Genomic DNA, 55,342 nt, shown 5'->3' on the forward strand with positions numbered 1-55,342 from the left:
CCGCGCGACTGGCGGGCGCTCACGACGTCGCGGCCCTCACCCGAACGCTTCGGCCGCGCCTACGAGGAGGCGGCCGGCGCCGGTGCGCGGGCGGTCGCGTCCGTGCACCTTTCCGGCGAGATGTCGGGCACCGTGGACAGCGCCCGCCTCGCCGCGGATGACGCGCCGATCCCCGTCCGGGTGGTGGACAGCCGTTCGATCGGGATGGGGCTCGGGTTCGGGGTCATGGCGGCGGCCGAGGCCGCCGCGTCAGGCGCCGGCCTGGACGAGGTCGCGGACGCCGCGATGCGCCGCGTACGCGCGACGCGCTCGCTGTTCTACGTCGACACCCTGGAGCATCTGCGCCGCGGCGGCCGCATCGGCGCGGCGGCGAGCCTGCTGGGCTCGGCGTTGATGATCAAGCCGCTGCTGCGCATCACGGGCGGGCGGATCGCGCCGCTGGAGAAGGTGCGGACGACCTCGCGGGCGCTCGCCCGGCTGGAGGAACTCGCGGTCGAACTCGCCGGGGACCGGGAGGTCGACGTGGCCGTCCAGCACGTGGCGGCGTCCTCGCGGGCCGCCGCCCTAGCGGCACGGCTGCGCGAGCGCATCCCCCGGCTGTTCGAGCTGTACGTCGGCGAGGCGGGACCGGTCGTGGGCGCACACGTCGGGCCGGGGATGCTCGGCGTGGTGGTGTCGCGGCGGCGGTTCTAGAAACGGCGGCCGGGGGAGCACCCCGGCCGCCGTTCGCGTGTCACAGCGATTTCCAGAACCCGCAGCGGTGCTCGGTCGACAGGTCGGCCTGCGCGTCCCCACCGGTGGTCAGGGACCGTACGTTCGTCCCGGCGAAGCGAGGCCAGGCCGTCGTGCCGCCGCCGTTCGGGTCGCCGGTGTGCGCGAAGTTCGTCCAGTAGCGGATCATCTGCTCCGACAGCCGCCGCTGACCGGCGTTCAGCGGGGTGCGGAACTGCTCGTCGTCGAACAGGTACTGCAGCTCGGAGGCGTGGAACGCGCCGGTCGCGAAGCTCGGTGAGGATCCGTCGCTCGCCCACGGCGCCGTCGCGTCGGAGAACTCGTACGCGTACGTGGGCACGCGGGCGCCGAGCAGCCGGTCGGTGTCCAGTGCCGTGCAGGCCCAGGCGGAGTCGGTCCAGACGGTCGAGAGGGCCACACTCGGCGACTCGTACGCGGCGGCCGGGTACTCCTTCAAGACCTCGGCCGCCTTGTCCTTGCCGAAGAAGTCCTCGATGTCCTGCCGGTAGTCGGCGTCGGTGACGGTGTGCCCGGTGAACGTCTCGATGGCGGCGACGAACGTACGGTGCTCGTCGTGGGTGGTGCCGTGGATCACCGGCACGCGGTTGAACCGGCCGGTGGCCAGCGCCGTCTTCGGAGACAGGGGCAGTACGCCGCCTCCCGCCGCCGGCCCGTACCCCTGACCGCCGTCGGAGGCGTCGAGCAGCTCGGCCACCGACTTGCCGCGCAGGCACGCGACGGTGTTCTGCTCGCAGCCGAGCTTGGCGGCCACCGCCTCGCCCTGCTTCTCCGCGGTCGCCCGCGGCCGTACGACCCAGTTTCCGTCGGGGTAGGGCCACTCCGAGGCCATCGTGCACGGGCCGCTCTGCACGATCGCGCGGCGGAACAGCCCGGCCGAGGCGGGGGAGGCCAGGTGCGCGCAGGTGCTCACGCCGCCGGCCGACTCGCCGAAGAGCGTCACGTTGCCCGCGTCTCCGCCGAACGCCGCGGCGTTCCGCCGCACCCAGCGCAGCGCGGCCTGCTGGTCCTCGATCCCGTAGTCGCCGGACTCGCTCCCCGCCCCGTCCAGCGCCGGGTGGTCGAGGAAGCCGAAGACCCCCAGCCGGTAGTTGAGCGTGACGACGACCACGTTGCCCTCGGTGGCCAGGCGCTGGGCGCCGTACAGGCTGCCGGAGCCGGAGTAGAAGCCGCCGCCGTGGATCCAGAACATGACGGGGAGCTTCTTGCCGTGGCTGTTCGCGGGGGTGGTGACGTTGAGGTAGAGGCAGTCCTCGTCGGCGCTGGCCGGGTCCCCGAGGAACCCGGCGGTCTGCGGGCATGAGCCGCGCGGCTCGGTGGCCTCGCGTACGCCGGTCCATCGTCGCGGCGGCTGTGGCGAGGCCCACCGCAGGTCGCCGACGGGCGGCGCGGCGTAGGGAATCCCGTCGAACCGCCGGTACCCGTCACCGACGCTGCCGCGTACGAGCCCGTCGCCGACGCGGACGACGGCGGGGTCACCGTTGCTCTGCGCTCCGAGCGCGGGCCCGGCGAGCCCGGCGGCGAGCGCGCCGGCGATCCCGGCCGCCGCCGCCATACGGATGGACGTTCCGCCGATGATGCGCCGTACCGTCGAACGGGCTGGTCGCTGCTCCATGAGAACCCCTCGGTGTCGTGCCGGATCAGGTACGCACGACTCTCCGGCACGAGGCAGGCGGTGTCAGTGGGGCTGAAACTCGGTGCGCGGTGGACCTGCCACCACCACGCCCGTACGTTCCGCCGACCGCGGCGAGGCATCGTGCCCGGTACCGGGGCCGTGCATGGGGGGCGCGAACGCCCTGGTCGCGTCCTATGCAGGTGCCCCGCGACCTGCCTCGGCCGTGTCCGCCGCCGGCGTGTGCGGTCGTTGCGGTACGGGTCGCCGAGTTCGTGGCGGTCCTGCGGTGCGTCGCCTCGACCTCCGAGTTATCCACAGATCGCTTTCGGTCTGTCGCTCTGGGTATCGGCCCGATTAGCTTCTCGGCCATGAAGCATCCGATGGATCCCTCCGCGCTCGACCGGCTTCGCGAGGCGTTCCGGGCGCCGCGGTCGTTCGGTGGCGGGCCCGTGCCGCCATCGCAAGGCCCTCCTGCGGCGGCGTTACGCGCCTCGCCCGACGACCCGGAAGAGGGTGCCGCCTGGGTGGAGGACGACGCCCGGCGTGACCGTCCGCGCCTGGACCCCGGCCTGCCCGGTGTGCGGGTGCTGGCGCTGGTCGGGCTGCTGGCCGCCCTGGTGGCGGGTGCCTTCTTCTGGTGGTCGCGACCCAGGCCGCAGCCGGTCCGGGCACCCGTCGTCCGCCCCGCGGCGCAGACGGCCGCGGCGCCGGCGGTCGCCGCCACGCCCTCTCCGACCCCGGCCGTCCTGGTCGTCGACGTGGCGGGAAAGGTCCGCCACCCCGGCGTCGTCACTCTGCCCGCCGGATCGAGGGTCATCGACGCCATCAAGGAGGCGGGCGGCGTCCGGCCCGGTGCCAAGACCGGCACCCTCAACCTGGCCCGCCGGGTCGTCGACGGCGAGCAGATCCTCGTCGGCGTCACCGCCACCCCCGCGCCCGGGGCGCCCCCGCCGGCCGCACCCGGCGCTTCGCAGACCTCGGTGCCCGGCGCCCCGCTCGACCTGAACACCGCGACGGCCGGTCAGCTCGACCAGCTACCGGGCGTGGGCCCGGTGCTGGCCCAGCGCATCGTCGACTACCGCACCCAGCACGGCGGATTCCGCTCGGTCGACGAGCTGCGCCAGGTGTCGGGCATCGGCGAGGCCAAGTTCGCCGATGTGAAGGACCTCGTCCGCGTTTGACTTCCTCCCCCTCGTGGACGAGGGGGGTTCCTACGGCTCGCGCTGTAGGGCTTCCTGTTTCAGTGCCGACAGCCCCGACCGGGAGGGATCCCGTTGAGGTCTTACACCGGCTCCACAGGCCGACACCGCCGGCCCGGCGGCCAGAAGGTTCTTCGCCGCGTTCTCGTCCCGGTCGTGAGTCGCGCCGCAGCCGCAGGTCCAGATGCGGACGTCCAAGGGCAGCGTGCCGGTCACGTCGCCGCAGGCCGAGCACAGTTTGGAGGAGGGGAGCCAGCGGTCGACCACGATCACCTCGCGGCCGTACCAGGTCGCCTTGGTGGGATAGAAGCGGTACTTGAAAGCACGCTTCACACGAAGTGCGGTCGCAGACCGCGAACTATCGCGTCAGTGTGTGACCGTGTACCGGGTTTTCGGGAGGTGGCCGCCGCATCGCCGTGGCGGCGATTCGGCTACCCATGCCCTGCTCCACAGGGGTCCGATTCCTTCCGCCCTGAAGGACGGGCTCTCCTCGAAGGATTCAGATGAACGCCCCGCCGACGGACGACGACCGTCTGACTCCCGAGGCGGGTGATGCGCCGCCGGGGGAGCACTCATCTCCCGTTCACGCCGGGCCCGATCTGCGGCTCGTCGGTCCGGCCGCCGCGGCCTGGCTGACGGCGCTGATCCTGCTCGGCGCGAGTGCCGCGGTCGCGTACCTCGTCGCCGGAGCTTCTCTGGCCGCGGTCGCCGTCCTGCTCATCCGGCCGATCGGGCGCGCCTTCGCTCGACCGGCTCCGGCGGACGCTCGCCTCCGTCCGGCGCACGGCCGTACGTCCCAAGACCGTGACGTCCTGGCCGCGGCGGACCCGGCGCTTCCGGCCCGGTCTCCGGACGAGGTCGGTCGGCCCGAGCGCTCCGGTGCGATGCGTACCGCGACGGCGGCCGTCCTGATCTGCGTCGCGGCCTCCGCGTTCGGCGTCGGGGCGCGGCTGGCGGCCGTCGCGTCCGGGCCGGTGCGCGCGTTGGCGAAGCGCGAGTCCACGGCCCGCCTCGACGCGGTCGTGACCGGCGACCCGAAAGCGGTCGTCAAGACCGGTGCGGTCCACCACCGCGAAACGGTGATCGTCCCTGTCCGCGTCGAGCGGGTCGGATCCCAGCGCGTACGGGTGCCCGTCCTCGCCTTCGCCGCGGGCCCGTCCTGGAAGGGGCTGCTGCCGAGCCGTCACGTCCGCTTCACCGCTCGCCTGACGACGCCGGACCGCGGTCGACTCCTGGCGGCCATCGCTCTGGTGCGCGGCCCGCCGACGACGCTCGGGGCGCCCTCGATGCCACAACGCGTGGCCGGCGCCGTCCGCCTGCGGCTGCGGGCCGCGGTGAGTCACCTGCCGGGCGACCAGTGCGGAGTCCTGCCCGGCATGGTCGACGGTGACACCTCGCTGCTCCGGCCCGACCTGGCCGACGCGTTCGAGAAGGCCGGGCTCACCCACCTCATGGCCGTCAGCGGCGAGAACCTCTCGTTGATCCTGGGTGCCGTGCTCGGCCTGGGCCGGTTCGCGGGGCTCGGCCGCCGGGCGGGTCCACTGCTCGCCGGCGCCGCCATCGTCGGCTTCGTCGTGCTGGCGCGTCCCTCGCCGAGCGTGCTGCGTGCCGCCGTCATGGGCGGCGTCGCACTGGTCGCGGTGGTCGGCGGGCGCGAGCGCCAGGGCGTTCCCGCGCTCTGCGCCGCCGTCCTGGTCCTCGTTCTCGCCGATCCGGAGCTGGCCCGGTCGTACGGCTTCGCGCTCTCGGCGTTCGCGACGGCGGGCATCCTCGTGCTCGCCCCGGCCTGGCGCGACCGGCTCAGCGGGCGGATGCCACGAGGCCTCGCCGAGGCGCTCGCCGTGTCCGCCGCCGCGCATCTGGCCTGCGCGCCCCTGCTCGCGATGCTCGGCACCGGCGTCAGCCTGTCCGCGATACCGGCCAACCTCCTCGCCGCTCCGGCCGTCGCGCCCGCGACGCTGCTCGGCGTCCTCGCCGCGACGGTCGCGCCGTTCTCCCTCGGCGCCGCCCGCCTCATCGTGTGGCCGGCGGGCCTGGCCGTCGGCTGGATCACGAGCGTCGCCCGGTTCTTCGCCTCGATGCCGTACGCGGTGATCGGATGGCCGGCCGGCCTCACGGGTGTCACGCTCCTGCTCGCCGCCGTCCTCGCGGGTGTTTTCGTGCTCCGCCGGCCGTTGCCCCGCGGCATCGCCGCCGTGGTCCTGGCGGGCGTCGCACTCATCGCCGTCGGCATGCACGTCTTCGCGCCCTCGTGGCCGCCGCGCGGCTGGCTGTTCGTGGCCTGCGACGTCGGCCAGGGCGACGGGCTGGCGCTGTCCACCGGCCCCGGGCAGGCCGTCGTCGTCGACACCGGCCCCGATCCGCGGGCGATGGACCGGTGCCTGCACGACCTCGGGGTCCACACCGTTCCGCTGCTGGTCCTCACCCATCCGCACGCCGACCACATCGACGGCCTGCCCGGGGTGCTGCGCGGCCGGGTCGTCGGCACCGTCATGACGAGCCCGGACAGCGACGGTGAGGAGCGGCACCTCCTGAACGGCCGGACACCCCGCACGGCCGGCATCGGGGACGTCTGGACCGTCGGCCCGCTCACCCTGGCCGTCCTCGGTCCGCTCAGCACCGCGCGCGTGACCGACCGGGACACCGGCACGACGGTCAACAACGCCAGCATCGTCATGCTCGCGCGCTGGCCGCACCTCAGCGTCATGCTCTCCGGCGACGTCGAGATCGAGGCGCAGCGCGAGCTCCTGGCGGCCGGTGTTCCCTCCGCGCAGGTACTGAAGATCCCGCATCACGGCTCGTCACATCAGGATCCCGCCTTCCTCGCCGCCGTGCGCGCCCGGGTCGCGATCGCCTCCGTGGGGGCGGGCAACGACTACGGCCATCCGGCGCCGTCGACCATGTCCGCGCTGGCCCGTCTCGGCGAGCGCGTCTATCGCACCGACCGCGACGGCGACGTCGCCGTCATCGGCTCGCCCTCAGGCCCCGCCGTCGTGACCCGGAGGAACAGACCATGATCGCGCGAAGCGAGGAAACCGCAGGCACGTGCCGGCGGCCACATCCTCCGGTGAAGGAAGGTCCGTGGCCGGGCGAACCGGGGGAACCGGTCGAACCTCCGGCGAAAAAAGGGCTGGGGCCGGGCGGATCGAGGGTGCGGCCCCGGGCGGTCGCCGCCTCCGGCGAAGGCGGGCTCATGGCCGGGCACGCCGCCCCTCGGGGTACACGTGGCCTCCGCCGCGTCTGGGTGGGCGTATGTGCTCGTGTCCTCCTATTCCTCGATAATGCCCTCACGCTCTGGCTGCGGGAGGCCTGGATGACGCTGGAAACCGCGGCGGTCGCGGTCGGCAAGGCGCTGGGGAGCCATCTGGCACAGGCATGGCTCACCGCCCGTGCCGGCGAGAGAGATCGGGGCAAGGACCTCATCGAGCTGACCCGGGCGCGGTTCCCCGACCGGATCGCGCGCAGGCGGTTCGAACGCCAGGTCGCCGACGTCGCCGACCAGTTCGCCGAACGGCTGCTGGCCGTGTGCGGCCATGAGTACGGCGGGCTGGCCGAGGGCGACAAGGCGGCCGCGCTCGCGGAAGTCGTGCTGACGCTGAGCGACGCCGATCTGTCCGACCGCGCGCTGTTCGCGGCGGACCTGGACCCCGCACGCGTCGCCGCCCGGATCCGCGCGGGCCTGCCCCGGCGCCGCATCGAGGCTCAGCTCGGACACACGGGTGCCCGTCTGTACGACGTCGTGCTGGACGAATGCTGTGACTGCTTCGTGCGCATCGTCCAGCAACTGCCGCTGTTCGGGCCCCGTGCCTCCACCGAGGCGCTCGCACGTCTCTCCAGCGTCTCCGAACAGGTCGAGCTGCTCCTGGCCCGCCTGCCGGTCCGCACGCTCGACGCTCCGGAGGGCGCGGCGACCGACGAGGCGTTCCGCCGCCGCTACCTCGAGCACGTCAGCGTCGCCCTGGACGTTCTCGAGCTCTTCGGCGTGCGCGTCGAGCGTTACCGTCCCCGTACGACGCTGAGCGTGGCCTACATCAGCCTCAGCGTCTCCGCCGGCGACCCCACCGGCGACGGCCGGCGCCGCGCCACCCGCACGCCGCACCTCGACGAATGGCGCACGCGCGAGCGCGAGCCCGGCGAGGCGACGCTCCGGGTGGAGGCCGCGCTGGCCCGCGCCCCGCTGACGCTCATCAGAGGTGAGGCGGGGTCCGGCAAGAGCACCCTGCTCCGCTGGCTGGCGATCTCCGCCGCCCGGGGCACCTTCACCGGGGATCTCGCGGAATGGAACGGCCGCGTGCCGTTCCTGATCAAGCTGCGCAGCCACACCGGGCGTGCGCTGCCGCCGCCAGAGCGGTTCCTGGAAGGGGTGGCGGACTCCATCGCCGGGCTGATGCCGGCGGGCTGGGTGCACCGCCGTCTCCAGGACGGCCGCGTCCTGCTCATGGTCGACGGAGTCGACGAGCTGCCGAGCGCGCAGCGACGGGCCGTACGCCCGTGGCTCGCCGGCCTCATCGCCCAATACCCGGGGCTGCGCGTCGTGGTCACATCGCGGCCCGCGGCGGCCGGGGCCGACTGGCTCGGCGCGGAGGGGTTCACGACCGCGCTGCTGGAGCGGATGACACCCGACGACATCAAGGCACTGATCCGGCACTGGCACGCCGCGGTCCGTGACGCGGGGGACCTTCCGTGCGCGCCCGAGCAACTGCCGGGCTTCGAGGCGGCGCTGCTGGCGCGCATGGAGTCGGCGCCTCACCTGCGCGCGCTCGCCGGCAGCCCGCTGCTCGCCGCGATGCTCTGCGCGCTCAACCTCGACCGGGAGAAACAACTGCCGCGCGACCGGATGGGCCTGTACGCGGCGGCGCTCGAGCTCCTGCTCGAACGCCGTGACGTCGAACGCCAGATCCAGGCCGACGACGGCATCACGCTCCAGCGCGCGCACAAACTGCTGATCCTGCAGGAGCTCGCCTGGCGTCTGTCGATCACCGGACGCACCGAGCTGCCGCGAGACGCGGTGATCCGCCGGACCGGCGAAAAGCTCGCCGCGATGCCGAGCGCACCGGGCGACGCCGAGGCCGTGCTCGCCCACCTCCTGGAGCGCAGCGGCGTCCTGCGCGAGCCCGTGCCCGGCCGGATCGACTTCGTGCACCGGACCGTGCAGGAGTACCTCACCGCCAAGCAGTTCGCCGACGACGGCGACCTGGAGCCGCTGGTCGCCCAGGCGCACAAGGACCAGTGGCATGAGACCATCATCATGGCCGCGGCCCACGCCAACGCGCCGCAGCGTGCGGAGCTGCTGGGCGGCCTCCTCGCCCGGGTCCGCGCGGAGCCGCGTAACGCGCGCCGGTTGAAACTGCTGGTCGCCGGATGCCTGGAGACCCTCCCCGCCATCCCCGGCGAGCTGCGCGGGGACATCGAGCACTGCCTCGACGACCTCGTCCCGCCGCGCGACCTCGCCTCCGCCCGTTCGCTGTCGAACGTCGGCGAGCCGATCCTCGACCGCCTTCCCCGCACGCCGGACGGGCTGTCCGCCGCGGCGGCCCGCGCCGTCGTCCGCACCGCGTGGCTGGTCAACGGGCCCGGCGCTCTCGACCTGCTCGCCGGATACGGAGCGGATCCCCGGGAGGAGGTACAGGAGGAACTGGTCAAGGGCTGGGAGTACTTCGACGCGGACCGGTACGCCTCGGAGGTCCTGGCCGACGCGCCGTTGGTCGCCGGAAGCCTCCGCCTGTCGGAGCCGCGTCTGCTCTCCGCGGCACGCCATCTCCGGCGGCTGACGTCGCTCCACCTCGACCCGCAGGTCATGGGCGACCTGTCCCTCCTCAGCGACCTGGACAAACCGTTCACGCGGCTGTCGATCCACGGGCTGCGCTCGGGCGACCTGGAGCCGCTCACGGCCTACGCCGAGACTCTCGAAGACCTCACCGTCTCCACCGAAGCGAGCGTGGAGGACTTCACGCCGTTGCATCGGCTGCGAAGGCTCCACGCCCTGGCCCTGACCGCCCACGGCATCACCGACCTGCACTTCGTCCGAGGCCTTCCGGAGCTGCGGCAGTTGCTTCTCGGCCGGTTGACGAACGTCACGGATCTGTCCCCACTGCGCGAGCAGGGCTCGCTGACGTCGCTGACCCTGACCAACTGCCACGCGTTGGAGGACATCCGCGACCTGCCCGTTCCCGAGTCGCTCACCCAGCTCGCGCTGCGGGCGTCCTCCCTGAGCACCGGCCTTGAGACCCTGGCCGAGCGCATGCCCCGCGTCAGGACCCTGCTGCTCAACCATTCGCCCCGGCTGGAAGACCTCGCGCAGCTCGTCCCGCTGAATCCGCGCGAACTCGGTCTGTGGGGGTGCCGCGCCATCACCGACTTCACCTCGCTGGCCCGGATGCGTGAGCTCACCTTCCTCGACCTGGAGGACACGAACATCGCCGACCTGACGCCGATCGGCGAACTGACCCAGCTGAAGACGCTCTGGCTCCGTGCCTGCGAGAACGTCACCGATCTGGCCCCGCTGGCCGCCCTGCCCGAGCTCAGTGAGCTCTTCATCGCGAACATCGCCCCCGGCGTGGACCTGGCGCCCCTCGCGGACAACCGGCATGTCACGGTCTACGTCCGCAAGCCCCAGGACGTACGCAACGGAGCGTCACTCGGCCGCCGCCTCCGCGCCGACTGAACACCCGATGGGTGGTCGTTTGGGCCGCCGTACGGTGCGCCACGGACCGTAGGCGTGTCCGGGTGGCGGGCCGGAGGTCGGCTCGTACCGTACGGCAGCACGGTGAGGTGCGGCGCCGGTGTCGGGGCCGGGTGGTCAGAGGTCTTTGGCGATCTCCGCGACGATCTCGTACGAGCGGCGGCGGGCGGTCGGGTCGCCGATGTTCATGGAGACCATGAGTTCCTGCGGGCGGGTGCGCTCGAGCAGTTCCAGCAGACCCTTGCGGACGGTGTCCGGGCCGCCCACGATGTGCGACTCGGTGAACGCCGCGATCGCCTCGCGCTCCTGCGGCGTGTACTCGTACGTCTGTGCCTCCTCCGGCGTCGGCAGCAGGCCCGGGTTGCCCGAGCGCAGCCGCAGGATCGACAGGCCCTGCGGGGCGGCGAGGCGCTGTGCCTCCTCATCGGTGTCGGCGGCGAACACCGCCGCGGTCACCATCGCGTACGGCCGGTCCAGGCCACCGGCCGGCTCGAAGCTCGACCGGTACAGTTCCAGCGCGGGATCGGTGAACCGGGCGCTGAAGTGGTGCGCGAACGCGAACGGCAGGCCGAGAACGCCCGCGAGCTGCGCGCTGTACCCGCTCGAGCCCAGGAGCCAGACGGCCGGCGGGTTGGCGCCGGTGGGCACCGCGCGGATCCGCGGGTACGTGCCGTCGAGGAACGCCCGCAACTGGGCCAGGTCCTCGGGGAACGCGTCGGCGCTCAGGTCGGGGCTGCGGCGCAGCGCGTACGCCGTCGCCTGGTCCGTGCCCGGTGCGCGGCCGATGCCCAGGTCGATGCGGCCGGGGTGCAGCGCCTCCAGCGTGCCGAACTGTTCCGCCACGACCAGCGGCGCGTGGTTCGGCAGCATCACGCCGCCCGACCCCACCCGGAGGGTCGTCGTGGCCTCCGCGAGATGCGCGATGAGGACGGCGGGGGAAGAGCTGGCGATACCGGGCATGCCGTGGTGCTCGGCCACCCACAGGCGGTGGTAACCGAGCCGTTCCACCACCGGGGCGAGCTCGACGGACGCCCGCAACGCCTCCGCGGGGGTCGTCGCCGTGCTCACCGGCACGAGGTCCAGCACTGACCAGCGCACATCACTGAATTCGGCCATGTACCACGTAACCGGCCGCGGGTAATGGCGATTCCCTCCGTCCCGCAGGAGGCCGCACGAGATCCGGACGAGTTCGTTCCAAGAGCCCATCCCGGATTCGATCGGGCATTATTGGACGATGAGCCGAGAAGCGTCCGGCGCCCGTAGACCCGAGGGGTTGTTGCTCCACGCTCTGCGGGCACCGCGTTGGGTGTACCGCCGCGACCTGGGTTTCCTTCTCGGCAAGCGCTTCCTCTATCTGGCCCACCAGGGACGGCTCACCGGGCTGCGCCGCGAGACCGTGCTGGAGGTCGCCCGTCTCGACCACGAGACCGGCGAGGTCGTCGTGGTCGCCGCATGGGGGAACCGCGCCGACTGGGTGCGTAACATCCGCGCCGGCCGCGCGCTCGAACTGCGCATCGGCCATCTCCGGTTCGCCGAGCCCGAGCACCGCTTCCTGCCCTCCGAGGAGTGCCGTTCGCTGCTCGTCTCCCTCAGCGAGACGCATCCGCTCGGCTGGCGGCTGCTGACGACGGTGTTCCCGCTGCCACCCGACCCGAAGAACGACGACCTCGGTCCGGTACGCGCCGTCGCCTTCCGCCCACACGTACCGACCGGCACCGGCTGACGACAGCCACCGAACGCGCCCCTTCACGGTTCCCAGGCCGGTCGGCGCCCGCGTGCTCCGCGCGCCTCTCGCGGCCGGCTGCTCGGCGGCGACAGCCCGGCCGCGTGCGGCGCCGGGGCCGCCAGTCGCGCGGCGGAGCCCGTGGCGCTGCGACGGTCATCGTGTGGTCCCGCCACCGCCCCGCGCACGGTTGTGGCCTGCCCCGTGTCGTGTCGGACTGCGGCTCGTGGTCGGTCGTGGTCCGGTTCGGCACGAGGCGGCCGCGGCTCTGGTGCGCAGCGGGGCGGCGTCCGTGCCATGTCCGGGCGGTCTCGCGCGCGGTGCGGGCCGTAGGGTCGCGGGTCTGCGAGGGTGAGCATGGCGCCGATCGGTCTCGCCTGGGCCGTACGGTCGCGGGCCCGTGCGCTCGAAGACGAAGCAAACGTCGCCGCAGGCCGCACGCTGCACACGCCGCGGGACCGCCGCCCCGTCGGGGTCGGCGAGGGCGGGTGGTGGGGCCGTCGGTGAGCAGTATCACCGCGAAGTCGCCGGTGTGGGATCCGGCCGCCGGGCAATGGCTGAAGTCGCCGGTACGGCGCGGGGGATCCTCGTGGCATGGCATGCTGCAAGCGTGTCCTCCGAACGTCTCACACTGATCGTCGGTGACGAAGAACTGCTGGTCGATCGGGCGATCGCCGATGTCGTCACCGCCGCACGCGCGCGCGAGTCCGATGTCGAGGTGCACGAGCTGACCCCGGCGACGCTGAACCGCGGGGCGCTCGCCGAGCTAACGTCGCCGTCGCTGTTCGGCGGGGGCCGGGTCGTCGTGCTCCGCTCCGCGCAGGACTTCGGCAAGGACCTGATCGCCGAGATCGGCGCCTACGCCCGGGATCCCGCCGACGACATCGACTTCGTCGTCGTGCACGCGGGCGGTGTCAAGGGCAAGGCGCTGGTCGACGCCCTCACCAAGGCGGGCGCGCGCAAGGTCACCTGTCAAAAGATCACCCGGCCGGGGGAGCGGGTCGCGTTCGTACGGGCCGAGGTACGCCGGGCCGGCGGCAGCATCGGTGAGGACGCCGCGCGCAGCCTGCTCGACGCCGTGGGCAACGACCTGCGCGAGCTCGCCAGCGCCTGCAGCCAGCTCGTCGCCGACACCGGCGGCAAGGTCGGCGACGCGGCGGTCGCGCGCTACCACCGCGGGCGCGCGGAGGTCAGCGGATTCAACGTCGCCGACCGCGCGGTGGAGGGCAAGCTCGCGGACGCGCTCGAACAGCTGCGCTGGGCCCTGGCCACGGGCGTCGCCCCGGTGCTGATCACGAGCGCGCTGGCTCAGGGCGTCCGTTCACTCGCCAAGGTCGGCGGCGCTCCCCGCGGGCTACGCGGCGCTGGGCTCGCCAAGGAGCTGGGCATGCCGCCGTGGAAGGTCGACCGCGTACGGCAGCAGCTGCGCGGCTGGACCCCGGAGGGCGTCGCGCAGGCCCTACAGGTGGTGGCCGAGACCGACGCTCAGGTCAAGGGCGCGGGTGCCGATCCGGCATACGCTCTGGAGAAGGCGATCAACCAGATCGTCGCCGCCCGCGGCACGCGCTGACGCGCCGCGGGCGCCGGGTCAGGACGGGTGAGCGCGTGGAAGAGCTGTGGGAGCCTGCGGCCGAAGGACCGGACTTCCCGGTCGTCTGGCGGGGGTACGACCGGCGGCAGGTGGACGAGTACGTACGAAACCTGACGACGGGCGGCACCACCGATCCCCGGCCCGGCGGGCCGCCTCCGGTGTTCGACGTGGTGCTCCGCGGATACGACCGGCGGGCGGTCGAGCGGTATATCAATGGATTCGGCCGTTAGACGGCGGTCGAGATAACCGGTTTACCGCCGGGTGGGATATGCCGCAATCTGGTGCGATGAATGTCATGACACAACCGCGCCTGGGAGTGGATTTCGGCCGGGTCATCCACGGCGGCGCGGCGGAATCGGGGGAGGCGGACACCGCCTTCCTCGACGGAGACGCCGAGGAGGCGATGCGATCCCCGGCCACGGCGGGCATGTTCGAGACGCTGCCGGGACTGGTCGACCGCTTCGGCGGCCGTGTCTGGGTGATATCGAAGTGCGGCGAGCGGATTCAACGCCGCACGCTGGAATGGCTCGATCGCCATGATTTCTACCGGCGCACGGGAATCGCACCGCAGCACGTCCGCTTCTGCCGGAAACGCGCCGACAAGGCCGGCCACTGCGCCGAACTCGGCATCACCCACATGGTCGACGACCGTCTCTCGGTGCACACGGCCCTGCGGGGGCTGGTGCCGCACCTGTACCTGTTCGGCCCCCAGCCCGCCACGCCACCCGACTGGGTACACCCGGTCGCCACCTGGGCCGGACTCGACCGGCAGATCACCGGCTCCTGGCCCGCGACACCCTGAACCATCACCCACGGGGCGCGATCCCGGCACCGGCGAAAACCAGGTGCGTGCCCCGGGGCCGGCTCGATAGCGTGCGCCGGGCCTGGACCCGGGAGCACGAGGGAGCGGCACCATGGATCTACTGGTGACCACCGCCGCGCAACGGCCCGACCTCGTGCCGCTGCTGGAGGACTTCAACGACTGGCCCGTGTTCATGCGGCAGGATCCGGTCGCTCCGCTGTACTACGGCGACGCCGTCACGGCCTGCCCCGAGTTCGTGCTGATCGCGATCGACCGGAACCGTCCGGACCGCCTGGTCGCCAAGGGCTACAGCGTGCCGTTCACCTGGGCGGGTGACCCAGACGAGTCACTTCCGGCCGGCGGCTGGGACCAGGTCGTTCTCATCGCGGCGCGCGACCGGTCGGTCCGCCGTCGAGGCACGATGGTGTCCGCACTGGAGATCTCCGTCCGGGCGGATCTCAAGGGCAAGGGCATGTCATCGATCATGCTCGCCGCGATGCGCCGCAACGTCGCTGACCAGGGCTATGCCGACCTGGTCGCGCCGGTGAGGCCCAACGCCAAACATCATCACCCGCAGATGTCGATCGTCGACTACGCGAACCTGCGCCGCGATGACGGCCTGCCGGTCGATCCGTGGCTACGGGTTCATGTCCGGGCCGGAGGCCGGATCACCGGGACGTCGGCACGGGCGATGACCATCGCCGGGAGCATCGCGGACTGGCGCGCCTGGACCGGGCTGCCGTTCGACACCACCGGCCCCGTCGAGGTGCCGGGCGCGTTGGTCCCGGTGCACTGCGACACCGTGCATGGTCACGCGGTCTACTGCGAACCGTGCGTCTGGGTGCGCCACCGGCTGTCCTGACGTCGAGACAGCACAACGACGCCGCGCCCGGTCGGGCGCGGCGTCAGAAGAGCTTCAGAACCTTACTCGGCCTGCAGGGCGGCGGCGCGCTTGGCGATCGCCGACTTGCGGTTGGCGGCCTGGTTCTTGTGGATGACGCCCTTGCTGGCGGCCTTGTCGAGCTTGCGGAGCGCGACGCGCAGCTGGGCGTTGGCCGCGTCGGCGTCGCCCGACTCGGCGGCCTCGCGGAACTTGCGGATCTCGGTCTTCAGCTCCGACTTGACCGCCTTGTTACGCAGACGAGCCTTTTCGTTCTGCTTGTTCCGCTTGATCTGGGACTTGATGTTCGCCACGAAAGAAGCCTCAGGTATGAAGTCGATGGGATGGGGCGCGGGACCTGACGCGCCCACACGCAGTGGGACAGCCTACCAAGCCCTACTCCAACGCCCAAACCGAACCGGATTCCCAGCGTCGTGCCAGCCAGCCGATCGTGCTCTCAGCGTACGCGCGCTGGTAGGCGCGGATCGTCGGCAGGCCGGGCGGGGACGGGCGGCGGCAGTGCTCGGCCAGCAGCCCGGCGAACGCGCACAGCAGCGCGTCCACGCCCTCGCGAGGTGCTCCGGCACCGGCGAGGATCTCGTCGGCGGCCGGATCGTCCACCTCGGCCAGGAGCAGCGCGAGATCGACCCAGGGCGCGCCCACGCACGCGTGGGCCCAGTCGACGACGTGCACGCCGCCGGAGCGGTCGAGCAGCACGTTGTCGGCGCGCAGGTCGAGGTGGAGGAGCGTGTCGCCGGCCACGTGATCGCTCCACGACTCCTCCACCGCGGCGAGCCGGTCGAGCCGCCGCGACTCCCACGGGCCCAGGTCCGGCGGCGGGTCCGCGGCGAGCGTCCGCCAGCCGGTGAACGCGGCGTCCATCTTCTCCGCCACGGCGGGAAAGCCCTCCGGTGCCGGGGTCAGTGCTCGCGCCATCGCCGAGACCGCCGTCACCACCCGGTCGAGGTCGTCGCGGCGCCACGGCAGCGCGGGCGTGCGCCCCTCGACGTCCTCGATGCCGAGCACCACCCAGTCACCGTCGTCGTAACTCCAGAGCAGGCGCGGCGCGGGCGCGGCGGCCGGCAGGGCGGCGAGCGTACGGGCCTCGCCGCGGTGCAGGTCCGGGGAGACCGGATTGATCGACGGCGCCACCGCCTTGACGAACAACCGGCGCCCGTCCTCCAGCAGCAGCCGCGCCGCCACGCCGGGCGAGAACCCGCCCCGCTGGTCGCGTGCCCGTACGACGGCCGCGCCCGCGCGTGCCTCGACGGCCGACCGTACGGACGCCGGCAGGCCGGCCCAGGCCAGCCGCGGGCCGGCGGCGGGTGGAGGCGAAGCCATGTCCGGATCCTCGCCGACTCCCGCCGCCCCTTCAACGCCTGGGAGGAGACGCGGGTCCGGGCGGGCGCGGAACCGAGCATCGCGCGCGGCATGGGACCATGGATAACGCTAGTTCCATCACTTCCCGAGGACGCCGGTGCCGCCCGTACCGAACCAGACCCACACCGATCCCGCGGTGATTCGCAACTTCTGCATCATCGCGCACATCGACCATGGCAAGTCGACGCTCGCCGACCGCATGCTGCAGCTCACCGGTGTGGTCGAGGAGCGCCAGATGCGCGCGCAGTACCTCGACCGCATGGACATCGAGCGTGAGCGCGGCATCACCATCAAGAGCCAGGCCGTGCGCCTGCCGTGGAAGGACTACGTCCTCAACCTCATCGACACCCCCGGGCACGTCGACTTCTCCTACGAGGTCTCCCGGTCGCTCGAGGCGTGTGAGGGCGCGGTGCTCCTCGTGGACGCCGCCCAGGGCATCGAGGCGCAGACGCTCGCCAACCTCTACCTCGCGCTCGAGGCGGACCTGCACATCATCCCGGTCCTCAACAAGATCGACCTGCCGGCCGCGCAGCCGGACAAGTACGCCGAGGAGATCGCCGGGATCATCGGCTGCGACCCGTCCGAGGTCCTGCGGGTCTCCGGCAAGACCGGCGAGGGCGTCGCGGAGCTGCTCGACAACATCGTCGCGACCGTGCCGCCGCCGACGGGCGACCCCGACGGGCCCGCGCGGGCGCTGATCTTCGACTCGGTGTACGACACCTACCGCGGCGTCGTCACGTACGTGCGGGTGGTCGACGGGCGCCTGTCGCGGCGTGAGAAGAGCCTCATGATGTCCACCGGCGCGGCGCACGACACCCTTGAGGTGGGAGTGATCTCGCCCGAGCCCAAGCCGGTCGACGGGCTCGGGGTCGGTGAGGTCGGCTACCTCATCACCGGCGTGAAGGACGTCCGCCAGGCACGCGTCGGCGACACGGTGACCAGCGCGAGCCGCCGGGCCGACGACCCTCTCGGCGGCTACCGTCATCCCCGGCCCATGGTCTTCTCCGGCCTCTATCCCGTGGACGGCGACGACTACCCCGAGCTGCGCGACGCCCTCGACAAGCTGCGGCTCAACGACGCCGCGCTCGTGTACGAGCCGGAGACGTCGCTGGCGCTCGGCTTCGGGTTCCGCTGCGGGTTCCTGGGCCTGCTGCACATGGAGATCGTCCGCGAGCGGCTCGAGCGGGAGTTCGACCTGTCGCTGATCTCCACCGCGCCGAACGTCGTCTACCGCGTCGTGATGGAGAACGGCGAGGAGCACCGGGTCACCAACCCGAGCGAGTTCCCCGAGGGCAAGATCAACACGGTGTACGAGCCGGTGGTGCGGGCCACGCTCCTGTCGCCGGCCGAGCACATCGGCGCGATCATGGAGCTGTGCCAGGGGCGCCGCGGCGTGCTGCTCGGCATGGACTACCTGTCCGAGGACCGCGTCGAGATCCGCTACACGCTGCCGCTGGCCGAGATCATCTTCGACTTCTTCGACCAGCTGAAGTCCCGTACACGCGGGTACGCCTCGCTCGACTATGAGCCCAGCGGCGAGCAGGAGGCCGACCTGGTCAAGGTCGACATCCTGCTCCAGGGCGAGTCGGTGGACGCGTTCAGCCAGATCGTGCACAAGGACAAGTCCCGCGAGTACGGCCTGATGATGACGGCCAAGCTCAAGGAGCTGATCCCGCGCCAGCAGTTCGAGGTGCCGATCCAGGCCGCGGTGGGTTCGCGGATCATCGCCCGCGAGAACATCCGCGCCATCCGCAAGGACGTCCTCGCCAAGTGCTACGGCGGTGACATCTCCCGTAAGCGCAAGCTGCTGGAGAAGCAGAAGGAGGGCAAGAAGCGGATGAAGACGATCGGCCGGGTCGACGTCCCGCAGGAGGCCTTCGTCGCCGCCCTGTCCACCACGGCGGCCCCGGAGAAGGGCAAGAAATAGGGCAAGAAATAACGCGCCGCCCGGCCGGGTTGTCGCCTCTCACAAGTCGACCGAAGGGTGGAGCCGGACATGGAACTGGGCCGGATCGGCATCTGGGACGCCGGGCTGCGCGACGAGGACCCGCGCGCCGCGGGCGAGATACGTGAGGCCGCGGCGGAGCTGGAGGAGCTCGGCTACGGCGCGATCTGGCTCGGCGCCAGTCCCGGCGTACGCCACGCGCGCCCGCTCCTGGCGGCGACCTCACGCGTCGTCGTCGCGACCGGCATCCTGAGCATCTGGGACTACGAGGCCGCCGAGGTGGCCGAGGAACAGGCCGCCGTCGCCGCCGAGTACCCCGGCCGCTTCCTGCTCGGCCTCGGCGCCAGCCACGGCGCCCTGGCCAAGGACTACTCCAAGCCGTACTCCGCGATGGTGGGCTTCCTCGACCGGCTCGACGCGGCCGGGTCGCCCAAGGCCGGTCGGGTGCTCGCCGCGCTCGGGCCCCGCATGCTCGCGCTGTCACGGGATCACGCCGCGGGCGCCCACCCGTACCTCATCACCCCCGAGCACACCGCCACCGCCCGCGAGATCCTCGGGCCGGACCCGCTGCTGGCCCCGGAGATGAAGGTCGTCCTCCAGACCGACCCCGAACGCGCCCGCACCACCGCGCGCGGCCGCCTCGCGGGCTACCTGAAGCTGCCGAACTATACGAGCAACCTGCGCCGCTACGGCTTCACCGACGACGACTTCCGCGACGGCGGCAGCGACCGGCTGGTCGACGCCCTGTTCGCCTGGGGCGGCATGGACGCGATCCGCGAGCGGATCGCCGCGCACCGCGAGGCCGGTGCCGATCATGTGGTCCTGCAGGTCACGACCGACGAGCAGGGGTCCCTGCCCCGGTCGCAGTGGCGCGAGCTCGCCGACGGGCTGGAGCTGCGGCAGCACGCCTGAGAACCTGCCCTTCCGGAGAACGGGAAGCGTGTCCTGACCGGCCTGACCCGGTACGGACGTGTCAGGCCGGTCGAGACGGGGCACCGGGCTCCTCCACAACGGCGTCACGGCTCGCGCCGCATCGGCCTCATGCCGCCTCGCCACCGTTCGAGGAGACCCCGTCGAACGTGCCGCTTCCCAGCCCGAGCGTGGACAGGAGCGTACGGTCGCGGAGCCGATCCGGGAGCCGCAGCAGCAGCGGACGCCCGACCTTCGCCTGCGCGCCGATGGTGTAGCGGGTGGCGGGCCGGCCCGCTCGCAGCGCCTTGACGACGGCGGCGACGACGACCTCGACCGGGCTCTTGCCCGCACCGGCCATGGCCTTGGATGACGCCTCGATCGCCGCGGCGTAGATCTGCTGGACCTCGGGAGTTCCCGCGTAGCCATCGCGACGCGCGGCTCCGGCGGACTTGCGGAAGAAGTCGGTCTCCAGGGCACCGGACTCCACGTAGGAGACGTCCACACCCTGGTACCTGAGCTCCATCCGCAGCGTCTCGGTGACCGAGTCGAGGGCGGCCGTCGCGGCTCCGAGAGCGCCGTACATCGGCAGCGGCATCCGGCCGATGGCGCCGCCGATGTTGACCACGCGTCCCCGGGCGAGCCGCAGCATCGGGAGGAACACCTGGGTGGTCGCGACCTTGCCGATCACGTTGACGTCGAGCTGGCGGCGGAGCGCGGCGACCGGCACCAGCTCGATGGGGCCGTCCACGCTCAGCCCCGCGTTGTTCACCAGTGCGTCCAGGCCGCGTCCCGGCAGGTGGCGGGCGACCTCGTCCCGGGCGCTCCGCAACGACTCCTCGTCGCAGACGTCGAGCTCCACCGGCACGACCCCGGGGTGTTCGCGCGCCAGGTCCGCTCCCGCCGGCAGCGATCGGACGCCGGCGAACACCTGCCAGCCGAGCTCGCTCAGGCGGGCCACGGTCGCTCGGCCGACTCCGCCGGAGGCGCCGGTGATGAGCACGCTCTTGCTGTCTTCGGACATCGCGTTCCCCTTGTGCGCTCGAACTGATTTTTCGGTACTCGCGGTCTCGACAATAATTGTCGAGACCGCGAGTACCGTCAAGCGGACGTGTCGTCGTCTGGAATCCAGGTGCCGTGGAACCCCGCCGGGACGCCGCGTGGCAGATCGACCGTCGCGACAGGGCCGGCGGTCACCGCCGAGGCGTCGATGACCAGCAGTTGTGACGCACTGCCGTCACGGCGTGTGGCGATCGACAGCAGCCAGCCGTCGTCCTCGCGGCGGCGCTCGCCCGCCGCGGGCACGAAGACGGCCTCGCCGGCCACGATGTCCGGTCCGAGATGGTGGGAGGAGGCAGGGCCGCCGGCCGTGTCGTACTTGACGACCGTGGCGCCGAGGACGCTCTCGGGTGTCGTGTCGGCGACGGCGTAGAGGAAGCGGTTGGGGCGCCCGACGCGGTCGTCGTCCAGCGTGGGGAACTCGATGGCGCGGTCGTCCAGCGGCCCTTCGGTGACCGTGCCGGCGACCGGGTCGAGTGTCCAGCGGTGCAGCCGGGCCGCACCCGCCGTCGCCGCGGCGACGGCCGGCCCGGCCGGCCCGAACGCGGAGCCGCCGACCGCCTGCCAGACGGCGCCGAAGTCGGCGTCGGTGTAGCGGGCCGCGTCGAGCACGACCCGCCCGGAGCCGTCCTCGTGGGCGTTGCCGATGTGGAAGACCCAGCAGGGCTCGACGTCCAGCCGGCGCACCGGGTCGTCCGGGCGGTCGCGCCGCATGACCCCCAGGCGTGCGCCGTAGTCGTCGTCCCACGCGTAGGGGATGAAGCTCCGGCCGAGGAGCCCGGCGCGGAAGGTGACCGGAAGGTCGAGCCAGATCACGTAGTGCTCGGTGATGGCGAAGTCGTGCATCATCGTGCCGGCGGGCACGTCGATGGCCCGGCTGTGCACGAGCCTTCCCGCCGAGTCCAGCCGGTGGTAGGTGACGTACGGGGGACGCGCACCGCCGCCGTAGAAGTGCAGCTCGCCCGTGACCGGATCGCGTTTGGGATGGGCCGTCATGGCGGTGGTCAGCCGTCCGCCGAAATCGCAGGGGCCGAGTGTGTCCAGGTCCGGCGTGATCTCGTACGGCAGCCCGGTCTGGGCGAGCGCGAGAAGGCGTCCGCCGTGGCCGACCACATGGGTGTTGGCCGAGGTCGCGGTCAGATCGCGGCCGCCGTCGGGGTGGACCGGTGGACGCCCCTCGAGCATGCCGGTCCGTACCCAGCGGTTGCGGTACCACGCCGCGCGGCCGCCTTCCAGGCGTACGCCGTGCAGCATGCCCTGGCCGCCGAACCAGTGCCCGCGGTCCTCGCCGGGCAGCGGGTTGGGTCCGTTGCGGATGTAGCGGCCGGACAGTTCCGGCGGCAGCGTGCCCGCGACGGGAAGGTCGACGGCGTCGATCTCATCGGGAACAGGCGCCAGGTGGCCGGTCAGGTACGTCGGCATGGCCGATCGGCCCATGTCGTCTCCTCGCGTTTCGCGTCGGTGGCGGGGTGGCGAGCCGGCAGGCCGTCGCCACAGGACGTTGACGGTACTAACCGTCTCGGCAAACGTTGCCGAGACGGTTAGTACCGTCAAGTGCTACAGTCGTGGCATGACGAGACGCCCGCACACGGGGCGACGCCGCAACGAGGCGGCTCGCGAGGCGATCTGGGACGCGATCCTCGAGCTGGCCGGGCAGGGAGACCCGGCGGCGCTGAGCATCGAGGCGATCGCCGCCGCATCCGGAGTCGGCAAGCAGACCATCTACCGCTGGTGGCCGTCGAAGGGTGCGCTGCTCCTGGAGATGATGGTCGAGCGCGCCCGTCTCGAGGTCCCGGCGGTCGACACCGGAACGCTCGTCGGTGACCTGCGGGAGTTCCTCACCGCCACGTTCCGCGCCGTCAGCGACGAGGCGAATTCCTCCGTACTGCGGAGCGTGATGGCGGAGGCGCAGAAGGACGCACACCTCGCCGAGGTGCTCAGAGAGTTCACCGCCGGGCGGCGGCGGAGCCTGCATGAGATCTTCCAGCGCGGGCAGAAGCGCGGCGAACCGGCGCCGGACGCCGACCTCGATCTCCTGGTCGACCAGGCCTACGGCCTGCTGTGGTACCGGATCATGATCGGGCACGCACCGCTCACCCCGGCCGTCGCCGGCCGGCTGGCCGAACACCTGGCCGGCGGTCCGTGACGACTGCCCGATCCCGCTGACCCCGCGCTCGGCGGGCCATCGGTATGAGACCGGAACCGGCGTTCTGTGTTTTTACGTCACACGAGGGTAGACACGCCCGTGCTCGCGGTTCGACGGGAGGAACCTTGGACGCTGCTATGGCGGGGCGGGGAGTTCGCCGTGACGGCTCCCCGCGCGATGTGGATGGCGGCGCCGCGGGGGACACGGCGCCGCGCAGCACCATCACCCTGCCGGGCGTCGAGCGTTCGGTGGCGAACGGCCGCCGGTTCGTACGCGAGACGCTCGGGTCGCGGCATCCCGCTCTGGAGAAGGTCGCCCTGGGGGTGAGCGAGCTCGCCACCAACGCGATCGTGCACACGCCGAGCGGCGACGGGGGACAGATCACCATCGGCCTGTCCGCGTGCGGGGAGGTCGTCCGCGCCGAGGTCACCAACGACGGCACGACGGCGAGCCGGCCGCGGATCCGCCGCGACGTTCAGGCGGAGAGCGGCCGGGGCATCTTGATCGTCGACGCGCTCGCGGACGCCTGGGGGGTGACCGAGCACTCCGGGCGTACGACGGTGTGGGCGGAGTTCCGCGCCGCCTCCTGGTCTCTGCCGGTCCCCGGCGTCTGAGGGACCGCCCGGAGAACCTCGCCCGCCGAGAGCGACGCGGGTGGGGTTCCGGGCAGGGCCACGGCGCGGGCACCCTCCCGGGGGCGGCACACTTGAGACGTGCCATCGACGCTGCCCGACGGGGACCCGGTTCCGACGGACGGAGCGCTGCCCGCGAGCGCCCTGACCGGCCTGGGCAGCCGGCCGTTCGGCTTCTACGTGCACGTGCCGTTCTGCGTCACGCGCTGCGGCTACTGCGACTTCAACACCTACACCGCGACCGAACTCCGCGGTGCCTCACGCGAGTCCTACGCCGACACGGCGATCGCCGAGATCCGCATGGCGCGGCGCGTGCTGGGCGACGTCGACCTGCCGGTGGAGACGGTGTTCGTCGGCGGCGGCACGCCCACGCTGCTGCCCGCGGGCGACCTCGGCCGGGTGCTGGAGGCGATCGGCAAGGAGTTCGGGCTGGCCGCCGGCGCGGAGGTCACCACCGAGTCCAACCCCGAGACGGCCGGCCCGGCGTACCTGACCGAGCTGCGCGAGGCGGGCTTCACCCGCGTGTCGTTCGGAATGCAGAGCGTACGGGAGCACGTCCTGGCCGTGCTCGACCGCACGCACACCCCGGGCCGCCCGCAGCAGTGCGTGACCTGGGCACGGGAGGCCGGGTTCGACCACATCAACCTCGACCTGATCTACGGCACGCCGGGCGAGAGCGACGCCGACTGGCAGGCCAGCCTCGACGCCGCGGTCGCCGCCGGGCCCGACCACGTCTCCGCGTACGCACTGATCGTCGAGGAGGGCACCCGCCTGGCCGCGCGGGTGCGCCGCGGTGAGCTGGCCCCGCCCGACGACGACGCGATGGCCGACCGCTACCTCGCCGCCGAGGACACTCTCACCGGGCACGGCCTCGGCTGGTACGAGATCTCCAACTGGGCGGCGAGCGAGGAGGCCCGCTGCCGCCACAACCTGCTCTACTGGACCGGTGGCGACTGGTGGGGCGTGGGCCCCGGCGCGCACAGCCACGTCGGCGGCACACGCTGGTGGAACGTCAAGCACCCCGCCGCGTACGCCTCCCGGCTCGCCGAGGAGACCACCCCCGCGCACGCCCGCGAGGTGCTGGAGCACGCCGACCGCCGCTTCGAACGCATCATGCTGGAGCTGCGGCTGTCGGACGGCTGCCCGCTCGGCCTGTTCGACGACCCGGCCGCGGTCCGCCGCGCGGTGGGCGACGGCCTGCTGGTCCCCGAGGCGTACGACGCGGGGCGCGCCGTGCTCACCCTGCGCGGACGACTCCTGGCCGACGCCGTCGTCCGCGACCTCACCTGATCATCCGCCAGCAGAGCCACGTCGGGATCGGGTACATCTCGCGACGGCCGGCCTTGACCGCGCCGACGATCAGGTACACGAGGTGCACGATGGCGAAGGCGAACATCAGCAGGATCGCGACGATCGCCACCGCGGGCATCCGCGCCGCCCCGCCGACGATGGCGATGGCGAAGGCGCCGAAGAAGACGGCCAGGTAGCTCAGGGCCAGGTTGAGGGCCTGCGCGCCGTGGAAGCGGACGAACGGCGACTGGTCCTTGCGGGCCAGATAGACGATGAGCGGGGCGATGAAGCCGATGAGGAACTGGCCCAGGTATCCCAGGAGCGCCCACGTCGTGTCGTCCGGCCCGGTGATGCCCGGCCCGTACGGGGGCGGGGGACCGTAGTACCCGCCCCCGTACGGCGGGCCGCCGGCACCCGGAGGCGGGCCGGTGTAACCCGGCGGTGGGCCGTGGTAGGGGCCCGGGCCGGGAGGCGGCGGGGGAGCACCGCCGTACGGCGGCCACGGAGGAGCGTCGGGAGGCGGCGGGCCGGCGGGACCCGACGGAGGGTGCCAACCGTCGTGCGGCGGCTCAGTCTCGTGCTCGGAATCGGCCATGGAGACTCCTCACCGGAAGATGCGCCAGGCGACGAGCGCGGGCAGACGGTACCACTCGCAGCGGTTCGCGCCGATCGCCGCTCTGATCACGAAGAAGCAGTCGGCCGCCAGCGCGAGCAGCACGAGCAGCAGCCAGTCCGGGCCCTTGAAGTAGGCCAGCAGGAGCGACAGAGACGTGCAGACGAACATCGCCACGAACAGGTTGAGCGCCTGTGTCGCGTGGAAACGCGCGAAGTTCGACGTCCGTCCCTTGGCGGCCAGGACGACGGCCGGGGCGACGAAGCCGGACACGAACATCCCGACGTAGGCGGGCACCGCCCACCGCTCGTCCTCGTCGTCGACCGGCCCGCCGGTCGGCGTCTCCGGCCGGCGGCGGCGCTGGGGCGATCCGGCGTACGGGTCGTGGTGTCCCTGGGGCGGCAGCCCGTGGCCGGGCGGTGCCGGATGCCCCGGAAGCGCGTACCCCGGCCGGGGGTACTGCGGCGGCCCGTACGGCGGCTGCCCCTGCTCATTCGGCGGCGGGCCGTACGGCGGCTGCCCATGCGGTGGCCGGCCGTGCGGCTGTCCCGCGTACGGCGGCCCGCCGTGGTGCTGGCCGTAGGTCATCGCGCGCCCCCTCCGGCAGGGACAGGTCCTGAAATGTCCCCCATGATGAGATGTCGCAGTTTATGAGACGCGGGCGCGCCGCGGATGGTTGCGCGCTCAGCCACCGGCCGGGGAGATCGCGCGGTCAGCCGTCGCCTGTGGGGTCACGTGGTCAGGCGCCCGCTGGGGCTGCGCGGTCAGTCGTCGGCCGGGGGATCGGTGACGAAGTCGATCAGCTCCTCGACCCGGCCGAGGAGCGCGGGCTCCAGGTCCGTGTAGGTGCGCACCCGGCCGAGGATGGTCTGCCAGACCTCGCCCGGCTCGCCCTTCCAGCCGAGCGCCGCGATCACGCCCTCCTTCCACGGAACGCCCCGCGGGACGTCCGGCCAGGCGCGGATGCCGAGTGCGGCCGGCTTGACCGCCTGCCAGATGTCGATGAACGGATGCCCGGTGACCAGCACGTACGGCGACGCGACCTGGTCGGCGATCCGCGACTCCTTCGAGCCCGCGACCAGGTGGTCCACCAGCACGCCCAGGCGGCGGCCCGGTCCGGGGCCGAACTCCTCGGCGATCTCCGGCAGGTGGTCGACGCCCTCGAGGAACTCCACGACCACCCCCTCGACGCGCAGGTCGTGACCCCAGATCTTCTCCACCAGCTCCGCGTCGTGCTTGCCCTCGACGTAGATGCGGCTCTCCTGCGCGACCCGGGCTCGCAGGCCCCGTACCGCGACGGAGCCGGAGGCCGACAGCGCACGGCCCGGCGCGGACGTGGGGCGGACGAGCGTCACCGGCTTGCCGTCGATCAGGAACCCGGCCTTGGCGAGCGGGAACACCCGCCGCTTGCCGAATCGGTCCTCCAGGGTCACCGCGTCCTTCGCGCAGGCCACGACCGCGCCGCAGAAGCCGCTGGAGGGATCTTCGGCCACCAGGCCGGGCTCGGCCGCGATCTCGGGGATCTGGCCCTTGCGCGGGCGCCGCCAGTCGCCCGCGAGAACGTCATCGCCGTAATCCTTGCTCCGCACGGGCCGCAACGTACCGGGACCAACCCGGCCGAGCCGGGACCAACACGCCCGCGAACCGGTACGCTTGCGCGCCGACGCCACCGCGAACGCCGGAATACCGGTGCGGCGCACGGCGTTGCGCCACTGCGTGGCGATCTGAGGAAGCGACCCATTCGCGCCGTCGTTCATCGCCGCCGACTCACCGCGAAGGTCGCCGATCGCCGTACACTTGGCACTCAAGAACGTGGAGTGCCAAGCCGACCGTGGGAGGTGAGTGCGTGCTCGACGATCGCAAGCTGGCGGTGCTCCGTGCCATCGTTGAGGACTACGTGTCCACCAACGAACCCGTGGGTTCCAAGGCGCTGGCCGACCGGCACAACCTCGGCGTCTCCCCGGCCACGATCCGTAACGACATGGCGATGCTCGAGGAGCAGGGCTACATCGCCCAGCCGCACACGAGCGCGGGCCGCGTGCCCACCGACAAGGGATACCGGCTCTTCGTCGACCGGCTGTCGACGATCAAGCCGCTGTCCGTGGCGGAGCGGCGCGCCATCGAGACGTTCCTCGGCGGCGCCTACGACCTCGACGACGTCGTGACCCGCACCGTACGGCTGCTGGCGCAGCTGACCCGGCAGGTCGCCGTCGTGCAGTACCCCTCGCTCACGCGCTCGGCGGTACGCCACGTCGAGCTGGTGCCGATCGGCCCGGAGCGGCTGCTGCTGGTCATCATCACCAACACCGGCCGGGTCGAGCAGCGGACCATCGAGATGCCCGAGGGCGTCTCGGAGGAGTCCATCGCGCACCTGCGCGCGCTGCTCAACGCCCACCTCGACGGCTGCTGGCTGAACGACGTGCCCGGCGTCGTCGCCGAGGTGCCCGACCGGCTGCCGCCCGACGAACGGCCGCTCGCCGCGACCGTGCTGTCGGTGCTCCTCGAGACGCTGATCGAGAAACACGAAGAAAAGATCGTCATCGCCGGCGCGGCGAACCTCGCCCGCGCCGACTTGTCCCAGAGCCTCCGCGATGTGCTGGAGGCCTTGGAAGAACAGGTCGTCCTGATGCGGCTGCTCGGCGAGATGGGTGATCCCGCCGGCCTCACCGTACGGATCGGCACCGAGAATCCCCACGAGAGCCTGTTCACGACCTCGGTGGTCGCCAGCGGATACGGCGCCGGCGACCAGACCGTGGCGCGGCTCGGCGTGCTCGGCCCGACGCGGATGGACTACCCCGGCACGATGGGAGCGGTACGCGCAGTGGCACGTTACGTCGGTCAGATACTGGCGGGGTCATAAGTGGCGAACGACTACTACGCGACCCTCGGAGTACGCCGCGACGCGGGTGCGGACGAGATCAAGAAGGCCTACCGCAGACTCGCACGAGAGCTGCACCCGGACGTCAACCCCGATCCCGAGACCCAGGACCGGTTCAAGGAGATCACCCAGGCGTACGAGGTGCTCTCCGACCCCAAGAAGCGTGAGATGTACGACCTGGGCGCGGACCCCTTCGCGCCCGGCGGCGGCGCCGCGGGCGGCGGATTCGGGGCGGGCTTCCCGTTCAGCGACATCATGGACGCCTTCTTCGGCACGCAGACCCAGCGCGGTCCGCGCAGCCGGGCGCGCCGCGGCCGCAACGGCACGATCCGCGTCGAGCTCGACCTGGCCGAGACCGCGTTCGGCACCACGCGCGAGCTGACCGTCGACACCGCGATCGTCTGCACCAACTGCACCGGCGCCGGCACCGCGCCCGGCACCCAGCCGGAGACCTGCGACATGTGCCACGGCCGTGGCGAGGTGCAGCAGGTCACCCGGTCATTCCTCGGCCAGGTCATGACCTCCCGCGCCTGCCCGCAGTGCGGCGGCTACGGCAGCGTGATCCGCACCCCGTGCCCCGAGTGCTCCGGTGACGGCCGGGTCCGCACCCGTCGTACGATCAAGGTCCGCATCCCGGCCGGCGTGGAGAACGGCACGCACATCCAGCTCGCCGGCGAGGGCGAGGTCGGCCCGGGCGGAGGCCCGGCCGGCGACCTGTTCCTGGAGATCGTCGAGCGCCCGCACGCGATCTTCGAGCGGCAGGGCGACGACCTGCACTGCACCGTCCAGGTGCCGATGACCGCCGCCGCGCTCGGCACGTCGCTGACCGTGGAGACCCTCGACGGCCCGGAGGAGATCGACATCCGGCCCGGCACGCAGTCCGGCCAGCAGATCCCGATGTACGGACGGGGCGTCAAGCACCTCAACGAGAACGGCCGTGGCGACCTGATGATCCACGTGAACATCGAGACGCCCACCAAGCTCGACGAGGAGCAGGAGGAGCTCCTGCGCCGCCTGTCCGTGCTGCGCGGCGAGGAGCGCCCGCCCGGCAAGTTCTCCCCCGGACAGCAGGGCTTCTTCTCCCGGCTGCGCGACGCCTTCAACGGCCGCTGAGACCGCAGGCGACGCCCCCGGCTCCCCGTCAAGGCGGAACCGGGGGCGTCGGCTCACGCGCCCTCGGCCGTCGGGGTCAGAGGTCATGGGGAGATCTCGCCGGCCGGTAGGAACGAAGGTCCTATCGCGCACCGGTTGACGCGCACCTCACGCCAGACGTCCTCGACCACGTAGGGCTCGACCCGCAACCACGAGTCCAACGCCGCCCGGGACTCGGCCGCCATCACCAGCATCGAACCGATCATGGCGCCGTCATCGTCGAGGATGGCCGTGCCGAACACGGCTTCGACCTCGCTCATCGACGCGGCCTGCGCCAGATGCCGTTCCCGGGCGGCGGCACGGCGCCGCCGCCCTTCCTCACCAGGGTGGTCGTAGGCGATGACCAGGAAATGCATTCGTTCCGCCCTCCGCCGTCTCATCCGCTCTGCCGTCGCGACGCCCGCGGGCGTACTCGATCGCGCCGCACGCCTACGATCGGGGCCATGAGCCCACCCCTCTTCCTCAGCGATGCCGCCCGCCTGGAGTCCGACCGGATCGTCCTCGACGGGCCCGAGGGGCGCCACGCGGCGGCCGTACGCCGGCTGCGGCCGGGGGAGCGGGTCGACCTCGGCGACGGAGAGGGCCGGCTCGTCGAGTGCGTCGTCACCTCCGCCGCACGCGACAGCCTTCACCTCGAGGCCCGCGCACGCCGGCACGTCCCCCGCCCGGATCCGCGGATCGTGGTGGTGCAGGCCCTGCCCAAGGGCGACCGCGGAGAGCTGGCGGTCGAGACGATGACCGAGGTCGGGGTGGACGTGATCGTCCCCTGGGCGGCGGCGCGCTGCGTGACCCAGTGGCGTCCCGAACGCCGGGCCAAGGCCCTCGCGCGTTGGCGCAGCACGGCACGGGAGGCCGCCAAGCAGGCCCGTCGCGCCTGGCTTCCGGAGGTCACCGACCTGGCCACCACCGCCGACGCGGTCGCGCGGGCCGCGGACGCGCGGCTGGTGGTGGTGCTGCACGAGGAGGCCGAACACCCGTTGAGCGGCCTGCCGGTGCCCGAGACCGGAGACATCGTCCTGGTCGTCGGCCCGGAGGGCGGCCTGACCGACGAGGAGGTCGCGGCGTTCGCGGCGGCGGGCGGCGTGCCGTCCGTGCTCGGCCCGACGGTGCTGCGCACCTCGACGGCGGGCGTGGCCGCCGCCTCGGTGCTGCTGAGCCGCACGGGCCGCTGGTGACCGGCGGCGCCGTGCCGGATGCTCCCGGGACGGCGCCACCGGGTCAGGGCGACTGGTTCGGCGCCGTCGTGGGGGCCGAGTCCGACGTCGGCTGGTCACTCGACGGGGCGGTCGGCGGGGACGACTCCGTCGGCGGGGTCGCCCCGCCCGAACTCGGTGGTGTCGTGGTGCCGCCGCCAGGGGGCGCCTGGCACGTCACGCGCGCGCTCGGGCCGACGTGGACCGGGCCTTCGGCCGTCGGCGTGGCGGTGGGCGTGACCGTGGTCTCGCCGGGCGGGCACGTGCCGGTGACCACGTGCTTGCCCGAGTTGGACGGGTGGATCGACGTCGGACTGGGGGAGGAGCTCGGATTGGGAGTCGACGGGCCGCCCGGTGGCGGTTGTCCCTGGGAGTGACCGTCGGTGGCCGCCGAGTTTCCCTTGTGGCCGCCGGAGTCCGGGCTGAAGTGGCCGGTCTGGACGAAGTTGGCCAGGCCGGGTGTGACGGATAGCGCGACGACGCACACGACGGCGGCGGCGGCGACGGCCGCCAGCGGACGCAACCAGGAAGCGGACAGGGAGAAGACGCCGAAGCGCCGCTCGTGCCGCTGGTTGATCTTGGCGCGAATGCGCTCGAGTCCCTCCGCAGAGGGCGTGACCGCTTCCGCCTCCGCGTGCAGGGCACGGCGAAGACGGTCGCCGTACTCGTCATCGAAGGGTTGGGTCATTACTGCTGCTCCAGGACGCTGCGTAGCGCGGCCATACCGCGCGCGGTGTGGCTCTTGACGGCCCCCCGGCTGATGCCCATCGTCTTGGCGATCTCCGCCTCGGACAGATCGCCGTAATAACGGAGCACCAGCGCTTCGCGCTGCCGATTCGGCAGGGCGCCGAGTGCTTTCACGACCGCGGAGCGCTCGAGCTCCACGATCGCGCCGTTCTCCGCGCTCGGCGCGTCGGGAAGCCCCTTGGGGGCGTACTTCTCCACGACGGCACGGTGCCGCAACACTGACCGCGACCGGTTCACCACGGACTGCCGTAGGTACGACAGAGCCTTGTCGGGCTCGCGCAGCCGCCGCCATGCGCCGTGCATGGCCACGAACGCGTCCTGAACCACCTCTTCCGCCGTCGCGACGTCGCGTACGAGCAGCGTCGCGAGACGTACCAACGAGCGGTAGTGGGCACTGTAGAGAGCGGTGACCGCCTGGTCTGCGTCCCAGGCGACCGCCACAGCTCCCGCCGTGCTCCTGGCTACGAGGGTTTCGGTCACATCAGTGGGACGCGCACCCTCACTGTGAGGTTTACGAAGGGGCATACCTCGTCTCGCCTTTATCCCGCCCATCAGTTGCCCGGCATGTGCCTTCTTTGTTAGAGACCACGCCGGATCCGCAAGTTCCCGCGAACAGGGCCCGGGGGCACGGATCGGGGAGATCTGATGGGGCTGGAGGCCCGTGCGCGCCGGGGGTTCGCGACAGCAACCCTAACCAGAGGAGGGGGGTTCTGGGCCATAGCGACGCCCCGTGCGCGTAACGATTCGTAGACGCGTCCCCTACGGGCCGGGCGGCGCCGCGGATCCGCCTGTGGTGAGGGCGCCTGGTGAGGGCGCCGGCCGGGCGCGGCTCCGACGGCGGCGGTCCTGTCCCTGGACCGCGATAACATGCGCAGACCCGTGGGGCGTGAGGAGGGTTCCGTGACAGAACAGGACTGCTTGTTCTGCAAGATCGTGTCTGGTGACGTGCCGGCGACCGTGGTCCGCGAGACCGACCGTACGCTGGCATTTCGCGACATCAACCCGCAAGCGCCCACCCACGTGCTGGTGGTTCCCAAGGCCCACCACCCGACCGCGGCCGACCTCGCCTCCTCCGACGCCGGCCTGCTCGCCGAGCTCGTACGCGGCACGCACGAGGTCGCGGTCGCCGAGGGAGTCGCCGAGTCCGGCTACCGGGTGGTCTTCAACACCGGCCCTGGAGCGGGTCAAACCGTCTTCCACGTGCACGCCCACGTGCTCGGCGGGCGCGGCCTCAACTGGCCGCCCGGGTGACTTACCGCTGGTGAGCGACCCGAAAATGGTTGGCCCCGTGCCGGTACCATGAGTACGACGCAGCCGGGGACCGCACACAACCGGAAGGCAGGGACGGAAAGGCCGCAAGGCCGGGCCTATGGCCGATTCAACTCACACCGCTGACGCCGCACCGGACAGCGCGCGCACGCAAGTCAAGATCGTGATTCCGGACGACCTCTCGATGGTCGCCCTGCTCGGCTCGCGCGACGAGCTTCTCGACGTCGTCGAGAAGACCTTCGCCAGCGACGTCCACGTCCGTGGCAACGAGATCACGATCACCGGCCCCGCCGAGGAGACCGAGCTCGTCGCCAAGCTCTTCGAAGAGCTGCTCGACCTGCTCAAGACCGGCACGCCGATCACGCCCGACGCGATCGAACGCAGCGTGGCGATGCTCCGCGCCGAGACCGCCGAACGCCCCGCCGAGGTGCTCACCCTCGACATCCTCTCCACGCGCGGGCGCACGATCCGGCCGAAGACGCTCAACCAGAAGCACTACGTCGACGCGATCGACAAGCACACGATCGTGTTCGCGATCGGCCCGGCGGGCACGGGCAAGACCTACCTGGCCATGGCCAAGGCCGTGAAGGCCCTCCAGGCCAAGGAGGTCAACCGCATCATCCTGACCCGCCCGGCCGTCGAGGCGGGCGAACGCCTGGGCTTCCTGCCCGGCACGCTGTACGAGAAGATCGACCCGTACCTGCGCCCGCTGTACGACGCGCTCCACGACATGATCGACCCGGACTCGATCCCCCGCCTCATGGCCGCCGGCACGATCGAAGTCGCACCTCTCGCATATATGCGGGGTCGTGCACAACCGACCTTTATGCCGGTTTTGACGCCGGACGGGTGGCGGCCCATCGGCGATCTCCGGGTCGGTGATCTTGTTGTCGGCTCGAACGGCGAGCCGACCCCGGTCCTCGGCGTCTACCCGCAGGGTGAAAGGGACATCTACCGCGTCACCGCCCAGGACGGGGCGTGGACGCTGTGCTGCGGCGAGCACCTGTGGACCGTCAGGACCGCCTACGACAAGCGCCGTGGCAAGCCGTGGCGGGTCCTGGAGACCCAGGAGATGATCGGCAACCTGCGCGCGGCACACGCCCGGCGCTACGAGCTGCCGCTGCTCACCGCCCCGGTGCGCTTCCCCGAGCGCGAGGTCCCCATGGACCCGTACGCGCTGGGCCTGCTGCTCGGCGACGGCTGCCTGACAGGTTCCACGACACCGTCCTTTGCCACGACCGATCCTGAACTCGCGGCAGCGCTGCGAGAAGCCCTGCCCGGCGTCCAGGCCCGCCACAAGGGCGGCGTCGACTACGTGCTCAACCGCGTTACCGAGCCCGGACAGGTCATCACCACCGCGAACCCGGTGACCGCGGTCGCGCGCGAGCTGGATCTGTGCGGCACGCGATCGGCGTCGAAGTTCGTGCCGGACGACTACCTGTACAACTCGGCCGAGGTCCGCCTCGCGGTGCTCCAGGGGCTCCTCGACACCGACGGCGGGCCGGTCACCCAGGCCGACCGCACGTGCCGCATCCAGTTCACGACGACGTCGATCCTGCTCCGCGACGATGTCATCGCGTTGGTGCGGTCGCTCGGTGGCGTGGCGTACAGCCGCCGGCGCCTGGCCGAGGAGCGCATGCCCGGCAGGGCCAACGGACGCGATGTCGGCTATCGGCGCGACGCCCATGTCGTCGACATCCGTCTGCCGGAAGGCGTCGAGCCATTCCGTCTCGCGCGGAAACGCGAGAAGTACCACGCTGCCGGTGGTGGTGGGCGGCCGATGCGGTTCATCGACTCGATCGAGCCCGCGGGGCGCGAGGAGTGCGTGTGCATCCAGGTGGCGGCGGAGGACTCCCTGTACGTCACCCAGGATCACCTGCTGACGCACAACACCCTCAACGACTCCTTCATCATTCTCGACGAGGCGCAGAACACCTCGCCCGAGCAGATGAAGATGTTCCTGACCCGGCTCGGGTTCGGTTCGAAGGTCGTCGTGACCGGTGACGTCACCCAGGTCGACCTGCCGTCCGGGCAGGACAGCGGTCTCCGCGTCGTGCAGGAGATCCTGGAGGGCATCGACGACATCAGCTTCCGTACCCTGACGAGTAAGGACGTGGTCCGCCACAAGCTGGTGGGCCAGATCGTCGACGCGTACAACCGCCACGACACGCGGAACCGGCCGCGCGACGTCAACCACGACGGCCGGGGCCCGCGTAAGCGGGGGCGATGATCAGGTGAGCGAGCGAGCGATGAGCATCGAAGTACTCAACGAGTCCGGTGAGGACGTCGACGAGACGACGTTGTCCGCTCTGGCGAGGCATGTACTCGACCGCATGGACGTTCATCCGCTGGCCGAGCTGTCCATCGTCCTCGTGGACGAGGCGGCGATGACCGAGCTGCACGAGAAGTGGATGGGGGAGCCCGGTCCGACGGACGTGCTGGCCTTCCCGATGGACGAGCTGCGCCCGGGCCACGTGTCCGGCGGCACCGAGGACGCGCCGGCCGACCCGGCGCTGCTCGGTGACGTCGTGCTCTGCCCGGTGATCGCGGCTCAGCAGGGCCGCAAGGCCGGCCACGGCACGGAGGACGAGCTGCACCTGCTGTGCACGCACGGCATCCTCCACCTGCTCGGCTACGACCATGCCGAGCCCGACGAGCACAAGGAGATGTTCGGCCTGCAAGCGGAGCTTCTCGCCTCGTGGCGGGAGGCTCGCGCGCAGGCCCCCTCATGACCGCGCCCATGATCTGGCTGGTGATCCTCGCCGCAGCCCTGGTGGCGGTGGCGGGCCTGTTCGCCAGTGCCGAGACGGCGTTGGCCCGGATCTCGCGGGTCCGCGTCGAAGAGCTGGTCCGCGAAGACGGCCACAACGCCCGCATGCTGGCGCAGGTCGTCGCCGACTCCCCGCGTTACCTGAACCTCATCCTGCTGTTGCGGGTCAGCTGCGAGCTGGCCGCGACCGTGATCGTCACCATCGTGTGCACGATCTGGCTCGGCCAGAACTGGCGGGCGTACGCCACGGCCGCCGCGGTGATGATCGTGGTCAGTTACATCGCCGTCGGCGTCAGCCCGCGTACGCTCGGCCGTCAGCACGTCGACCGGGTGGCGCTCGTGGGCGCGGCGGTGATCCATCCGCTGGCGCGGGTGCTGGGGCCGCTGCCGAAGCTGCTCATCCTGCTCGGCAACGCCCTGACCCCCGGCAAGGGCTTCCGCGAGGGCCCGTTCACCTCCGAGGCGGAGCTGCGGGATCTGGTCGACCTGGCCGAGCAGCGGCGCCTCATCCAGCCGGACGAGCGGGAGATGATCCACTCGGTGTTCGAGCTGGGTGACACCCTCGTCCGCGAGGTGATGGTGCCGCGCACCGACATGGTCTTCATCGAGCGCGAGAAGACGCTGCGCCAGGCGCTGTCGCTGGCGCTGCGCAGCGGCTTCTCCCGCATCCCGGTGGTGGGCGAGAACGAGGACGACGTCGTCGGCATCGCCTACCTGAAGGACATCGTGCGCCGCAGCCACGAGTACCACGACGGCGAGTCGGTGGAGCGGGTCGAGTCGATCATGCGCCCGGCGACGTACGTGCCGGACAGCAAGCCGATCGATGAGCTGCTGCGCGAGATGCAGGCCCGGCAGACGCACTGCGCCGTGGTGATCGACGAGTACGGGGGGACCGCGGGGCTGGTCACCATCGAGGACATCCTCGAGGAGATCGTCGGTGAGATCACCGACGAGTACGACCAGGAGACTCCGCCGGTCGAGCACCTGGCCGACGGGCGGGCGCGGATCACCTCCCGGCTGCCCGTCGAGGACCTGGCCGACCTGTACGGCGTGGAGATCGACGTGGACGACGTCGAGACCGTCGGCGGTCTGCTGGCCCACGCCATCGGCCGCGTTCCGATCGCCGGCTCCCAGGCGACGGTCGCCGGCCTGCGGCTGACCGTGGAGAACCTCGCCGGCCGCCGCAACAAGATCGGCACCGTCCTGGTCGAGCGCCTGCCGCAGGACGATGAGGAGCAGCCGGCCGACGACCGCGAGAACGCCGAGGCTTGAAGACCGCCGATCAGAGTGCGGGTTCCGGGCCGGGCGCGGCCACGACGGCGGATCTGGAGACCGGGCGCGGCCGGAGGCGACGTACGCTGGCGGGCGTGAGTGAGCTTGATGCCGAAGACATGAAGATCATTACCCTCGCGCGTTCGACGCGGGCCCGTGCCGGGGCCGCCGAGGGGGCCGCCGTACGGGACGAGACCGGGCGGACGTACGCGGCCGGGCCGGTGGAGCTTCCCTCGTTGAAGCTGACCGCGCTTCAGGTCGCCGTGGCCATGGCGGTCTCCAGCGGCGCGGAGGACCTCGAGGCCGCCGCCGTCGTCACCGACGACGAGGCGCCCGACATCGCCGCCGTGCGCGACCTGGGGCCGAAGGCTCCGGTGCTGGTGGCCGGGCCGGACGGCTCCGTACGTGCCGTGCTGAGGGGCTGACCGGCGTCATGCGGTCCGGCGCCATGCGGTCCGGCGGCGGCCGTGAGTACGCCACAATCGACAGTGTGACCTCGCCCCAGACCGGCACCCGATTCAAGTCGGGGTTCGCCTGCTTCATCGGCCGCCCCAACGTGGGCAAGTCCACGCTCATGAACGCTCTCGTCGGCAGCAAGGTGGCGATCACCAGCAGCAAGCCGCAGACGACGCGGCGGACGATCCGGGGCATCGTGCACCGTCCGGACGCGCAGCTCGTCATCGTCGACACGCCGGGCCTGCACAAGCCGCGCACGCTGCTGGGCGAGCGGCTCGACAGCCTGGTGCGCTCGACGCTGAGCGAGGTCGATGTGATCGGTTTCTGCGTGCCGGCGAACGAGCAGGTGGGGCCGGGCGACCGGTTCATCGCCGCCGAGCTGGCCCAGGTGGGGCGCACGCCGGTCGTCGCGATGGTGACCAAGACCGATCTGGCGAGCCGCAAGCAGGTCGCCGAGCAGCTGCTCAAGGTGTCGCGGCTGGGGGAGTGGGCCGACGTCGTGCCGTGCTCGGCCGAGTCGGGGTTCCAGCTCGACGTGGTCGGTGACGTGCTGGTCGATCGGCTGCCGGAGGGCATGCCGCTCTACCCCGAGGGCGAGCTGACCGACGAGCCGGAGCAGGTGATGGTGGCCGAGCTGATCCGCGAGGCCGCGCTGGAGGGCGTACGCGACGAGCTGCCGCACTCGATCGCGGTGGTCGTGGAGGAGATGGCGCCCCGCGAGGGCCGTGACGACCTGGTCGACGTGCACGCCTGGCTGTACGTCGAGCGGCCCAGCCAGAAGGGCATCGTCATCGGCCCCAAGGGCGCGCGGCTGAAGGACGTCGGCACGCGCGCCCGGCGGCAGATCGAGGCGCTGCTCGGCTCGAAGGTCTACCTCGACCTGCGGATCAAGGTCGCCAAGGACTGGCAGCGCGACCCCAGGCAACTCCGTCGCCTCGGGTTCGACTGATCTAGTTCAGCCGCGACAGCGCGAAGCCGAGGCTGCTCAGGCAGAGGATCGCGGTGGCCATGACCAGCGACAGGTAGATGCCGCCCGACAGTGAGACATCCATGTTGTTCTGGATAACGGCCGGCAGGCCCTCTCCAGCCTCTGTCTGGTATTTGGCCTTGTCGCCGAACACCTTGAGGATCACCACGATGGCGATCACCGCGGGCAGGTCGGCGAGCAGCGCGAGTCTGCCGTTGTTCACCATCGTCAGGACGCCGACGACGATCGCGGCCAGTGCGCAGACTAGGACGATCTTGCCTTCGGCAACGCTGATGCCCTTCAGACTGCGGCTGAAGGAGGCGCTGCTCAGCGGGGTGTCGGAGTTCGACGGTCCGAGCCGGAGTTTCACCGAGACCCACGGCAGCAGGGTGCTGATGGCCATGAGCGCGCCCACGACGACGATGGCGATGCCGGACGGTGAGCCCTTGCGACGCGGGCCGGCGGGTTGCGAGGGAGGAGGCCCGAAGCTCGGTTGTGGTGGGCCCGGCGGCGGTCCGTACGGTGGGGGATAGCCTTGCTGGGGAGCTTCCCACGGCTGCTGACCACCGCCGTCGCGGGGGTCGTACGGCTGGTTCATGCGGTGCAGCGTAGGAGTTCGCCTCGGCGCCTGGACAGTCCTTGGCCGATCATGAAGGGACGAGGGACCTGTTCCGGCCACCTATCCTTCGGGAGGGCGGAATCGGCGAACGGTTCCGGCCCGCCGGACGGATACGGCAGGATCGATACCAGCGGGCGCCTTGCCTAAGAGAAGGAGACCCTCCGTGTTGCTGATCTTCGGGCTCTCGGTGTTCTTCCGGACCATCGGCCAGGGCGACTTCCATTGCCCCAACTGCGGGGGCGACCGGCACTACCGGCAGCGGGTCGCCCGCCGCTGGTTCACGCTCTTCTTCATCCCGGTCATCCCGCTGAACCACGTCGGCGAGGTCATCGAGTGCGGCACGTGCCGTGGCCGCTTCAACCTCGACGTGCTGCGCCTGCCCACCGCGCAGCAGATGGCGGCGGCCCTGCCGATGGCGATGCGCGCCGCGGTGGGCGCGGTGCTGGTGGCGGGTGACCCGGCCGACCCGGCCGCGCGTACCCGTGCCGTCGAGGCCGTCCGCGGGTACGGCATGGCCGACTTCGACGACGAGACGCTGGCCGCCGACCTGGAGGAGCGGCCGGACGGCACCGACGAGGTGATCGCCCAAGCGGGCGCCCAGCTCACCACCGAGGCACGCGAATGGTTCCTCGCCCAGGTCGTCCGCGTCGCGCTCGCCGACGGCGCGATCGGCGCGGGCGAGCGCCAGGCGCTGCACGCGGTCGCGGGCCGGCTCGGCATGACGCCGGCGCACGCCGTCGGCGTGATCAGCACGACCGAGGGGGCGGCGCGCGAGTGAGCGCCCCGACGTCGCGCCCGTCCGCGCGCGGGGGCGCTCATGAGTGAGCGGACCGCGCTGGTACGCCGGCCGAGTCCCCACCTCGGAGATGGCATCGTCACGCACCTCGAGCGCAGGCCGGTCGACGCGGCGCTCGCGGTGTCCCAGCACGAGGCGTACGTCGCGGCGCTGGAGTCCGCGGGCTGGCGGGTGCGCTGGCTGCCGCCGGCCGACGACCTGCCCGACGGGGTGTTCGTCGAGGACACCGTGGTGATCTGCGACGACCTGGCCGTGCTCGGCCGGCCCCGGGTGCCCGAACGCGTGGGGGAGATCCCCTCCATGGAGGGCACGGTCACCGGGCTGGGCCTGGAGGTCACCCGGATCGATGAGGGCTTTCTCGACGGCGGCGACGTGCTGCAGGTCGGCAACACCGTCTACGCCGGGCGTTCGGCCCGTACGAACGAAGACGCGATCTGCCAGCTGACCCGGCAGGTGGCCACGCGCGGGCGCCGCCTGGTGCCGGTGGCGCTGAACGACTGCCTGCACCTGAAGAGCGCGATGACGGCGCTGCCGGACGGGTCGCTCATCGGCGTCCCCGATCTGGTCGACACCTCGGCCCTGCCGTACCTGCGCGTGGCCCAGGAGCCGGCGGGCGCGCACGTCGTGGTGCTGGGGGAGAAGCAGGTGCTGGTCGGCGCCTCCGCCCCGCGTACGGCCGAACAGCTCGCCGCCGAGGGCTACGACGTGACGGTGGTCGACATCGGCGAGTTCGAGAAGCTCGAGGGCTGCGTCACCTGCCTGAGCGTCCTGATCCCCGGAAAACCGGGGTGCGCGGAGCGGCGCGCCTGAGCTACCGTGCCTGCCATGTCGAGCCCAGAGGCATCCAGGGTGGGGGCTTTCGGTCACCCGTCAGCCCCCTGACCCCCTCCGAACCTTCGCACGGTCCTGTCCCGCCGCACGCCGGTGTCGGACGGGTACGGCCGGGTCGCTGACCGCGGTGACGAGACGTCTCCTTCGATCTCTCCTCACCTCGGAGTCGCTCGGTGCCTCTGGCTCTCTACCTCCTCGCCGTGGCGGTCTTCGCCATGGGCACGTCGGAGTTCATGCTCGCCGGCCTGCTGCCGGACATCGCCGCCGACCTCGGCGTTACGGTCGCCACGGCGGGGCTGCTCACCTCGGCCTTCGCGGTCGGAATGGTCGTCGGCGCCCCGCTCACGGCCGGGCTCGCGCGCCGGTGGCCGCGGCGGCCGGCCCTGCTGGGCCTTCTCGGTCTCTTCCTCGCCGCGCACGTCGTCGGCGCCCTCACCGGCGATTTCACGGTGCTCCTCGCCACCCGAACGATCGCGGCGCTCGCCAACGCCGGCTTCCTGGCGGTCGCGCTGACCACGGCCGCCGACCTGGTCCCCTCCGGCCGGAAGGGCCGGGCCCTGGCCGTCCTGCTGGGCGGCACCACGGTCGCCACCATCGCCGGGGTGCCCGGCGGGGCGCTGCTGGGGACACTGTTCGGCTGGCGCGCCGCCTTCTGGGCGGTCGCGCTGTTGTGCCTGCCCGCGGCGCTCGGCATCGCGCGTGGCGTCCCCGCCGGTAACGGGCGGCAGGACGCGGCACCGGGCCTGCGGCGCGAGCTCGCCGAGCTGCGGCGTCCGCGGCTGGCCCTGGCCCTGCTGCTGGGCGCGCTGGTCGACGCCGCGACCTTCGGCACCTTCACCTTCCTCGATCCGCTCGTCACCGGGGCCGCCGCGCCGGCTCCGCTGTGGGTCCCCGTCGTGCTGGTGCTGTTCGGCCTGGGGTCCTTCGCCGGCGTCACCGTCGCCGGGCGGTTGTCCGACCGGCGGCCCGCCGTCGTCGTCCTGGCCGGCGGGCCGCTGCTGCTCGGCGGCTGGGTCGCCCTGGGCCTCACCGCGCCGCACCCGGTCGCCGTGCTGGTGCTCGCCTTCACCCAGGGCGCGCTCTCCTTCGGCGTCGGGAGCACGCTGGTGGCCCGCGTGCTGTACGAGGCGGCGGGAGCGCCGACCATGGCGGGCGCCTACGCCACCGCCGCTCTCAACGTCGGGGCCGCCGCCGGACCAGTGATCGCCGGAGCCACGCTGACCACGTCGCTGGGCGAGCGGGGACCCGTCTGGGCCGGCAGCGTGCTGGTCGCCGTCGTGCTCCTCCTCGCGTTGCCCTTCCGCCGGGCCCTCGGGTACGGCGGGCGCACCGCGCCGCACCCCTGAACACCGGCGGGCGGCCGGAGCCACATCCGTCTCAACTGTTGGGATCCGATTGTGACGGCGCGGGTGTCGTCTGTTAGCTTGGGCGACGTGCTGCGTGAGCTGCTCCTCCTTAGCGGCCGCGACGGGGGCCTGTAAAAGGTCGGCTCCCTCGTCGCGGGGCTTCGGCGTGATCGTCGGCCGCAGGCACTTCTCCCGGGAGCACCCTTATCATGCATCGTCAAAAGCCCAGTCCCATGCCCTTCGGGCGCTACACCTCCTTCCCCACGGTCGATCTGCCGGACCGCACCTGGCCGGGCAAGACGGTCACCAAGGCGCCGCGCTGGCTGTCCACCGACCTGCGCGACGGCAACCAGGCGCTGATCGACCCGATGAGCTCCGCGCGCAAGCTGGCCATGTTCGAGCTGCTCGTGCGCATGGGCTACAAGGAGATCGAGGTCGGGTTCCCGGCGGCCAGCCAGACCGACTTCGACTTCATCCGCCAGCTCATCGAAGAGGACCGCGTCCCCGACGACGTACAGATCTCCGTCCTCACCCAGGCCCGTGAGGAGCTGATCGAGCGGACCGTCCAGTCGCTGGCCGGGGCGCCGCGCGCGACCGTCCACCTGTACAACGCGACCGCGCCGCTGTTCCGCCGCGTGGTGTTCGGCATCGACCGGGCCGAGTGCAAGGCCCTCGCGGTGGAGGGCACCCAGCACGTCATGAAGTTCGCCGAGCAGTACCTCGGCGACTGCGACTTCGGTTACCAGTACAGCCCGGAGATCTTCATCGACACCGAGCTGGACTTCGCGCTGGAGGTCTGCGAGGCGGTCATGGACGTCTGGCAGCCGGGGCCCGACCGGGAGATCGTGCTCAACCTGCCCTCGACGATCGAGCGTTCCACGCCCAACGTCTACGCCGACCAGATCGAGTGGATGAGCCGCAACCTGTCCCGGCGTGAGCACGTGGCCCTGTCGGTGCACCCGCACAACGACCGGGGCACCGCCGTCGCGTCGGCCGAGCTCGCGATGATGGCCGGCGCCGACCGGGTCGAGGGCTGCCTGTTCGGCAACGGCGAGCGCACCGGCAACGTCTGCCTCGTCACGCTGGGCATGAACCTCTTCTCCCAGGGCATCGACCCGGAGATCGACTTCTCCGACATCGACGGCATCCGCCGCACCGTGGAGTACTGCAACCAGCTCCCGGTGCACGAGCGCCATCCGTACGCCGGCGACCTGGTCTACACGTCCTTCTCCGGCTCGCACCAGGACGCGATCAAGAAGGGCTTCGACGCCCTGGAGCGCGACGCCGCGCAGGCGGGCGTGCCGGTCGGCGAGTACCGCTGGGCGCTGCCGTACCTGCCGATCGACCCCAAGGACGTCGGCCGCTCGTACGAGGCCGTGATCCGGGTGAACAGCCAGTCCGGCAAGGGCGGCGTCGCGTACATCATGAAGACCGAGCACTCCCTCGACCTGCCGCGCAAGCTGCAGATCGAGTTCTCCCGCGTCGTGCAGGAGCACACCGACGGCGAGGGCGGCGAGGTCACGCCCGAGGAGATGTGGTCGATCTTCGAGGCCGAGTTCCTGACGAACGGGCCGAAGGTCGGGCTCCTCGCGCACCGCGCGGTGTCACGGGTCGACGAGAAGGACATGCTCAACGTCGACGTCCGCGTCGACGGTGAGATCCGTGAGATCGAGGGCATCGGCAACGGCCCGATCTCGGCGTTCGTGAACGCCCTGGCCACGATCGGCGTCCACGCCCGGGTGCTGGACTACGCCGAGCACGCGCTGTCGGAGGGCAGCGACGCCCGGGCCGCGGCGTACGTCGAGTGCCAGGTCGGCGAGCGGGTGCTGTGGGGCATCGGCATCGACGCCAACACCGTCACCGCCTCGCTGAAGGCCGTGCTGTCGGCGGTCAACCGCGCGCTGCGCTGACCCGAACGACCGAGCCGCCGCGGGCCGCCTCCACCATGAGGGCCCGCGGCGGCGGTTTTTCGGGGATGACGAGAGCCGTCGTCCGGCATTGTTCGACGGGCGCCGAAATATTCTCGCGTTAACGTCGCGACGTGATCGCGATGATTTTCGAGTACCGGTTCGATCCCGACGATGACGCCGCCTACCAGGAGTACCTGGCGGAGTCGGCGAGGCTGCGGGAACTGCTGCCCTCGATCGACGGCTTCGAGGGCGTCGAGCGGTACACCAGCGACCGGGAGCCGCGCAGCTTCGTCGCCATCGGCTATTTCCGGGACGAGGCGGCGGTCGCCGCCTGGCGGAACGCCCCGGAGCACCGGCGCGCCCAGGCCCTCGGCCGGCACCGGTTCTTCACCGGCTACCGGCTCCGGATGGCCGAGGTGATCCGCGACTACGGCCCGGCCGACCGCGAGCAGGCGCCCGGCGACAGCCGCCGCGTCCACGACCGGGAGGAGGGACGTTGCACGATCTGACGCTCGAACTGGACGATCGGCCCGGCGCTCTCGCGGCCATGGCCGAGACCCTGGGCGCCGCGGGGATCAGCATCGAAGGCGGCGGTGTGTTCACCGTCGACGGCCGCGCCGTCGCGCACTTTCTCTTCCAGGACGGCGAGGCGGCGTCCTCCGCGCTGCGGGCCGCCGGAATCGGGGTGAGGGACTGCCGGCCCGTGCTGGTCCGCCGGCTCGACCAGGATCGGCCCGGGCAGCTCGGGGCGATCACGCGCGCCCTCGCCGACGCCGGGGTGAACATCGAGGCGCAGTACTCCGACCACGACCACCGGCTCATCCTCCTGGTGGACGATCCCGCCACGGCGGCGGCGGTGACGGCGTCCTTCGAACCGTGACCGGCCGGCCGCGGCGTACGGGCCGGGGTGGGATCAGCTGCCGTGGGTCATGACGTGGTCCACCAGCTCGCGCAGGGGACCGTGGAGGTCGGCCTCGCCGACCTGGGCGGAGCGGTCGCCGATCTGGATCTCATAGACGTACCGGTCGGGCTGGGGGCGGTGCTGGGGGATCTCGTCCAGGGAGACGTCGTCGATGAGTCCGGCCACCGCCGGGTGGTCCGCCGAGTCGACCTCGGCACGGCGGACCAGTCCGGCGAACCCACCACTGCGGGTGACGGCCACTCTCATGTGACCTTCACGCCGACCGTCGTCCAGGCTTCGCGGACCGCGTCGCTCTCGGTGCTCTTCACACCGAACAGCTTGCCCGCGGTCGCATACGTCATGCTGGCAAATGTCGCGAAGTCCGCCGTTGTAGGCACCTTTTTACTGGTGATGGTGTCGTACCAGATCCGTCCCGCCTTTTCCCACGCGTGGCCGCCGATGGAGGTCGCGGCCAGGTAGAACGCGCGGTTGGGGATGCCGGAGTTGATGTGCACCCCGCCGTTGTCGCTGTCGGTGTCGACGTAGTGCGCCATCTCCGCGGGCTGCGGGTCCTTGCCGAGGTTCGGGTCGTCGTACGCCGTGCCGGGAGCCTTCATCGAGCGCAGCGCGACGCCGTTCACCTGGGAGGCGAACATGCCCTGGCCGATGAGCCAGTCGGCCTGCTCGGCGGTCTGGCCGAGGTGGTACTGCTTGACGAGCGAGCCGAACACGTCGGACAGCGACTCGTTGAGCGCGCCGCTCTGGCCCTCGTACGCCAGGCCGCCGGAGTACTGCGTGACGCCATGCGTCAGCTCGTGCCCGGTCACGTCGAGCGGGCCGGTGAAGGTCGTGAAGATCTGCTGGTCGCCGTCGCCGTACACCATCTGGGAGCCGTCCCAGAAGGCGTTGTCGTAGTCGACGCCGTAGTGGACCGAGGCGACCAGCGGCAGGCCGGCGCCGTCGATGGAGTTGCGGGCGTACGCGGTGCTGTAGAAGTCGAAGGTGACGCCGAGCCAGTCGTAGATCTGGTCGGCCGCCTGATCGCCCGTCGCCGGGCCGCCCTCGGACCGCACCGTCGGGCCGGGCAGGGCCTCTTTGCGCCCGGCGTCGTGGATCGTGCGGTTCGCCGTGGCCGGCGCGGTGGCCTTGGGCGGCTGGGCGATCAGCTGCGCGGCGCTCCGCGTGTCGCGTTTCGCGTGGTCGAGTGTGAGGGTCCGCTGGACGAGCTCGCGGACCATCTCGTCACCGTGCTGGTCCGCGACATGGCGGAGGACGTGTGGTGGGACGATCGTGCATCTCATGAATGCACATTTGCACGATGAATGTGATCCACACCACTGTCCACCCGGCCGCATGTGGTCACTGCTTGTTAATTATCAACTACAAAGAGTCTGTGGCTGAAGGTTCTTACCAGTCGCCGTTGTAGTCGCCGTAATCCTCGACGTGATCGACCTCGACCACGTGCTCGACGACCTCGACGTGCTCGTGTTCGTGGTCGTCGTCGAGCAGCTCGTTGACGACCATACCGCCGACGAAGCCGGCCGCGCCCGCGGCGGCCACGGTGCCCAGGCCGTACTGATGCCGCTGGTGCGGTTGCTCGTACTGCGGGTAACCGTACTCCGGTTGCGGGTAGCCGGGCTGTGGATAACCCTGCTGTGGATAACCGGGCTGCGGATACCCGCTCTGACCCTGGACGTACTGCGTCCAGCGCTGCGCGCACGCGACGCACGAGCGTACCGGGCGGGGCGTACCCCACTGCGGCGTCCACGTGATGTCCTGCGTGGCCGGGCCGTGGGAAGCGTCGAAGAAGCAGGTCACTGACTCTCCTGAGAGTTCGGCTCTAGGTCGGGCCCTCGGTGTTCGGGCGTCATGTCAACGATCATGGACCGTAGCGGGTTCCGTGCCGCCCCATACGGGTTCTGCGGGACAATGGGCGGGTGAGTCTCTATCGTGACGAGGGCGTCGTGCTCCGCACCCAGAAGCTGGGCGAGGCCGACCGCATCGTGACGATCCTCACGCGGCGCAGCGGCCGGGTCCGCGCCGCCGCCAAGGGCGTGCGCAAGACCAAGTCGCGGTTCGGCGCGCGGCTGGAGCCCTTCACCCACGTCGACCTTCAGCTGTACGAACGCCGCTCCCTCGACCTCGTCACGCAGGCCGAGACACTGCGGCCGTACGGCGAGCGCCTCGCCGTCGACTATCCGCGCTACACCGCGGGCACCGCGATGCTGGAGACCGCCGAGAAGCTCACGCCGGTCGAGAAAGAACCGGCGCTGCGGCAGTTCCTCCTGGTCATCGGCGGGCTGCGCACGCTCGTCGAGGGCGGGCACGACCCGCGACTGGTCCTCGACGCGTTCTTCCTGCGCTCCCTCGCCATCGCGGGGTACGCCCCGGCGCTGGAGGAGTGCGCGCGCTGCGGAGAGCGTACGGGCCGGGCGTTCGCGATCGCCTCGGGCGGCATGGTGTGCGGATCCTGCCGGCCACCGGGCTCGGCCAGCCCGGCGGAGGCGACGGTCGGGCTGATGATCGCGCTGCTGCGCGGCGACTGGGGCCGCGCCGACGCGAGCGAATCCCGCCACCGGGTAGAGTGCAGCGGCCTCGTCGCCGCCTACCTCCAATGGCACCTGGAACACGGCATCCGCTCCCTCCGCCACGTCGAGCGGGAGGCGCCGAGCGAGCGGAGTGGCCGGTTGAGGGACGAGGCCGGCCGCGGAGTGAGTGAGAAGCCGAGCGGGACCGAAAGCCCCGAGCGGGAGGCGCCGAGCGGGACCGGCGCGCCCGACAGGGATGTGCCGCTGCGGGATGTTGTCATCGAATAGGAGAAACACCACATCATGAGGGCCGTACAGCCGCCGGAGCCGCACGAGAGCGGAGCGCGACCGCCGGAGCTGCCCAAAGAGCTGATCCCCAATCACGTCGCCATCGTCATGGACGGCAACGGTCGCTGGGCCAAAGAGCGCGGGCTGGCGCGCACGGAGGGCCACAAGATGGGGGAGTACGCCCTCTTCGATGTGATCATGGGGGCGATCGAGCTGGGCGTGCCGTACCTGTCGGCGTACGCGTTCTCCACCGAGAACTGGCGGCGTTCGCCGGACGAGGTGCGCTTCCTGATGGGGTTCAACCGCGACGTCATCCGGCGTCGCCGCGACCAGCTCCACTCGATGGGCGTACGCGTGCGGTGGGCTGGCCGCCGGCCGAAGCTCTGGCGCAGCGTCATCAAGGAGCTCCAGGACGCCGAGCGGATGACCGAGCACAACAACGTGCTGACCCTGCAGTTCTGCGTGAACTACGGCGGCCGGGCCGAGATCGCCGACGCGGCGGCGGCGATCGCCCGCGACGTGCAGGCCGGCAAGCTGCGCCCCGACAAGATCAACGAAAAGGTCTTCCAGCGTTACCTCTACCGGCCCGAGGTACCCGAGGTCGACCTGTTCCTGCGTCCGTCGGGCGAGCTGCGCAGCTCCAACTTCATGGTCTGGCAGTCGGCGTACGCGGAGTTCGTCTACCAGGACGTGCTCTGGCCGGACTACGACCGCCGGAACTTCTGGCAGGCGTGCGAGGAGTACGCCCGCCGCGACCGGAGGTTCGGAGGAGCGATCCCCAACGAGGTGGCCGCGGGGGCCAAGTAGCCGGGGCGGGCCGACGGTTTGCGGGCGATCCGCGACCTGCGCGGGCCACACTCCGTGGGCCTTGAGGTACACGTTGCCCGCCCGCGAAGCGAGGACCGCCTCTCGCGGCGGTGAGGCGCGTGCGATCGTACGCGTCTCGCCATCCCCGACGAGGTGGCCGCGGGGGTCACGTAGACCGGAGCGGGCGTACGGGTTCGTCGGGCGGGTCGCCGGCCGGCAGGCCGTACATCGTCAGCAGGCGGTGCCGGACGGCGGCGAGCGGATACGTCTCGGGGTAGACCGCGAGCTTGAAGATGACGCCTTCGAGCACGCTGCGGAACAGCACCTCCTCCAGGGCGGGGTCCTCGGCCCCGCGCGCGGCGAAGATCTCCTGGAGCCGGCGCTCGAACTTCTCGACCGCGTCGGCCTTGGCGGCCTCGACGCCGACGAATATCTCGCGGGTGCCGGGCTGGAGCATGAGGCAGAGGACGAGCCGCTGCACACCGATGGTGTTCGCCGCCGACCCCAGCGTACGGTCGATGATGCCGGCGAGCCGCAGGTCGGGGGTGTCCTCGCCCTCGGCCGGGTCGGTCAGCGCGAGGATGCCGTCGAGCGCCTGGCCGAGCAGTGCCTGGAGCAGCTTCTCCTTGGCCGGGAAGTAGTACGACACCAGGCCGCGGGCGACACCGGCCCGCTCGGCGATCTGGGCGATCGTGGTGCCCTCGTACCCGCGTTCGGCGAATGCCAGCAGGGCCGCTTCCAGGATCCGCTGCTGTGACTGTTCACGCATTTCGCGGTTGACCTGAGCCGAACGTGGCGACAAGCGAACCCCCGACAGATCGATGACAGTCCCCATTGTCCTCGCCTGCCGCCACGAAAGCGCACCGGTCAGGCTCGGACCCGGCCGTTGATGGCGCCGACGACGTTGTTGACGCCGCCCTTGTCGGCCGACTCCAGCTCCAGGTCGACACCGCCCTGGAACGTGATGGCGAAGTTGTACACCTTGACGGACACCTGCGCGCGGCCGGACTCCAGCATCCGCGCCTCGGCGACCTGCGCGATCGGGATCTCGGCGACGAGGTCCTTGGCCCGCCCGAGCGCCGACTGCTCGAACAGCAGCACCCGCCGGTCGGTGACCGCGAGGTTCATCTTGGGCGGCAGCCCGCCGTCCGCCGCCACGTCCACGAAACGGATGCCGACGACGTTCTGCAGCGCCGCGTAGTAGCCCTCACGCTTCAGCGTGCCCGGGAGGTTGGCCATGCAGCTCGCCACGAGCCTCTCGTCCGGGCCGAGGATCTTCGAAGCGGCCTTCTTGACGGCCCAGTCACGTGCGGCCATGTGTGTGCTCCATTCGTTCGCTTGGAGGGAGCGTTGACTGTACAGCCAGCCAGTTATCAGCGCCACCGGGATCCGGGGATTGGGACACCTCTCGGTCGGCGCGAGCGTCCCGCGTGGCGGCGTGCACGCGCGGTGGCGCGGCCAGGGCGGCGACAGGGCTCGTGTGGAGCGCGGCTTGACGTGCGATGTCCGCGATCAGGATCCCGGCACGGTCCGTGGGGTCGGCGTGCCGCAGCCTCGGGTGCCGAGGGTGGCCGGGCATGCTGGAGCCGGGTGGCCGGCGCGGGCCGGTCGCTCGCCGCCGTGCCGTGGAGGGCGGCGTCCCCCGGCAAGGCTTTCGGGGATTACGGCGTGGCGTGGGAATTCCCCGCCGGGCTCGCTCGTTACCGCCGGTGGGAGACCATCGCTCGTCAATGGCGGAAATGGCCCGCGCAACACGCCCCCCAATGACAGGGGAACCGCAGGTGACGTGCGATAATAAGGTGTAATCCTTCCGGCTCGACCTTGCTGGATAATGCCATGTCTCAACTGCGTCGTGTTTTCGCTCGCATCCGTCGTCAGCCCGTCCCGGTACAGCCGTGGACCTACCGGCGTATTGCCACTCCGGAAGAGATCGAAAGGCTGACGAAGGACGATCTGCGCCCTGCCGCATGATCGCCTGATCGCTTGACCGAGGCCGGGACGCCACCGTGCGTCACCGGCCTCGTATGATCTTCTCCAGCTGGCCGTCCGTCAGGGGCGGCGTCTCGATCGGGTGGGCCGCCTCGGCCCGCAGCCCGTCGACGACGAAGGCCAGGTGGCGGCGCCACGTCTGTGGAGCGACCTCCATCGACTCCCGGATCACCTGGGACATCGCCCACATCAGGGTGATGAGGTCGCGTGTCTCGAAGTCGGGGCGCAGCCGCCCGCTCTGCCGCGCTCGCTCGATGAGGAGCTCCGCCTGGGCGAACCCGCTCCGGCACGCCGCGCCGACCGCCGAGTCATCGGGAAACCGCCGGGCCAGCGCGTCGTTGAGCCCGTGGTCGCGTGCCTGGAGCTCGAACAGGCCATTCAGGAACCGGACGAAACCATCCCAGGGGTCCGGGTCGGCGAGGGCCTCGGTGGTGATCCGCTCCAGGGCGGTGAGCCGCTCGGGCAGGATCGCGTCGAAGAGGTCCTGTCGCGTCGGGAAGTGGTTGTAGAGCGTGCCGATGCTGACCTTCGCCTGGCGGGCGATCTCTTCCAGCGGCGCGTCCAGGCCGCGTTCACCGAAGACGTGAACGGCGGAGGCCAGCAGCTTGTCGCGGTTGCGCGCGGCGTCCGCCCGTAGACGCCTGGCTTGCGGCGGCATATGTCTGCTCTGTTCCCTGCTCTGTCGCTAACTCGAAGGATACCTCAACTTCTATGCTAGCGTTCCCAGAAAGTTGAGGACTTCCTCAAGTTAGTGCTCTGGAGGGATGTGCCATGAAGAAGACCGTCGTCGTCCTGGGCGTGGGGCCGGGTCTGGGGATGTCGATCGCGCACCGGTTCGGCCGGGAGGGCTACGCCGTGGCCCTGGTGTCCCGCAGCGATGCCCGCCACGGCGGTTACCTCTCCGCCCTGGCGGACGCGGGCGTCGAGGCGTCCGCCCTGACCGCCGACGTCCGCGACCGTGACCGCCTCTGGTCCGTCCTCGACACGATCGCGGACCGCCACGGGAGCGTCGACGTGGTCTACTACGGCCCGGGCGCGGTCGACCCGTCGGCTCGGCCGGTGCCGATCGATCGGATCGGCTCCGACGCCGTACGAGAGTCGATGAGCGCGGTCTACCCGGCCGTCGACGTGGTGGAGAAGGTGCTGCCGGGCATGACCGAGCGGGGCGACGGCGGGCTGCTGTTCGCCGGCGGCCTGAGCGCGGTGGTGCCGCTGCCGGCCCTGGGTGCCCTGGCGCTCGCCTCGGCGGCTCTGCGCAACTACGCCCTCACCCTGAACGCCGGCCTGGCCGGCAGCGGGGTGTACGCGGGCACCCTCACCATCGGAGGACTGATCGAACGCGGCGACATCCACACGCTGGTGACGTCGCAGCCGGGCGGCCCCGGCGAGGTCGTGTCCCTGGACCCGGACCTGATCGCCGACGAGGCCTGGCGCCTGTACACCGACCGCGACCGTCCCGAGGCCACCTTCGACATGCTGACCCCGGCCGGAGACGGGGAACGTCTCCAGCCCTGACCTTCGTCAGCGTCGGCCGGCCCGCGGCCCTCTCGTCTCCGTGAAGCAACGAGTCGCCACGTCGAGAGGGCGGCGCCGCCGCCGGGTCAGTGGTCCGAGCAGGTGCCGAAGACCTCGACCGTGTGAGTGACGTCGCGGAACCCGTGCTCGGCGCCGATCGCCTCGGCCCACTTCTCCACGGCCGGGCCCTCGATCTCCACCGTACGGCCGCAGACGCGGCAGACCAGGTGGTGGTGGTGCTCGTCCGTCCGGCACGCCCGGTAGACCGCCTCGCCCTCGTCGGTGCGCAGCACGTCCACCTCGCCGGAGTCGCTGAGCACCTGGAGCGCGCGGTACACCGTGGTCAGGCCGATGCGTGAGCCCGACGCACGCAGGTCGGCATAGATGTCCTGCGCGCTGCGGAAGCCCTCGGTGGTGGACAGCGCGCGGCGTACGTCGTCCCGGCGGCCCGTCATGGCGTTCCCGTACGGCGCATACGGATCAGTCTTCCAGCCCCGACGGCGCCGAGGAAGACGGCCATCGCCAGAAGGACGATCGTGGGGCCCGGGGCGATGTCGACGTCCACCGAAACCCACAGGCCGCCGACGGCGGCGACGACGCCGACCACGACGGCCACCCCGATCGTCGCGCGGAATCCGCGGGTGAGCTGCTGCGCGGCGGCGACCGGCACCACCATCAGCGCGCTGACCAGCAGCAGGCCGACCGCGCGCATCGCCACGACCACCGTCAGCGCGGCCGTCACCGCGATCAGCAGCGACAGGAACCGCACCGGCAGGCCGCTCGCCCGCGCGACCTCCTCGTCCTGGCACAGCACGAACAGCTCGCGACCGAACACGGCCAGGATGACGACGACCGCGACGGCCAGCCCCGCCACGACCCACAGGTCGCCGGGGCTGACGCTGCTGATCGACCCGAACAGGTAGCTGTTGAGGTTCGCGCTCCCGCCGGACAGGTTGGCGAACAGCACGCCGCCGGCCAGCCCGCCGTAGAACAGCAGCGCGAGCGCCACGTCGCCGCCGGTGCGGGTGCGCACCCGCAGCAGCTCGATCGCGACCGCGCCCAGCGCGGAGATGACCAGCGCCAGGATCGTGGGGGAGCTGCGCGTCAGCAGGCCGAGGCCGACACCGGTGAGGGCGATGTGGCCGATGCCGTCGCCGAGCAGTGCCAGGCGCCGCTGCACGATGAACGTGCCGACGGCCGGGGCGGCGATGCCGACGAGCACGGCCGCGACCAGCGCGCGGCGCAGGAAGTCGTACGACAGGAGTTCGATCATGACAGGAGCCGGGGTTCGGACGCGGAGGCGTGCGGATGGACGTGGTCGTGGCCGGGCAGCGCGCACTCGCCCTGCGGGATCGGCGGGACGCCCTCGTGGACGATCCGACCCGCCTCGAGCACGACCGAGCGGGTGATCAGCGGCTCCAGCGGCCCCAGCTCGTGCGCGACGAGCACGACCGTACGGCCCTGCCCGACCAGATCGCGCAGGGTGCCGGCCAGGGTCTCCTGGCTGCGGGCGTCGACGCCGGCCGTCGGCTCGTCCATGACGAAGGCGTCCGGTTCGCCGGCCAGGGCGCGGGCGATGAGCACGCGCTGCTGCTGGCCGCCGGACAGCTCCTGGGCGGGGTCGCGGGCCCGGTCGGCCATGCCGACCGCCATCAGCGCCCGGTCCACCGCGCGGCGGTCGGCGGCCGAGGACGGGCGCAGCCGCGACTGCCGCGCGATCCGGCCGGAGGCCACGACCTCGCGTACGGTGGCGGGCACCCCTCCGCCGATCGACAGGCGCTGCGGGACGTACCCGATGCGCTTCCAGTCGCGGAACCTGCCCGGCGGCACGCCGTACAGCTCGGCCCGCCCGGCGGACAGCGGGATCAGCCCGAGCAGCGCGCGGATCAGCGTCGACTTGCCGGAGCCGTTCGAGCCCATGACCGCGACGACCTCGCCGGCACGTACGGTCAGGTCGATGCCGCGCAGCACGGGACGGCGGTCGTACCGCACCTCGCCGCCGGTCAGGGAGAACGGGGTCGCCGTCATGAACACCCCAGAGCGGTTCGGAGCGTCGCGAGGTCGCGACGCATGATCGAGAAGTAGTCGTCGTGGGAGCCTGGCCGGACTCCCTCGACCGGATCGAGCACCTCGGTGCGCACCCCGGCCTCACGCGCGAGCGTGTCGGCGGTCTTCGGACTGGCCAGCGTCTCGGTGAACACCGTGGTCGCGCCGGCGCGGCGGATCAGGCCGGTCATCTCGGCGATGCGCTGCGGCGACGGCTCGGCCTGCGGGTCCAGCCCCGCCACGCCGACCTGCGTGAGCCCGTAGCGCGCGGCCAGGTAGCCGAAGGCGGCGTGGCCGGTGACGATCTCCTTGCGCGCGCACCCGCGCAGCCCGGTGCGGAACTCGGCGTCCAGGGCGTTCAGCCGGGTCACGACCTGGGCGGCGCGGGCGCGGTAGCCCGCGGCGTTCTCGCCGTCGATCCGGGCCAGCCGTTCGCCGAGCGCGGTCGCCACGGTCGCGAACCGGGACGGGTCGAGCCACAGGTGCGGGTCGACGGCGCCGTCGTTCGCCTCGTCCCGCGGCGCGGGCAGCGTCGTGACCACGGACTCGGCGTCGAGCGCGTGGTTCTTGGCGTGCTGACGCACGGCCTTGTCCACGGCCGGCTGCACGCCCTTGACATAGAAGGTCAGCTTGGACTCGCCTACGTCGATCACCTGCCGGGGCGTCAGCTCCAGGTCGTGCGGCTCGGCGCCCGGCCTGGTGAGGTTCTCGACGTAGAAGCCGGGGCCGGCGACCTGCGTCGCCAGCCACGCGAGCGGATAGAACGCCGCGGTCAGCCGTGGTCTCCCGCCGGTGCCCGCCCTCGCCCCGCACGCGCCGGCCATGAGCAGCGCGGCGAGCACCACGGGCAGGATTCGGGAACGCACCGAACAAGTATGGGTGAACATGAAAATGATTGTCAAAATCACGCCATGTCGTCAGGAGACCAGTTTGGCGATCCCGATGGCGAGCAGGACCAGCGGCACGGCGAACCGGATCACGCGGTGAGCGGCGTTGCGCGTCGGTGAGGCCATGAACAGGAACCAGACGACGAGCGCGAGCAGCATCAGCGCCACCGCGCCGGGCACGCCGGGCAGCGCCAGGCCGGCGATCAGCAGCGCCGGAAGCAGCACCAGCGGCACCCACCGCGGCAGCTGGTGCACATAGACGAGGAAGACGGCGCTCTGCCGGCGGATCGAGGATTTGGACGACACCCCTCCATGGTGTCGTATCCAGGTCACCGGTGTGGGCGCCGCCACGGGTCCGGCATCATGGACGGGTGCTGGCCATCACCCGTTATCGCGTGCCCTCGGCCGAGACCGACCTGTTCGTCCGTACGGCCCGGGGCGTGCTCCAGGCCATCGAGGGCAGTCCGGGTCACCTGTCCGGGCGGCTCGCCCGTGCCGTCGACGACCCCGAGCTGTGGGCGATGGTGACCGACTGGGAGGGCGCGGGCTTCTACCGCCGGGCCCTGGGCGACTACGAGGTACGCCTGGCGCTCATCCCGCTGTCCCGGCTCGCCATCGACGAGGCGGGCGCGTACGAGATCATCGAATGGTCCGAACCGGATGGACGCGCCGGGTGAGCGGCTCGCCGAACCGGCCTATGTCCGTTTTTTCGATCCGTTCCGTCGCTGCCACACCCCCACCAGCGCCAGCACGATGAGCATGACGATGAAGCTTCCGAGAACGTGGACGTCCTTCTGACGATGGATGCCGGTGAAATGGAGGACGGCCAAGGTCGCGAAGACGAGTCCCAGGCATGTACTGAGCACGACCTGCATGGTTTCCCGGCGGGATGACCGCCGGTTGAGCGAACGCGTCTGGGTGATGACGAGTATCACGCCCCACACGCCCACGATGGCGAC

The 55,342-nt window shown here is 71.6% G+C and carries 58 protein-coding genes and 3 pseudogenes (2 of these 61 only partly in view); 35 read left to right on the plus strand and 26 right to left on the minus strand.

What is annotated here, in order from left to right:
* Positions 1-693: the 3' portion of a DegV family protein gene (locus OG417_RS18095; RefSeq protein WP_329257045.1), read on the plus strand. Its footprint begins 150 nt before the window's first position; only the last 693 of its 843 coding nucleotides appear in the window; the start codon falls outside the window, past its left edge; it ends in the stop codon at positions 691-693.
* A 40-nt stretch (positions 694-733) separates the two neighbouring features.
* Here OG417_RS18095 and OG417_RS18100 read toward each other — a convergent pair whose 3' ends face one another.
* Positions 734-2,365, minus strand: coding sequence for a carboxylesterase/lipase family protein (locus OG417_RS18100; RefSeq protein ID WP_329257047.1), 1,632 nt, complete (start codon positions 2,363-2,365; stop codon positions 734-736).
* 368 nt (positions 2,366-2,733) lie between these two features.
* On the opposite strand from OG417_RS18100, the gene OG417_RS18105 reads away from it, so the two are divergent.
* Positions 2,734-3,546, plus strand: a complete 813-nt coding sequence (locus tag OG417_RS18105; protein WP_329257050.1) for a ComEA family DNA-binding protein — start codon at positions 2,734-2,736, stop codon at positions 3,544-3,546.
* Between the two features lie 30 nt (positions 3,547-3,576).
* Here the strand turns inward: OG417_RS18105 and OG417_RS18110 are convergent.
* Positions 3,577-3,861 (minus strand): annotated as a pseudogene (locus tag OG417_RS18110) (zinc ribbon domain-containing protein); the annotation flags it as partial.
* Between the two features lie 206 nt (positions 3,862-4,067).
* On the opposite strand from OG417_RS18110, the gene OG417_RS18115 reads away from it, so the two are divergent.
* Together OG417_RS18115 and OG417_RS18120 are read left to right on the plus strand one after the other, a co-directional pair.
* The gene (locus OG417_RS18115) at positions 4,068-6,581 is read left to right on the plus strand and encodes a ComEC/Rec2 family competence protein (RefSeq protein ID WP_329257053.1); all 2,514 of its coding nucleotides are present in this window, start codon (positions 4,068-4,070) and stop codon (positions 6,579-6,581) included.
* 296 nt (positions 6,582-6,877) lie between these two features.
* Complete coding sequence (locus OG417_RS18120) at positions 6,878-10,228, plus strand: NACHT domain-containing protein (RefSeq protein ID WP_329257056.1); 3,351 nt, start codon at positions 6,878-6,880, stop codon at positions 10,226-10,228.
* 135 nt (positions 10,229-10,363) lie between these two features.
* Here OG417_RS18120 and OG417_RS18125 read toward each other — a convergent pair whose 3' ends face one another.
* On the minus strand, positions 10,364-11,362 hold the full coding sequence (locus OG417_RS18125) for an LLM class flavin-dependent oxidoreductase (RefSeq protein WP_329257059.1): 999 nt from the start codon (positions 11,360-11,362) through the stop codon (positions 10,364-10,366).
* Between the two features lie 118 nt (positions 11,363-11,480).
* Between OG417_RS18125 and OG417_RS18130 the strand changes: the two genes are divergently transcribed.
* From OG417_RS18130 to OG417_RS18155, 6 genes are all read left to right on the plus strand, one after another.
* Positions 11,481-11,969, plus strand: coding sequence for a nitroreductase/quinone reductase family protein (locus tag OG417_RS18130; protein ID WP_329257062.1), 489 nt, complete (start codon positions 11,481-11,483; stop codon positions 11,967-11,969).
* Positions 11,970-12,326: 357 nt separating this feature from the next.
* A complete protein-coding gene (locus OG417_RS18135) occupies positions 12,327-12,476 on the plus strand; it encodes a hypothetical protein (RefSeq protein ID WP_329257065.1) in 150 nt (49 codons plus the stop codon).
* Between the two features lie 103 nt (positions 12,477-12,579).
* Positions 12,580-13,539: a DNA polymerase III subunit delta gene (gene holA / locus OG417_RS18140; protein WP_329257067.1), complete on the plus strand. Its 960-nt coding sequence runs from the start codon at positions 12,580-12,582 to the stop codon at positions 13,537-13,539.
* A gap of 35 nt (positions 13,540-13,574) precedes the next feature.
* Positions 13,575-13,790 carry a hypothetical protein gene (locus OG417_RS18145; RefSeq protein ID WP_329257071.1) on the plus strand — a complete coding sequence of 72 codons (216 nt, stop codon included), beginning with the start codon at positions 13,575-13,577 and terminating at the stop codon, positions 13,788-13,790.
* A 65-nt stretch (positions 13,791-13,855) separates the two neighbouring features.
* A complete protein-coding gene (locus OG417_RS18150; protein WP_329257074.1) occupies positions 13,856-14,362 on the plus strand; it encodes a hypothetical protein in 507 nt (168 codons plus the stop codon).
* Positions 14,363-14,474: 112 nt separating this feature from the next.
* Complete coding sequence (locus tag OG417_RS18155; protein WP_329257076.1) at positions 14,475-15,224, plus strand: N-acetyltransferase; 750 nt, start codon at positions 14,475-14,477, stop codon at positions 15,222-15,224.
* A 62-nt stretch (positions 15,225-15,286) separates the two neighbouring features.
* Here OG417_RS18155 and rpsT read toward each other — a convergent pair whose 3' ends face one another.
* Together rpsT and OG417_RS18165 are read right to left on the minus strand one after the other, a co-directional pair.
* Positions 15,287-15,556 (minus strand): 30S ribosomal protein S20, encoded by a 270-nt coding sequence (gene rpsT / locus OG417_RS18160; RefSeq protein ID WP_329257079.1) that lies wholly within the window; start codon positions 15,554-15,556, stop codon positions 15,287-15,289.
* Between the two features lie 82 nt (positions 15,557-15,638).
* Complete coding sequence (locus tag OG417_RS18165; protein WP_329257082.1) at positions 15,639-16,583, minus strand: phosphotransferase family protein; 945 nt, start codon at positions 16,581-16,583, stop codon at positions 15,639-15,641.
* 136 nt (positions 16,584-16,719) lie between these two features.
* On the opposite strand from OG417_RS18165, the gene lepA reads away from it, so the two are divergent.
* Entirely contained in the window at positions 16,720-18,549 is a 1,830-nt protein-coding gene (gene lepA / locus OG417_RS18170) for a translation elongation factor 4 (protein ID WP_329257085.1), read from the plus strand.
* Positions 18,550-18,618: 69 nt separating this feature from the next.
* Complete coding sequence (locus OG417_RS18175) at positions 18,619-19,479, plus strand: LLM class F420-dependent oxidoreductase (RefSeq protein ID WP_329257088.1); 861 nt, start codon at positions 18,619-18,621, stop codon at positions 19,477-19,479.
* 127 nt (positions 19,480-19,606) lie between these two features.
* Here the strand turns inward: OG417_RS18175 and OG417_RS18180 are convergent, their stop codons facing one another.
* Both OG417_RS18180 and OG417_RS18185 read right to left on the minus strand, forming a co-directional pair.
* Positions 19,607-20,500 carry an SDR family NAD(P)-dependent oxidoreductase gene (locus tag OG417_RS18180; RefSeq protein ID WP_329257091.1) on the minus strand — a complete coding sequence of 298 codons (894 nt, stop codon included), beginning with the start codon at positions 20,498-20,500 and terminating at the stop codon, positions 19,607-19,609.
* 77 nt (positions 20,501-20,577) lie between these two features.
* The gene (locus tag OG417_RS18185) at positions 20,578-21,972 is read right to left on the minus strand and encodes a carotenoid oxygenase family protein (RefSeq protein WP_329257095.1); all 1,395 of its coding nucleotides are present in this window, start codon (positions 21,970-21,972) and stop codon (positions 20,578-20,580) included.
* A 133-nt stretch (positions 21,973-22,105) separates the two neighbouring features.
* Between OG417_RS18185 and OG417_RS18190 the strand changes: the two genes are divergently transcribed.
* The 3 genes from OG417_RS18190 (at position 22,106) to hemW (ending at position 24,603) form a co-directional block, all read left to right on the plus strand.
* Positions 22,106-22,681, plus strand: coding sequence for a TetR/AcrR family transcriptional regulator (locus OG417_RS18190; RefSeq protein ID WP_329257098.1), 576 nt, complete (start codon positions 22,106-22,108; stop codon positions 22,679-22,681).
* Between the two features lie 125 nt (positions 22,682-22,806).
* Entirely contained in the window at positions 22,807-23,295 is a 489-nt protein-coding gene (locus OG417_RS18195; protein WP_329257101.1) for an ATP-binding protein, read from the plus strand.
* Between the two features lie 99 nt (positions 23,296-23,394).
* A complete protein-coding gene (hemW, locus tag OG417_RS18200) occupies positions 23,395-24,603 on the plus strand; it encodes a radical SAM family heme chaperone HemW (protein ID WP_329257104.1) in 1,209 nt (402 codons plus the stop codon).
* On the opposite strand, the gene OG417_RS18205 is transcribed toward hemW, so the two are convergent.
* From OG417_RS18205 to OG417_RS18215, 3 genes are all read right to left on the minus strand, one after another.
* Positions 24,596-25,198 (minus strand): DUF4870 domain-containing protein, encoded by a 603-nt coding sequence (locus OG417_RS18205; RefSeq protein WP_329257109.1) that lies wholly within the window; start codon positions 25,196-25,198, stop codon positions 24,596-24,598. The genes hemW and OG417_RS18205 overlap by 8 nt on opposite strands.
* Positions 25,199-25,207: 9 nt before the next feature.
* Complete coding sequence (locus OG417_RS18210; RefSeq protein ID WP_329257112.1) at positions 25,208-25,804, minus strand: DUF4870 domain-containing protein; 597 nt, start codon at positions 25,802-25,804, stop codon at positions 25,208-25,210.
* A 176-nt stretch (positions 25,805-25,980) separates the two neighbouring features.
* A complete protein-coding gene (locus OG417_RS18215) occupies positions 25,981-26,805 on the minus strand; it encodes a DUF3097 domain-containing protein (RefSeq protein WP_329257115.1) in 825 nt (274 codons plus the stop codon).
* A 257-nt stretch (positions 26,806-27,062) separates the two neighbouring features.
* Between OG417_RS18215 and hrcA the strand changes: the two genes are divergently transcribed.
* Together hrcA and dnaJ are read left to right on the plus strand one after the other, a co-directional pair.
* Positions 27,063-28,076: a heat-inducible transcriptional repressor HrcA gene (gene hrcA, locus OG417_RS18220; protein WP_329257118.1), complete on the plus strand. Its 1,014-nt coding sequence runs from the start codon at positions 27,063-27,065 to the stop codon at positions 28,074-28,076.
* A complete protein-coding gene (dnaJ, locus tag OG417_RS18225; protein ID WP_329257120.1) occupies positions 28,077-29,207 on the plus strand; it encodes a molecular chaperone DnaJ in 1,131 nt (376 codons plus the stop codon).
* A gap of 83 nt (positions 29,208-29,290) precedes the next feature.
* Here dnaJ and OG417_RS18230 read toward each other — a convergent pair whose 3' ends face one another.
* Entirely contained in the window at positions 29,291-29,602 is a 312-nt protein-coding gene (locus tag OG417_RS18230) for a YciI family protein (RefSeq protein ID WP_329257123.1), read from the minus strand.
* An 87-nt stretch (positions 29,603-29,689) separates the two neighbouring features.
* Between OG417_RS18230 and OG417_RS18235 the strand changes: the two genes are divergently transcribed.
* Positions 29,690-30,421, plus strand: coding sequence for a 16S rRNA (uracil(1498)-N(3))-methyltransferase (locus OG417_RS18235; protein ID WP_329257126.1), 732 nt, complete (start codon positions 29,690-29,692; stop codon positions 30,419-30,421).
* 43 nt (positions 30,422-30,464) lie between these two features.
* Here the strand turns inward: OG417_RS18235 and OG417_RS18240 are convergent, their stop codons facing one another.
* Positions 30,465-31,127: a hypothetical protein gene (locus tag OG417_RS18240; protein WP_329257129.1), complete on the minus strand. Its 663-nt coding sequence runs from the start codon at positions 31,125-31,127 to the stop codon at positions 30,465-30,467.
* A complete protein-coding gene (locus OG417_RS18245) occupies positions 31,127-31,711 on the minus strand; it encodes a SigE family RNA polymerase sigma factor (protein WP_425550901.1) in 585 nt (194 codons plus the stop codon). The genes OG417_RS18240 and OG417_RS18245 overlap by 1 nt, the downstream gene beginning before the upstream one ends.
* A gap of 375 nt (positions 31,712-32,086) precedes the next feature.
* Between OG417_RS18245 and OG417_RS18250 the strand changes: the two genes are divergently transcribed.
* The 7 genes and pseudogenes from OG417_RS18250 (at position 32,087) to era (ending at position 37,902) form a co-directional block, all read left to right on the plus strand.
* Positions 32,087-32,437: a histidine triad nucleotide-binding protein gene (locus tag OG417_RS18250; RefSeq protein WP_329257135.1), complete on the plus strand. Its 351-nt coding sequence runs from the start codon at positions 32,087-32,089 to the stop codon at positions 32,435-32,437.
* 409 nt (positions 32,438-32,846) lie between these two features.
* Positions 32,847-34,070, plus strand: a pseudogene (locus OG417_RS54340) (PhoH family protein); the annotation flags it as partial.
* Positions 34,071-34,235: 165 nt separating this feature from the next.
* Positions 34,236-34,685, plus strand: coding sequence for a PhoH family protein (locus OG417_RS18265; RefSeq protein ID WP_329262369.1), 450 nt, complete (start codon positions 34,236-34,238; stop codon positions 34,683-34,685).
* Positions 34,686-34,704: 19 nt separating this feature from the next.
* Complete coding sequence (gene ybeY / locus OG417_RS18270) at positions 34,705-35,187, plus strand: rRNA maturation RNase YbeY (protein ID WP_329257138.1); 483 nt, start codon at positions 34,705-34,707, stop codon at positions 35,185-35,187.
* The gene (locus OG417_RS18275; protein ID WP_329257141.1) at positions 35,184-36,497 is read left to right on the plus strand and encodes a hemolysin family protein; all 1,314 of its coding nucleotides are present in this window, start codon (positions 35,184-35,186) and stop codon (positions 36,495-36,497) included. The genes ybeY and OG417_RS18275 overlap by 4 nt, the downstream gene beginning before the upstream one ends.
* A gap of 95 nt (positions 36,498-36,592) precedes the next feature.
* Positions 36,593-36,922, plus strand: a complete 330-nt coding sequence (locus OG417_RS18280; RefSeq protein WP_329257144.1) for a cytidine deaminase — start codon at positions 36,593-36,595, stop codon at positions 36,920-36,922.
* 65 nt (positions 36,923-36,987) lie between these two features.
* The gene (gene era / locus OG417_RS18285) at positions 36,988-37,902 is read left to right on the plus strand and encodes a GTPase Era (protein WP_329257147.1); all 915 of its coding nucleotides are present in this window, start codon (positions 36,988-36,990) and stop codon (positions 37,900-37,902) included.
* Between the two features lies 1 nt (position 37,903).
* Here the strand turns inward: era and OG417_RS18290 are convergent, their stop codons facing one another.
* Positions 37,904-38,518: a hypothetical protein gene (locus OG417_RS18290; protein ID WP_329257152.1), complete on the minus strand. Its 615-nt coding sequence runs from the start codon at positions 38,516-38,518 to the stop codon at positions 37,904-37,906.
* Between the two features lie 184 nt (positions 38,519-38,702).
* On the opposite strand from OG417_RS18290, the gene OG417_RS18295 reads away from it, so the two are divergent.
* From OG417_RS18295 to OG417_RS18320, 6 genes are all read left to right on the plus strand, one after another.
* The gene (locus OG417_RS18295) at positions 38,703-39,317 is read left to right on the plus strand and encodes a zinc-ribbon domain-containing protein (protein ID WP_329257157.1); all 615 of its coding nucleotides are present in this window, start codon (positions 38,703-38,705) and stop codon (positions 39,315-39,317) included.
* A 39-nt stretch (positions 39,318-39,356) separates the two neighbouring features.
* Positions 39,357-40,145, plus strand: a complete 789-nt coding sequence (gene ddaH, locus OG417_RS18300) for a dimethylargininase (protein ID WP_329257160.1) — start codon at positions 39,357-39,359, stop codon at positions 40,143-40,145.
* A gap of 194 nt (positions 40,146-40,339) precedes the next feature.
* Positions 40,340-41,512 carry a Cmx/CmrA family chloramphenicol efflux MFS transporter gene (locus OG417_RS18305; protein ID WP_329257164.1) on the plus strand — a complete coding sequence of 391 codons (1,173 nt, stop codon included), beginning with the start codon at positions 40,340-40,342 and terminating at the stop codon, positions 41,510-41,512.
* Between the two features lie 209 nt (positions 41,513-41,721).
* Complete coding sequence (gene leuA / locus OG417_RS18310; RefSeq protein ID WP_442875700.1) at positions 41,722-43,422, plus strand: 2-isopropylmalate synthase; 1,701 nt, start codon at positions 41,722-41,724, stop codon at positions 43,420-43,422.
* 140 nt (positions 43,423-43,562) lie between these two features.
* Positions 43,563-43,931 carry an antibiotic biosynthesis monooxygenase family protein gene (locus tag OG417_RS18315; RefSeq protein ID WP_329262375.1) on the plus strand — a complete coding sequence of 123 codons (369 nt, stop codon included), beginning with the start codon at positions 43,563-43,565 and terminating at the stop codon, positions 43,929-43,931.
* A complete protein-coding gene (locus OG417_RS18320) occupies positions 43,919-44,302 on the plus strand; it encodes an ACT domain-containing protein (protein WP_329257167.1) in 384 nt (127 codons plus the stop codon). Before OG417_RS18315 ends, OG417_RS18320 begins: the two co-directional genes overlap by 13 nt.
* Before the next feature lie 33 nt (positions 44,303-44,335).
* On the opposite strand, the gene OG417_RS18325 is transcribed toward OG417_RS18320, so the two are convergent.
* The 3 genes from OG417_RS18325 to OG417_RS18335 all read right to left on the minus strand — a co-directional run bounded on the left by OG417_RS18325 (position 44,336) and on the right by OG417_RS18335 (position 46,141).
* Positions 44,336-44,590 (minus strand): protealysin inhibitor emfourin, encoded by a 255-nt coding sequence (locus OG417_RS18325; RefSeq protein WP_329257170.1) that lies wholly within the window; start codon positions 44,588-44,590, stop codon positions 44,336-44,338.
* Complete coding sequence (locus tag OG417_RS18330; RefSeq protein ID WP_329257173.1) at positions 44,587-45,561, minus strand: M4 family metallopeptidase; 975 nt, start codon at positions 45,559-45,561, stop codon at positions 44,587-44,589. Before OG417_RS18330 ends, OG417_RS18325 begins: the two co-directional genes overlap by 4 nt.
* A gap of 169 nt (positions 45,562-45,730) precedes the next feature.
* Positions 45,731-46,141 (minus strand): hypothetical protein, encoded by a 411-nt coding sequence (locus OG417_RS18335; protein WP_329257176.1) that lies wholly within the window; start codon positions 46,139-46,141, stop codon positions 45,731-45,733.
* Positions 46,142-46,260: 119 nt separating this feature from the next.
* Between OG417_RS18335 and recO the strand changes: the two are divergent.
* Positions 46,261-46,983 (plus strand): annotated as a pseudogene (recO, locus tag OG417_RS18340) (DNA repair protein RecO); the annotation flags it as partial.
* Between the two features lie 171 nt (positions 46,984-47,154).
* The gene (locus tag OG417_RS18345; RefSeq protein WP_329257179.1) at positions 47,155-47,946 is read left to right on the plus strand and encodes an isoprenyl transferase; all 792 of its coding nucleotides are present in this window, start codon (positions 47,155-47,157) and stop codon (positions 47,944-47,946) included.
* 166 nt (positions 47,947-48,112) lie between these two features.
* On the opposite strand, the gene OG417_RS18350 is transcribed toward OG417_RS18345, so the two are convergent.
* The 3 genes from OG417_RS18350 to OG417_RS18360 form a co-directional block, all read right to left on the minus strand.
* Entirely contained in the window at positions 48,113-48,715 is a 603-nt protein-coding gene (locus OG417_RS18350) for a TetR/AcrR family transcriptional regulator (protein WP_329257182.1), read from the minus strand.
* 98 nt (positions 48,716-48,813) lie between these two features.
* A complete protein-coding gene (locus OG417_RS18355; protein WP_329257184.1) occupies positions 48,814-49,263 on the minus strand; it encodes a hypothetical protein in 450 nt (149 codons plus the stop codon).
* A 694-nt stretch (positions 49,264-49,957) separates the two neighbouring features.
* Positions 49,958-50,593, minus strand: a complete 636-nt coding sequence (locus OG417_RS18360; protein ID WP_329257188.1) for a TetR/AcrR family transcriptional regulator — start codon at positions 50,591-50,593, stop codon at positions 49,958-49,960.
* A gap of 113 nt (positions 50,594-50,706) precedes the next feature.
* Here OG417_RS18360 and OG417_RS18365 point away from each other — a divergent pair, with 113 nt between their 5' ends.
* Positions 50,707-51,450, plus strand: a complete 744-nt coding sequence (locus OG417_RS18365) for an SDR family NAD(P)-dependent oxidoreductase (protein WP_329257193.1) — start codon at positions 50,707-50,709, stop codon at positions 51,448-51,450.
* A gap of 86 nt (positions 51,451-51,536) precedes the next feature.
* Here the strand turns inward: OG417_RS18365 and OG417_RS18370 are convergent, their stop codons facing one another.
* From OG417_RS18370 to OG417_RS18390, 5 genes are read right to left on the minus strand one after another with little or no spacing between them, the layout of a single operon-like run.
* Positions 51,537-51,905, minus strand: coding sequence for a Fur family transcriptional regulator (locus tag OG417_RS18370; RefSeq protein ID WP_329257196.1), 369 nt, complete (start codon positions 51,903-51,905; stop codon positions 51,537-51,539).
* The gene (locus OG417_RS18375; RefSeq protein ID WP_329257199.1) at positions 51,902-52,723 is read right to left on the minus strand and encodes a metal ABC transporter permease; all 822 of its coding nucleotides are present in this window, start codon (positions 52,721-52,723) and stop codon (positions 51,902-51,904) included. Before OG417_RS18375 ends, OG417_RS18370 begins: the two co-directional genes overlap by 4 nt.
* Positions 52,720-53,478 (minus strand): metal ABC transporter ATP-binding protein, encoded by a 759-nt coding sequence (locus OG417_RS18380; protein WP_329257204.1) that lies wholly within the window; start codon positions 53,476-53,478, stop codon positions 52,720-52,722. The genes OG417_RS18375 and OG417_RS18380 overlap by 4 nt, the downstream gene beginning before the upstream one ends.
* Positions 53,475-54,362, minus strand: a complete 888-nt coding sequence (locus OG417_RS18385; RefSeq protein ID WP_329257207.1) for a metal ABC transporter substrate-binding protein — start codon at positions 54,360-54,362, stop codon at positions 53,475-53,477. Before OG417_RS18385 ends, OG417_RS18380 begins: the two co-directional genes overlap by 4 nt.
* A 51-nt stretch (positions 54,363-54,413) precedes the next feature.
* Entirely contained in the window at positions 54,414-54,689 is a 276-nt protein-coding gene (locus OG417_RS18390) for a DUF6703 family protein (protein ID WP_329257209.1), read from the minus strand.
* Positions 54,690-54,754: 65 nt separating this feature from the next.
* Between OG417_RS18390 and OG417_RS18395 the strand changes: the two genes are divergently transcribed.
* Positions 54,755-55,060, plus strand: a complete 306-nt coding sequence (locus OG417_RS18395; protein WP_329257212.1) for an antibiotic biosynthesis monooxygenase family protein — start codon at positions 54,755-54,757, stop codon at positions 55,058-55,060.
* An 18-nt stretch (positions 55,061-55,078) separates the two neighbouring features.
* Here OG417_RS18395 and OG417_RS18400 read toward each other — a convergent pair whose 3' ends face one another.
* Positions 55,079-55,342 carry the 3' portion of a hypothetical protein gene (locus OG417_RS18400; RefSeq protein ID WP_329257215.1) on the minus strand. Its footprint extends 15 nt past the window's final position, so only the last 264 of its 279 coding nucleotides appear in the window; its start codon lies off the right edge, out of view; its stop codon occupies positions 55,079-55,081.

Source organism: Actinoallomurus sp. NBC_01490 (assembly GCF_036227085.1).
In the GTDB taxonomy this organism is placed as follows: domain Bacteria; phylum Actinomycetota; class Actinomycetes; order Streptosporangiales; family Streptosporangiaceae; genus Actinoallomurus; species Actinoallomurus oryzae.

Coding starts and splice junctions, on each gene's coding strand:
- OG417_RS18100 (WP_329257047.1), bottom strand. CDS start 2,365: ATGGAGCAGCGACCAGCCCGTTCGACGGTACGGCGCATCATCGGCGGA.
- OG417_RS18105 (WP_329257050.1), top strand. CDS start 2,734: ATGAAGCATCCGATGGATCCCTCCGCGCTCGACCGGCTTCGCGAGGCG.
- OG417_RS18115 (WP_329257053.1), top strand. CDS start 4,068: ATGAACGCCCCGCCGACGGACGACGACCGTCTGACTCCCGAGGCGGGT.
- OG417_RS18120 (WP_329257056.1), top strand. CDS start 6,878: ATGACGCTGGAAACCGCGGCGGTCGCGGTCGGCAAGGCGCTGGGGAGC.
- OG417_RS18125 (WP_329257059.1), bottom strand. CDS start 11,362: ATGGCCGAATTCAGTGATGTGCGCTGGTCAGTGCTGGACCTCGTGCCG.
- OG417_RS18130 (WP_329257062.1), top strand. CDS start 11,481: ATGAGCCGAGAAGCGTCCGGCGCCCGTAGACCCGAGGGGTTGTTGCTC.
- OG417_RS18135 (WP_329257065.1), top strand. CDS start 12,327: ATGGCGCCGATCGGTCTCGCCTGGGCCGTACGGTCGCGGGCCCGTGCG.
- OG417_RS18150 (WP_329257074.1), top strand. CDS start 13,856: ATGACACAACCGCGCCTGGGAGTGGATTTCGGCCGGGTCATCCACGGC.
- OG417_RS18155 (WP_329257076.1), top strand. CDS start 14,475: ATGGATCTACTGGTGACCACCGCCGCGCAACGGCCCGACCTCGTGCCG.
- OG417_RS18165 (WP_329257082.1), bottom strand. CDS start 16,583: ATGGCTTCGCCTCCACCCGCCGCCGGCCCGCGGCTGGCCTGGGCCGGC.
- OG417_RS18175 (WP_329257088.1), top strand. CDS start 18,619: ATGGAACTGGGCCGGATCGGCATCTGGGACGCCGGGCTGCGCGACGAG.
- OG417_RS18180 (WP_329257091.1), bottom strand. CDS start 20,500: ATGTCCGAAGACAGCAAGAGCGTGCTCATCACCGGCGCCTCCGGCGGA.
- OG417_RS18185 (WP_329257095.1), bottom strand. CDS start 21,972: ATGGGCCGATCGGCCATGCCGACGTACCTGACCGGCCACCTGGCGCCT.
- OG417_RS18190 (WP_329257098.1), top strand. CDS start 22,106: ATGACGAGACGCCCGCACACGGGGCGACGCCGCAACGAGGCGGCTCGC.
- OG417_RS18205 (WP_329257109.1), bottom strand. CDS start 25,198: ATGGCCGATTCCGAGCACGAGACTGAGCCGCCGCACGACGGTTGGCAC.
- OG417_RS18210 (WP_329257112.1), bottom strand. CDS start 25,804: ATGACCTACGGCCAGCACCACGGCGGGCCGCCGTACGCGGGACAGCCG.
- OG417_RS18230 (WP_329257123.1), bottom strand. CDS start 29,602: ATGCATTTCCTGGTCATCGCCTACGACCACCCTGGTGAGGAAGGGCGG.
- OG417_RS18235 (WP_329257126.1), top strand. CDS start 29,690: ATGAGCCCACCCCTCTTCCTCAGCGATGCCGCCCGCCTGGAGTCCGAC.
- OG417_RS18240 (WP_329257129.1), bottom strand. CDS start 31,127: ATGACCCAACCCTTCGATGACGAGTACGGCGACCGTCTTCGCCGTGCC.
- OG417_RS18245 (WP_425550901.1), bottom strand. CDS start 31,711: ATGCCCCTTCGTAAACCTCACAGTGAGGGTGCGCGTCCCACTGATGTG.
- OG417_RS18265 (WP_329262369.1), top strand. CDS start 34,236: ATGCGGTTCATCGACTCGATCGAGCCCGCGGGGCGCGAGGAGTGCGTG.
- ybeY (WP_329257138.1), top strand. CDS start 34,705: ATGAGCATCGAAGTACTCAACGAGTCCGGTGAGGACGTCGACGAGACG.
- OG417_RS18275 (WP_329257141.1), top strand. CDS start 35,184: ATGACCGCGCCCATGATCTGGCTGGTGATCCTCGCCGCAGCCCTGGTG.
- OG417_RS18290 (WP_329257152.1), bottom strand. CDS start 38,518: ATGAACCAGCCGTACGACCCCCGCGACGGCGGTGGTCAGCAGCCGTGG.
- ddaH (WP_329257160.1), top strand. CDS start 39,357: ATGAGTGAGCGGACCGCGCTGGTACGCCGGCCGAGTCCCCACCTCGGA.
- leuA (WP_442875700.1), top strand. CDS start 41,722: ATGCATCGTCAAAAGCCCAGTCCCATGCCCTTCGGGCGCTACACCTCC.
- OG417_RS18315 (WP_329262375.1), top strand. CDS start 43,563: ATGATTTTCGAGTACCGGTTCGATCCCGACGATGACGCCGCCTACCAG.
- OG417_RS18325 (WP_329257170.1), bottom strand. CDS start 44,590: ATGAGAGTGGCCGTCACCCGCAGTGGTGGGTTCGCCGGACTGGTCCGC.
- OG417_RS18330 (WP_329257173.1), bottom strand. CDS start 45,561: ATGGTCCGCGAGCTCGTCCAGCGGACCCTCACACTCGACCACGCGAAA.
- OG417_RS18345 (WP_329257179.1), top strand. CDS start 47,155: ATGAGGGCCGTACAGCCGCCGGAGCCGCACGAGAGCGGAGCGCGACCG.
- OG417_RS18350 (WP_329257182.1), bottom strand. CDS start 48,715: ATGCGTGAACAGTCACAGCAGCGGATCCTGGAAGCGGCCCTGCTGGCA.
- OG417_RS18355 (WP_329257184.1), bottom strand. CDS start 49,263: ATGGCCGCACGTGACTGGGCCGTCAAGAAGGCCGCTTCGAAGATCCTC.
- OG417_RS18360 (WP_329257188.1), bottom strand. CDS start 50,593: ATGCCGCCGCAAGCCAGGCGTCTACGGGCGGACGCCGCGCGCAACCGC.
- OG417_RS18365 (WP_329257193.1), top strand. CDS start 50,707: ATGAAGAAGACCGTCGTCGTCCTGGGCGTGGGGCCGGGTCTGGGGATG.
- OG417_RS18370 (WP_329257196.1), bottom strand. CDS start 51,905: ATGACGGGCCGCCGGGACGACGTACGCCGCGCGCTGTCCACCACCGAG.
- OG417_RS18375 (WP_329257199.1), bottom strand. CDS start 52,723: ATGATCGAACTCCTGTCGTACGACTTCCTGCGCCGCGCGCTGGTCGCG.
- OG417_RS18380 (WP_329257204.1), bottom strand. CDS start 53,478: ATGACGGCGACCCCGTTCTCCCTGACCGGCGGCGAGGTGCGGTACGAC.